Annotated in this window: 51 protein-coding genes, 1 tRNA gene and 1 pseudogene (1 of these 53 running past the window's edge); 39 read left to right on the top strand and 14 right to left on the bottom strand. The window is 57.9% G+C overall.

Annotated features, from left to right (window positions below; translation table 11 throughout):
* The 20 genes and pseudogenes from ADB08_RS06460 to ADB08_RS06365 all read left to right on the top strand — a co-directional run.
* Positions 1-837: the 3' portion of an amidase family protein gene (locus ADB08_RS06460; RefSeq protein ID WP_049171905.1), read on the top strand. The gene continues 444 nt to the left of window position 1, outside the view; the window shows 837 of its 1281 coding nt (coding positions 445-1281); its start codon lies beyond the left edge, outside the window; its stop codon occupies positions 835-837.
* A 10-nt stretch (positions 838-847) separates the two neighbouring features.
* Positions 848-1921, top strand: coding sequence for a tRNA lysidine(34) synthetase TilS (gene tilS, locus ADB08_RS06455; protein WP_232250791.1), 1074 nt, complete (start codon positions 848-850; stop codon positions 1919-1921).
* A gap of 122 nt (positions 1922-2043) precedes the next feature.
* Complete coding sequence (hpt, locus tag ADB08_RS06450; protein ID WP_048760398.1) at positions 2044-2628, top strand: hypoxanthine phosphoribosyltransferase; 585 nt, start codon at positions 2044-2046, stop codon at positions 2626-2628.
* 269 nt (positions 2629-2897) lie between these two features.
* Entirely contained in the window at positions 2898-5576 is a 2679-nt protein-coding gene (gene ftsH, locus ADB08_RS06445; RefSeq protein ID WP_049171903.1) for an ATP-dependent zinc metalloprotease FtsH, read from the top strand.
* 9 nt (positions 5577-5585) lie between these two features.
* Positions 5586-6161 (top strand): GTP cyclohydrolase I FolE, encoded by a 576-nt coding sequence (gene folE, locus ADB08_RS06440; protein WP_016421488.1) that lies wholly within the window; start codon positions 5586-5588, stop codon positions 6159-6161.
* An 86-nt stretch (positions 6162-6247) separates the two neighbouring features.
* Entirely contained in the window at positions 6248-7198 is a 951-nt protein-coding gene (folP, locus tag ADB08_RS06435) for a dihydropteroate synthase (RefSeq protein ID WP_049171902.1), read from the top strand.
* Between the two features lie 5 nt (positions 7199-7203).
* Positions 7204-7608: a dihydroneopterin aldolase gene (folB, locus tag ADB08_RS06430; protein WP_005510214.1), complete on the top strand. Its 405-nt coding sequence runs from the start codon at positions 7204-7206 to the stop codon at positions 7606-7608.
* The gene (gene folK, locus ADB08_RS06425) at positions 7605-8117 is read left to right on the top strand and encodes a 2-amino-4-hydroxy-6-hydroxymethyldihydropteridine diphosphokinase (RefSeq protein ID WP_049171900.1); all 513 of its coding nucleotides are present in this window, start codon (positions 7605-7607) and stop codon (positions 8115-8117) included. Before folB ends, folK begins: the two co-directional genes overlap by 4 nt.
* Positions 8118-8119: 2 nt before the next feature.
* Positions 8120-8626 (top strand): DUF3180 domain-containing protein, encoded by a 507-nt coding sequence (locus ADB08_RS06420; protein ID WP_049171898.1) that lies wholly within the window; start codon positions 8120-8122, stop codon positions 8624-8626.
* The gene (locus ADB08_RS06415) at positions 8623-9882 is read left to right on the top strand and encodes a DUF6779 domain-containing protein (protein WP_049171896.1); all 1260 of its coding nucleotides are present in this window, start codon (positions 8623-8625) and stop codon (positions 9880-9882) included. Before ADB08_RS06420 ends, ADB08_RS06415 begins: the two co-directional genes overlap by 4 nt.
* Before the next feature lie 64 nt (positions 9883-9946).
* The gene (locus ADB08_RS06410; RefSeq protein ID WP_049171894.1) at positions 9947-10867 is read left to right on the top strand and encodes a Rossmann-like and DUF2520 domain-containing protein; all 921 of its coding nucleotides are present in this window, start codon (positions 9947-9949) and stop codon (positions 10865-10867) included.
* Between the two features lie 97 nt (positions 10868-10964).
* A pseudogene (panC, locus tag ADB08_RS06405) lies at positions 10965-11906 on the top strand (pantoate--beta-alanine ligase); the annotation flags it as partial.
* A 314-nt stretch (positions 11907-12220) separates the two neighbouring features.
* Positions 12221-12643: an aspartate 1-decarboxylase gene (gene panD / locus ADB08_RS06400; protein ID WP_016421480.1), complete on the top strand. Its 423-nt coding sequence runs from the start codon at positions 12221-12223 to the stop codon at positions 12641-12643.
* A 247-nt stretch (positions 12644-12890) separates the two neighbouring features.
* Positions 12891-15068, top strand: coding sequence for a PhoX family protein (locus ADB08_RS06395; protein ID WP_049171890.1), 2178 nt, complete (start codon positions 12891-12893; stop codon positions 15066-15068).
* A gap of 50 nt (positions 15069-15118) precedes the next feature.
* Complete coding sequence (gene lysS / locus ADB08_RS06390; RefSeq protein ID WP_016421478.1) at positions 15119-16651, top strand: lysine--tRNA ligase; 1533 nt, start codon at positions 15119-15121, stop codon at positions 16649-16651.
* A gap of 71 nt (positions 16652-16722) precedes the next feature.
* Positions 16723-18216, top strand: a complete 1494-nt coding sequence (locus tag ADB08_RS06385) for a metallophosphoesterase family protein (protein WP_049171888.1) — start codon at positions 16723-16725, stop codon at positions 18214-18216.
* A 122-nt stretch (positions 18217-18338) separates the two neighbouring features.
* On the top strand, positions 18339-19745 hold the full coding sequence (locus ADB08_RS06380; RefSeq protein ID WP_049171887.1) for an acyl-CoA dehydrogenase family protein: 1407 nt from the start codon (positions 18339-18341) through the stop codon (positions 19743-19745).
* A 42-nt stretch (positions 19746-19787) separates the two neighbouring features.
* Entirely contained in the window at positions 19788-20999 is a 1212-nt protein-coding gene (locus ADB08_RS06375) for an acyl-CoA dehydrogenase family protein (protein WP_016421475.1), read from the top strand.
* A 219-nt stretch (positions 21000-21218) separates the two neighbouring features.
* Positions 21219-22676 carry a purple acid phosphatase family protein gene (locus tag ADB08_RS06370; RefSeq protein WP_048731772.1) on the top strand — a complete coding sequence of 486 codons (1458 nt, stop codon included), beginning with the start codon at positions 21219-21221 and terminating at the stop codon, positions 22674-22676.
* Between the two features lie 149 nt (positions 22677-22825).
* A complete protein-coding gene (locus tag ADB08_RS06365) occupies positions 22826-23653 on the top strand; it encodes a hypothetical protein (RefSeq protein ID WP_038626626.1) in 828 nt (275 codons plus the stop codon).
* Positions 23654-23765: 112 nt separating this feature from the next.
* On the opposite strand, the gene ADB08_RS06360 is transcribed toward ADB08_RS06365, so the two are convergent.
* Positions 23766-25484 (bottom strand): AMP-binding protein, encoded by a 1719-nt coding sequence (locus ADB08_RS06360; protein WP_038626623.1) that lies wholly within the window; start codon positions 25482-25484, stop codon positions 23766-23768.
* A gap of 373 nt (positions 25485-25857) precedes the next feature.
* Between ADB08_RS06360 and ADB08_RS11625 the strand changes: the two genes are divergently transcribed.
* Complete coding sequence (locus ADB08_RS11625; RefSeq protein ID WP_160310025.1) at positions 25858-25995, top strand: hypothetical protein; 138 nt, start codon at positions 25858-25860, stop codon at positions 25993-25995.
* 110 nt (positions 25996-26105) lie between these two features.
* Here the strand turns inward: ADB08_RS11625 and ADB08_RS06355 are convergent, their stop codons facing one another.
* Entirely contained in the window at positions 26106-26819 is a 714-nt protein-coding gene (locus tag ADB08_RS06355; RefSeq protein ID WP_049171884.1) for a hypothetical protein, read from the bottom strand.
* Between the two features lie 2 nt (positions 26820-26821).
* The gene (locus ADB08_RS06350) at positions 26822-27571 is read right to left on the bottom strand and encodes a hypothetical protein (protein WP_222865188.1); all 750 of its coding nucleotides are present in this window, start codon (positions 27569-27571) and stop codon (positions 26822-26824) included.
* Between the two features lie 192 nt (positions 27572-27763).
* Between ADB08_RS06350 and ADB08_RS06345 the strand changes: the two genes are divergently transcribed.
* From ADB08_RS06345 to ADB08_RS06315, 7 genes are all read left to right on the top strand, one after another.
* Positions 27764-28522, top strand: coding sequence for a hypothetical protein (locus tag ADB08_RS06345; RefSeq protein ID WP_016421468.1), 759 nt, complete (start codon positions 27764-27766; stop codon positions 28520-28522).
* Positions 28519-29820, top strand: coding sequence for a hypothetical protein (locus ADB08_RS06340; protein ID WP_049171882.1), 1302 nt, complete (start codon positions 28519-28521; stop codon positions 29818-29820). Before ADB08_RS06345 ends, ADB08_RS06340 begins: the two co-directional genes overlap by 4 nt.
* On the top strand, positions 29807-30706 hold the full coding sequence (locus ADB08_RS06335) for a hypothetical protein (protein WP_016421466.1): 900 nt from the start codon (positions 29807-29809) through the stop codon (positions 30704-30706). The genes ADB08_RS06340 and ADB08_RS06335 overlap by 14 nt, the downstream gene beginning before the upstream one ends.
* A 115-nt stretch (positions 30707-30821) precedes the next feature.
* Entirely contained in the window at positions 30822-32441 is a 1620-nt protein-coding gene (locus ADB08_RS06330) for an Hsp70 family protein (RefSeq protein ID WP_016421465.1), read from the top strand.
* A complete protein-coding gene (locus ADB08_RS06325) occupies positions 32441-33034 on the top strand; it encodes a hypothetical protein (RefSeq protein ID WP_016421464.1) in 594 nt (197 codons plus the stop codon). Before ADB08_RS06330 ends, ADB08_RS06325 begins: the two co-directional genes overlap by 1 nt.
* A complete protein-coding gene (locus ADB08_RS06320; RefSeq protein ID WP_016421463.1) occupies positions 33031-34626 on the top strand; it encodes a serine/threonine-protein kinase in 1596 nt (531 codons plus the stop codon). The genes ADB08_RS06325 and ADB08_RS06320 overlap by 4 nt, the downstream gene beginning before the upstream one ends.
* Before the next feature lie 46 nt (positions 34627-34672).
* Positions 34673-35473, top strand: coding sequence for a hypothetical protein (locus ADB08_RS06315; protein ID WP_224433510.1), 801 nt, complete (start codon positions 34673-34675; stop codon positions 35471-35473).
* On the opposite strand, the gene ADB08_RS11360 is transcribed toward ADB08_RS06315, so the two are convergent.
* Positions 35470-35664: a DUF4236 domain-containing protein gene (locus tag ADB08_RS11360; RefSeq protein ID WP_016421461.1), complete on the bottom strand. Its 195-nt coding sequence runs from the start codon at positions 35662-35664 to the stop codon at positions 35470-35472. The two genes, ADB08_RS06315 and ADB08_RS11360, sit on opposite strands and share 4 nt — an antisense overlap.
* 231 nt (positions 35665-35895) lie before the next feature.
* On the opposite strand from ADB08_RS11360, the gene ADB08_RS06310 reads away from it, so the two are divergent.
* From ADB08_RS06310 to ADB08_RS11660, 3 genes are all read left to right on the top strand, one after another.
* A complete protein-coding gene (locus ADB08_RS06310) occupies positions 35896-36354 on the top strand; it encodes a hypothetical protein (RefSeq protein ID WP_038626607.1) in 459 nt (152 codons plus the stop codon).
* Positions 36355-36608: 254 nt separating this feature from the next.
* Complete coding sequence (locus ADB08_RS06305; RefSeq protein ID WP_049171880.1) at positions 36609-39287, top strand: ATP-dependent Clp protease ATP-binding subunit; 2679 nt, start codon at positions 36609-36611, stop codon at positions 39285-39287.
* Entirely contained in the window at positions 39288-39464 is a 177-nt protein-coding gene (locus ADB08_RS11660) for a hypothetical protein (protein WP_162837151.1), read from the top strand. It begins immediately after the preceding gene.
* Between the two features lie 60 nt (positions 39465-39524).
* Here ADB08_RS11660 and ADB08_RS06300 read toward each other — a convergent pair whose 3' ends face one another.
* Both ADB08_RS06300 and ADB08_RS06295 read right to left on the bottom strand, forming a co-directional pair.
* Complete coding sequence (locus tag ADB08_RS06300; RefSeq protein ID WP_049171879.1) at positions 39525-40712, bottom strand: lipase family protein; 1188 nt, start codon at positions 40710-40712, stop codon at positions 39525-39527.
* Positions 40713-40849: 137 nt separating this feature from the next.
* Positions 40850-41782 carry an A/G-specific adenine glycosylase gene (locus ADB08_RS06295; protein ID WP_049171876.1) on the bottom strand — a complete coding sequence of 311 codons (933 nt, stop codon included), beginning with the start codon at positions 41780-41782 and terminating at the stop codon, positions 40850-40852.
* Positions 41783-41811: 29 nt separating this feature from the next.
* On the opposite strand from ADB08_RS06295, the gene ADB08_RS06290 reads away from it, so the two are divergent.
* Both ADB08_RS06290 and ADB08_RS06285 read left to right on the top strand, forming a co-directional pair.
* Positions 41812-42444, top strand: a complete 633-nt coding sequence (locus tag ADB08_RS06290; protein ID WP_042388218.1) for a carbonic anhydrase — start codon at positions 41812-41814, stop codon at positions 42442-42444.
* 4 nt (positions 42445-42448) lie between these two features.
* A complete protein-coding gene (locus ADB08_RS06285) occupies positions 42449-43168 on the top strand; it encodes a hypothetical protein (RefSeq protein WP_049171874.1) in 720 nt (239 codons plus the stop codon).
* On the opposite strand, the gene radA is transcribed toward ADB08_RS06285, so the two are convergent.
* On the bottom strand, positions 43165-44724 hold the full coding sequence (gene radA / locus ADB08_RS06280; RefSeq protein ID WP_049171872.1) for a DNA repair protein RadA: 1560 nt from the start codon (positions 44722-44724) through the stop codon (positions 43165-43167). The two genes, ADB08_RS06285 and radA, sit on opposite strands and share 4 nt — an antisense overlap.
* 289 nt (positions 44725-45013) lie before the next feature.
* Positions 45014-45700: a hypothetical protein gene (locus ADB08_RS06275; protein ID WP_049171870.1), complete on the bottom strand. Its 687-nt coding sequence runs from the start codon at positions 45698-45700 to the stop codon at positions 45014-45016.
* Positions 45701-45854: 154 nt separating this feature from the next.
* Between ADB08_RS06275 and ADB08_RS06270 the strand changes: the two genes are divergently transcribed.
* From ADB08_RS06270 to rlmB, 3 genes are all read left to right on the top strand, one after another.
* The gene (locus ADB08_RS06270; protein WP_005510159.1) at positions 45855-46430 is read left to right on the top strand and encodes a CarD family transcriptional regulator; all 576 of its coding nucleotides are present in this window, start codon (positions 45855-45857) and stop codon (positions 46428-46430) included.
* A gap of 141 nt (positions 46431-46571) precedes the next feature.
* Positions 46572-47975: a cysteine--tRNA ligase gene (gene cysS / locus ADB08_RS06265; RefSeq protein WP_049171927.1), complete on the top strand. Its 1404-nt coding sequence runs from the start codon at positions 46572-46574 to the stop codon at positions 47973-47975.
* Between the two features lie 57 nt (positions 47976-48032).
* Positions 48033-48977 carry a 23S rRNA (guanosine(2251)-2'-O)-methyltransferase RlmB gene (gene rlmB, locus ADB08_RS06260; protein WP_016421447.1) on the top strand — a complete coding sequence of 315 codons (945 nt, stop codon included), beginning with the start codon at positions 48033-48035 and terminating at the stop codon, positions 48975-48977.
* A 556-nt stretch (positions 48978-49533) separates the two neighbouring features.
* Here the strand turns inward: rlmB and ADB08_RS06255 are convergent.
* From ADB08_RS06255 to ADB08_RS06245, 3 genes are read right to left on the bottom strand one after another with little or no spacing between them, the layout of a single operon-like run.
* Positions 49534-50406 carry a metal ABC transporter permease gene (locus tag ADB08_RS06255; RefSeq protein ID WP_049171868.1) on the bottom strand — a complete coding sequence of 291 codons (873 nt, stop codon included), beginning with the start codon at positions 50404-50406 and terminating at the stop codon, positions 49534-49536.
* Positions 50406-51086, bottom strand: a complete 681-nt coding sequence (locus ADB08_RS06250; protein WP_049171866.1) for a metal ABC transporter ATP-binding protein — start codon at positions 51084-51086, stop codon at positions 50406-50408. The genes ADB08_RS06255 and ADB08_RS06250 overlap by 1 nt, the downstream gene beginning before the upstream one ends.
* 2 nt (positions 51087-51088) lie before the next feature.
* Complete coding sequence (locus ADB08_RS06245; RefSeq protein WP_049171864.1) at positions 51089-52159, bottom strand: metal ABC transporter solute-binding protein, Zn/Mn family; 1071 nt, start codon at positions 52157-52159, stop codon at positions 51089-51091.
* 317 nt (positions 52160-52476) lie between these two features.
* On the opposite strand from ADB08_RS06245, the gene ADB08_RS06240 reads away from it, so the two are divergent.
* Both ADB08_RS06240 and ADB08_RS06235 read left to right on the top strand, forming a co-directional pair.
* Positions 52477-53583 (top strand): LacI family DNA-binding transcriptional regulator, encoded by a 1107-nt coding sequence (locus tag ADB08_RS06240; protein ID WP_016421443.1) that lies wholly within the window; start codon positions 52477-52479, stop codon positions 53581-53583.
* 103 nt (positions 53584-53686) lie between these two features.
* Positions 53687-54310 carry a flavin reductase family protein gene (locus ADB08_RS06235; protein ID WP_016421442.1) on the top strand — a complete coding sequence of 208 codons (624 nt, stop codon included), beginning with the start codon at positions 53687-53689 and terminating at the stop codon, positions 54308-54310.
* Here ADB08_RS06235 and ADB08_RS06230 read toward each other — a convergent pair.
* The 3 genes from ADB08_RS06230 to thrE all read right to left on the bottom strand — a co-directional run bounded on the left by ADB08_RS06230 (position 54292) and on the right by thrE (position 57066).
* Complete coding sequence (locus ADB08_RS06230; RefSeq protein WP_016421441.1) at positions 54292-54768, bottom strand: META domain-containing protein; 477 nt, start codon at positions 54766-54768, stop codon at positions 54292-54294. The genes ADB08_RS06235 and ADB08_RS06230 overlap by 19 nt on opposite strands.
* Before the next feature lie 14 nt (positions 54769-54782).
* Positions 54783-55160, bottom strand: coding sequence for a hypothetical protein (locus tag ADB08_RS11595; RefSeq protein ID WP_016421440.1), 378 nt, complete (start codon positions 55158-55160; stop codon positions 54783-54785).
* 277 nt (positions 55161-55437) lie between these two features.
* The gene (thrE, locus tag ADB08_RS06220) at positions 55438-57066 is read right to left on the bottom strand and encodes a threonine/serine exporter ThrE (RefSeq protein ID WP_016421439.1); all 1629 of its coding nucleotides are present in this window, start codon (positions 57064-57066) and stop codon (positions 55438-55440) included.
* A gap of 359 nt (positions 57067-57425) precedes the next feature.
* Here thrE and ADB08_RS06215 point away from each other — a divergent pair.
* A tRNA-Thr gene (locus ADB08_RS06215) sits at positions 57426-57501 on the top strand.
* The last annotated feature ends 170 nt before the right edge of the window (positions 57502-57671 follow it).

Genomic DNA, 57671 nt, shown 5'->3' with positions numbered 1-57671 from the left:
GGGATGGTTCCGTTTGCGCAGGGCAACGACGGCATGGGGTCACTGCGTATCCCTGCAGCGTGCTGCGGGCTTTCGACCCTGAAGGCGACCCCGGGAACAATGCCGGGGCGCGTGGGCGGCAATGACTGGTACGGAATGTCTGTCCAAGGGGTGCTCACAGTCAACAACGAGGACTTGCGCCTGATTACCAAGATCCTCACAAATGGCATGGTGGATGCGGAGGATCCGGCGAAGACCCTGCCTGAAAACTTCGCCGTCAGCGTGGACACCACTGCGCCCGTATTCGGGTTAAAGGCTGCACCGGAGTACGTCGATGCGGCGCAACAGGCGGCGAGAGTATTCGCGGACAAGGGCTTTGCGGTGACGGAAAAGAACATGCCGTACCCGCTGAACCCACTGCCGATGCTCGCGCGCTGGACTGCGGGGGTGGCGGATCAGCTGCGCGACGAGCCGCGCCCTGATCACCTGGAGTGGCGCAACCGAGTCCACGCCGGCATTGGTCGCTTGCTGCGTTTCACAATCAATGGCCGCCAAGTGGCACGCGATGGCGCCCGCATCGAGCGTGAGCTGCCGGGTGACACCATTTTGATTACCCCAGCTTTGGCCAAGAATCCACCGCGGATCCGCGCATGGCATCGCATGCCCTGGATTGTGAACCTGTTGTCCAATCTGCGCTTCACTCCTTACGTTTCGACGTGGAATTACCTGGGTTTCCCGGCCGGCATCGTTGTGGAGCCGACTTCTGGATTGCCGGTGCAGCTGATTGCCCGCCCGACTCAGGAGCGAATTCTGCTCACGGCGATGGAGACCATCGCAAGTGGTGGGCGCGTTGGCTAGACCTTCCACGTTGGCTAGGCCTTTTTGGCCGGACCGCAGCCCTCATTTCCTCATCATTCGGCAAGCTGTCCGCGCGATAGTGCCGCAGGTGGGGCAGGAGTTGGGCGGCGGTATCGTCATTGGGCTTTCCGGCGGTGCGGATTCGCTCGCCCTGACCGCCGGGGCCTGTGCGGAAGCTTTCGGGTCCAAGGGGGCACTGGCCGGCCGCAACGTTCACGCCGTCGTCGTTGATCATCAGCTTCAGCAGGGCTCTGCAGAAGTCGCTGAGCGCGCCGCCCACATAGCTCGGGGGATGGGGGCTACGGCCGAGGTTATCGCGGTCGATATCAATAACGATTCCGACCGCGGTCCCGAATACGAGGCGCGTTTGGCTCGACACCGAGTCCTACGGCAGATCGCCCAATCTCGAGGTGCGGCACTGATGCTCGCCCACACGTTGGACGACCAGGCGGAAACAGTTTTGCTGCGACTGGCCAGAGGGGGCGGCCCGCAGGCGCTGTCCGCTATCCGAGACAATCTCACGTGGTCGGACGGGACTCGGATTCTGCGTCCGCTGCTCGGTGTGCGACGCACCGACACTCAGCGCTGCTGTGAAGAGCTGGGCCTAAAAGTCTGGCATGACCCACACAACCAGGACGACCATTACGCCCGCGTCCGGGTTCGAAAGACGATTTTGCCGCTGCTGGAGCAGGAGCTGGGTCCGGGAGTTGCGGAAAACCTTGCTAAGACCGCGGGGATTGCAGCAGTCGACAATGACTTTTTGGACGCTCACGCTGAGTCGGCTCTGGATGCGCTGCTGGGGGAGGAAGTGGCGTCGGCAAGCGGGAGCCTGTCTGTGCGAGGGGTCGCTGAGCTTGACGACGCCATCGCGGTGCGCGTCCTCGCTCGTTGGTTGAGGCAAGCGGGTGCCGAGCCCAGCAGTAAACAGATCGACATGGTTATGGCGCTCGTGCACCGCTATCACGGCCAGGGGGAAGTGCCGGTGACCCGCGGGCGCGATGGTGCTGACAGAAATGCCAGGTTGGTCGTTGAGCGAAAAGATGGCACTCTACAATTGGTAATGAATCGTCCCGCGGTGTCTTAAGAAAAGGTGCCGCAATCCAACTTTCGGCGGCTGAGAACTATCGGTTGCCTTAACCCTGAACTTGCACTGGGGCAGTTACGCTCCATCGACACGCCGCCATAGAAGTGCGGAAAGGAAATGCGATGCATGATGTGAAGGATTTCAACGTCCCCGCAAACCCCTACGGCGATGAGGTAGAGGCAGTTCTCATTGGCGAAGAGGAGCTGCATGCTCGCATTGCCGAGATGGCGCATCGTGTGAATGAGAAGTACAAGGATGCCGACAGCGATCTGATTCTGGTCGCAGTGCTCAAGGGCGCGGTGTTCTTCCTGACTGACTTCGCCCGTCAGCTCAGCATTCCCAGCCAGATGGAGTTTATGGCGGTTTCCAGTTACGGAAACTCCAGCTCGTCGTCAGGCGTGGTGCGTATTTTGAAGGATCTGGATCGCGATATTGAGGGACGCGATGTCGTGATCGTTGAGGACATCATTGATTCCGGTCTGACCCTGTCCTGGTTGATGAAGAACCTGCGCAACCGTAATCCGCGCTCGCTGGAGGTCATTACGCTGCTGCGTAAGCCAGAGGCCGTGCGCACCAATCTGGATGTTGCGGATGTTGGATTCGACATTCCGAACGAGTTTGTCATCGGTTACGGCCTGGATTACGCCGAGCGCTACCGCGATTTGCCGTACGTCGGCACGCTTCACCCGCGCGTTTACCAGAACTAGGCCAGTCTTCGGCGTTTCCTGCACGGTGCCGATGCTTTACGACGGGCATTGCGCGCGCACCCTCCCACTGTTCTAGCTGTCTTCTAGCTGTGAAAAGTAGGAGTTGGAAACTTTTTTCGGTTGCGATGCGTTATGCCTACTGTGGGGTCAGGTGCCATGAGCCCTGGCCTCACGTTGTGTCATTGATGTGTCTTCGAGAAGAACTCGTTGATGCGTACAATTAATAAAAGCAACTAATAGATGTAGAGAGCGAAAAGCGAACCCACTGTATGGACAAGAAAAAGGTGTTCCGGTTTGCCACCGTTGCCGGCATCATCCTGATTATCCTCTTTGCTATTACTCAGCTGGCGGATGATTCCCGGGAATACCGCGAGGTGGATACGTCCGTTGCCCTGACCCAGTTGGATAAGGGCAATGTCACGGAAGCTCAGATCGACGATCGCGAACAGCGAATTCGCCTCACCCTGAAGAAGGGCGTGGAGGTCGAGGGCACTGAGGACGTCACGAAGGTGATGACCAAGTACCCAGCGCGTGCGACCGACCAAGTCTTTGACAAGGTCACCGCCGCCGAGGGCATGGAGAAGTTCGATACCAAGGTCACGCAGGATTCCTTCCTGATGTCCACCTTGGGCTTCCTGCTGCCGATGGTGATCTTCTTCTTCGTCATCATGTACTTCTTCAGCCGCATGCAAGGCGGCAAGAACGGCATGTTCGGCTTTGGTGGCAACCGCGCCAAGCTGCTGAACAAGGAGACCCCGACCAACACGTTCGAGGATGTTGCTGGTGCCGATGAGGCCGTCCAGGAGCTCGACGAGATTAGGGATTTCCTGCAGCACCCAGCTCGCTACGAGGAGCTCGGCGCGAAGATTCCGCGTGGTGTTTTGCTCTACGGTCCTCCAGGTACCGGTAAGACCTTGCTGGCCCGCGCCGTCGCTGGTGAGGCAGGAGTGCCTTTCTACACCATCTCGGGTTCGGACTTCGTTGAAATGTTCGTCGGTGTCGGTGCCTCTCGTGTCCGTGACCTGTTTAATCAGGCCAAGGAAAACAGCCCGTGCATTATCTTCATCGACGAGATCGACGCCGTCGGCCGCCAGCGTGGTGCCGGCATGGGCGGTGGTCATGATGAGCGTGAGCAAACCCTGAACCAGCTGCTGGTGGAGATGGATGGTTTTGGTGATCGTCAGGGTGTGATCATCATGGCTGCGACCAACCGTCCGGATATTCTCGACCCGGCGCTGCTGCGTCCGGGCCGTTTTGACCGACAGATTCCGGTGGGCGCACCAGACCTGAAGGGCCGCGAGGCAATTCTGAAGGTCCACGCCCGGAACAAGCCGCTTGGACCGGATGCGGATCTGACGTCGCTGGCGAAGCGCACCGCCGGTATGAGCGGTGCTGATCTGCAGAACGTGCTGAATGAAGCTGCGCTGCTGACCGCTCGCGTCAACGGCAACATCATTACTGCGGATGCGCTGGAAGAGGCAGTCGACCGAGTTATCGGCGGTCCGCGCCGTACCTCCAAGGTGATTTCCGAGCAGGAGAAGAAGGTCACCGCGTACCACGAGGGTGGCCACACCCTGGCTGCGTGGGCGCTGAAGGACATTGAGCGTGTTTACAAGGTCACCATCTTGGCTCGCGGTCGCACTGGTGGACATGCGCTGACCGTCCCCGAGGACGACAAGGGCATGTATAACCTGCCAGAGCTCTTTGCCCGTCTGGTCTTCGCCATGGGTGGTCGCGCTGCCGAGGAGCTGGTTTTCGGACTGCCGACTACCGGTGCTTCTGCCGATATTGAGCAGGCCACCAAGATTGCTCGCGCCATGGTGACCGAGTACGGCATGTCGCCGGAGCTCGGCCCGGTGAAGTACGGGGAGGAGCAGGGCGACCCGTTCGTTGGCCGCGGTGGCAGCGGCTCTCTGGACTACTCTCCGGAGGTGGCAGCAACCATTGATCAGCAGGTTCGTTTGCTGATCAATAAGGCTCATGACGAGGCCTACGCCATCTTGAAGGAAAACCGCGACACTCTCGATGTTCTGGCTGAGAAACTGCTGGAGAAGGAGACTCTGCGTCGTCCGGATCTGGAAGTTATCTTCACCGATGTCGTTCCCCGTGAGCGCCTGAACTTCTTCGATAGCGACACTAAGCACCCGGCCGATGGCCGCGAGCCGGTGAAGACACCGGTGGAGTTGGCAATCGAGCGCGGCGAGGAACCGCCGAAGCGTGTCAACATCTTCGCGCCGGTGCGCCGCCGCGAACCAGAGAACCAGGACGCGGGCAACAACGGCAATGGTCAGGGGCCGGCAGGCTCCGCTGGTGCCGGTAATGCTAGTGTCCCGGGTCTGCCGGGCGCCCAGCAGGACCGACCGAATGTTCCGGTTTACGGTGGCACCCCACCGCCGGCTGGTTGGACCGCTCCAGGTTGGCCGCCGAAGGATACCGGCAGCACGCACGGTTCGGCTCCCGCACCGGCACCGGCGCCTGCGCCGACTCCTCGCCCGGAGGGGCAGAACCAGCCGGGTTCGCAGGAAGGCCAGGGCAACGCGCGTGGCCAGCACCCGGGCACTGCTAACTACCCGGCAGGTGCGCCGGACTTCGGCTCGAAGGCAACCGGTACTGGTAGCAGCGGTGGCAACGGCCCCGCGAATATCCCTGCCCCTCCGAAGATGCCGTGGGACAGGCAGGGGGGATGTCACCGCCAGGAAAACTCTGGCAGCGATGACACCCCGACTACGGTGATGCCGTCGGCGGGACAGCAGCAGGAACTGCGCGGATTCCGCCTGCCGGATAACGAGCAGCCGGAATATACAGAACGTTCGGAAAACGCGAAGAACGCCGACAACTCCGATGACAAGGGTGCACAGATGCACGATTCGGATAAAGACGGCGTCGTCAAGCGAAACGAAGACAACAGCGCCTGGCAGGACAAGCCGGACACCAACGAGGAGCGATAAGTACACATCATGGAGCGCGAATTCGATCAGGGGCGAGCCGAGGCTGCGGTTCGTGAACTGTTGATTGCCGTCGGTGAGGATCCCGACAGGGAAGGCCTGAAGGAGACACCGGCGCGAGTGGCGCGAGCCTACCGTGAGGTTTTCGCGGGCCTGTTTGAAGATCCGTCTGAGGTGCTGGCTAAGACCTTCAACGAGGATCACCAGGAACTCGTTTTGGTCAAGGACATCCCGATTTACTCCACCTGTGAGCATCACTTGGTGCCGTTCTTCGGCGTTGCCCACATTGGTTACATTCCGGGCAAGGACGGTCGTGTGACGGGCCTGTCCAAGCTCGCTCGTCTGGTCGATGGCTATGCGAAGCGCCCGCAGGTGCAGGAGCGGCTGACCAGTCAGGTTGCGGATGCCTTGGTGGAGCGGCTGGATCCGGCCTCGGCGATTGTCGTTATTGAAGCGGAGCATCTCTGCATGGCCATGCGCGGTATCCGCAAGCCGGGCGCGCGCACGGTGACGTCAGCCGTTCGCGGTGGCTTCAAGACGGATGCCCGTTCGCGCGCAGAGGCAATGGCGCTGATCCGCAAGAGCTAACGCAACAGTTAAATGGTCGATTGGAAAGGCTGGACAACAAGGTGACTGAACCCCCCTTGCAAGCGCAGGCAGGACAGCAGGCGGAGATGGGTGTCGAGAATCAGCTCTGCAAGGTGATGGGCATTGTCAACGTCACCGAGGACAGCTTTTCCGATGGCGGCCTGTACAAGACCTTCGACGCGGCGATTGCCCATGCGCACGAGCTGCTCGCTGAAGGCGCACATATTCTCGACATCGGTGGCGAGTCCACTCGCCCTGGCGCACACCGCGTTTCCGAGGATGCCGAGGATGAGGAAATTGCCCGGGTCGTGCCGGTGGTCCGCGAGCTCGCGGCAGACGGGCACCTGATCAGCGTCGATACAAAGCGCGCAAGTGTCGCAGAGGCAGCAATCGCCGAGGGTGCGGTATTCATCAACGATGTCTCCGGCGGTCTCGCAGACCCCAACATGTACGCAGTCTGCGCCGATGCCGATGTGCCCATCTGTCTGATGCACTGGAAGACCGATCGCTTCGGCTCCGCTTCTGGGCGCGCCGAAACTCACCCGGACGGCATTGTCGCCGATGTCCGTGAGCACCTGCTTCAGCTTGTCGACGGTGCCATGGGCGCCGGAATCGTCGAGGAAAATATTGTCCTCGACCCAGGCCTGGGCTTTGCCAAAAACGCCGATGACAATTGGGCGCTCCTCCACAATCTGCCGGAGCTTATTGACCTCGGCTTCCCCGTGTTGGTCGGTGCTTCCCGCAAGCGTTTCGTCGCCGCCGTTGGCAGTGAGGTACGAGCACCAAAGCAGGCTGATGCCGCGACTACCGCAATTTCCGCGCTGTCCGCAGCGGCGGGCGCATGGGCGGTTCGAGTTCACAATGTGGCCGACAACCTCGACGCAGTGCGTGTGGCGCAGGCATGGAACCTTGGACGTTCACTGACCGGTTACACAGCGGCCGGCGACTATCCGGAAGGTGGATCTAACCGCGCTGCGCAGCACGACGAGTCGGCTGCGGAATCACCAGCCGAGTCGGCTCTGGAAGGAGACGCGTAAACACAGTGGCTGATCGCATTGAACTCAAAGGTCTGAAAGCCCACGGCTACCACGGTTGTCTCGACTTCGAGCGCCGGGATGGCCAGGACTTCATCTGTGATGTCACCCTGTGGCTGGATTTCTCCGGTGCTGCTGCGAGCGATGAGCTGGACGACACCGTCAACTACGCCGACATTGCAGCCACAGCGCACGGAATTTTAACCGGCACTCCTCGCAACCTCATTGAAACAGTCGCGACCGAGATCGCCGAAGCAGTGCTTGCCGACGACGACGCCCGCGCCGAACGCGGATTGTCCCCACTGTTGCACGCGGTGGAAGTGACCATTCACAAACCGCATGCGCCCATTCCGCTCGACTTTGATGACGCTGCGGTGACAGCCCGCCGTTCGCGGAAGAAGCGGTTGGCATGATTCGCGCAGTTCTTTCTATCGGCGCGAACATGGACCGCGCGCGAGACAACCTAACTGGTGTGCAGGCCTTCTTCGCCGATGAATTGGTCGCAGCCTCAAAAATTTATGCCACCCCACCTTGGGGTGGGGTAGAGCAGGGTGACTTCCTCAATGCCGTGCTCATTGTCGATACGTCCCGGACACCAATGGAGCTGCTGGAAGCTGGTTGGAAACTGGAAAATGACGCTGGTCGAGTGCGCGAAATTCACTGGGGGCCACGGGCGCTCGACGTGGACATTGTGCAGGTCATCGACAAGGACACCGGCGAGGAGATCATCTCTGACGATTCGACTCTGACCCTGCCACATCCGTGGGCAACCGAGCGTGCCTTTGTACTGGTGCCGTGGCTCGATGCCGACCCGGATGCCGAATTGGAGGGAGTTCGGGTCGCGGAACTCGTCGATAAGCTGGCACCTGAAGACGTAAACGCAGTGCGTCTAGCAGACAGCGCGGATGGAGAAGAGGCCTAGAGATGAAACCGACCTCACCGATTACGTTGGCTGCATCTGCGCTGGTTCTCGCGCTGGCGTCATGGATGATCCTGGCACAGTTTTTCGGTGCGCTCGGACCGCGAAGTTGGTGGGACCTGGGGTTTCCCTGGTTGCTCACAGCCGTCTGTGTGGCAGCAGCGCGGTGGATTAAGTCGGTATTGAAAGAAGGGAAGGTCGGGCAGGATCGCAGCCAGGTGCAGCCGTTAACGTTGTCGCGATGGCTGGTGGTCGGTACGGCATCCGCGTGGTTGGGTGCGATTCTCGGAGGACTGTACGCCGGTGGCGTGCTGTGGGCCTTGCCGAAGTGGACGGAACTTGCGGCTGCACAGGCCGACGGACCGATCATGATTGTCGGCACAGTATCCGGAATTTTGCTCGCTGCGGCGGGGCTGTGGCTGGAAAAAGTTTGCCAATTGCCAACTGATGGCGAAAATTCTTCGCCTCCTAGCGGGGAAATGGGAACTAACTCGGTAGGGTGGGAGTTATGACTGACCTCTCCAACGCCGGTAATGACCCGAAGCGCTCGGGTGATGCCGCATATTTTCAGGGCGACGCGGCAGCTACTTCGTCGGATATGGCCGAGTCTCCGTCTCCGTCGCCTTCTTCAGCCTTCGAAAGCTACTCCGCTGGGGCTAACTCCGGGGCTGATGCGGCATATGCAGATGAGCAGAGCAATGATGTGACGAAATTTAGTTCTACCGATGGTATGACGGAGAAAACCGCCGTCATTCTCATGGTTGTGCTGCTGGTGCTCGCGGTGATTGCCAGTATCGTCATGCTCTTTGCCTCCTCTGCCGGGTGGATGAAGGTTGCCGTGCTGCTGGCGTTGTGGTCGGCAGTTATCGGGGCTGTGCTGGTGACTCGATACCGCAAGACCATTGCGCTGGAGCGCAAGCGGTTGGAGACTATCGAGGAGCTGCACAAGGTGGAGCTTGACCGCGAGCTGGCTACTCACCGTGAGCAGGAGCTGATTCTCGAGCAGAACTACCTGGACTCGCTTGAGGGCAACAACGATGACAACATTGCGGCGCTGCGCGCTGAGGTCTTTGCACTGCGTGCCCAGCTTGCTGAGTTCATGGGGGAGGATTTCGACGACGAGCAGGTTGCTCTTCGCGCCCAGGCCGAGCGTCTGCGTGAGCTCGACTCGCCACAGCAGCCCTCGCCGATGAAGGATCCGACCGGTCACGACCGGCCGACACCACGCGCGACTTCCCACCGCGCTGAGATGACCGCTAACGGCACTGTCGGCGCTCATACCCAGCACGGCGGCACTGGCTCCACTTCCTCCGCTTCGCCGGTTGAAGATGCCGAGGCCACCGACATGCGCCGTACATTCTCGCCGTCTGGCCAGCCGGTTGACGTCCACGAAGTCGCCGATTCCAAGGATGACGAAACCGTTTCCAAGGAGAAGTTCTCCACTAACTCTTTCCGCGCCATCAATTGGCAGGAAACCCCGGCCGAGGACGCTGCAGAGGATGAATCTCAGGGCGGCGCTCACGAGGCACACGGTGCACGCCACCCATTCGCTGCACCGGGATCGGACGATGCCTCGGACTCTCCGACTCGCCAGCTGCAGGCCATTCGCGATGAGGACCTTGCAGAAGAGTCAGCTCAAAAAACGGCGCAAGAGCCTGCAAGCCACGGTCGGCGCCGTGCTGAGGACAACAAGGGCAGCCTCACTGTCGCCGAGCTGATGGCGCAGATGCGCGAGAAGAGGGAGCAGCGCGAGGACGAAGAAGCCTAGCCGCCAGCTGCGTATGCGCGGCCTACTCACCGCACATAGCTGGTTTGGTCTAACCTAGTCAGTCATGACGCAAAGCCAGCATGATTCCCATCCCCATCGGACAACCGCTCCGCGGTTGACGGTGGGGATTATTTCTGCCGGAAAAGTCGGGGTTGCGCTCGGCCAAGCGCTAGAGCGCTGTGGGCATCGTGTCACCCATGTGGTCGCGCGCTCACCGGAATCGGTCACACGAGCACATCTACGCCTCCCGAACGCCCAGGTCAGTTCCATTGCCGACACAGCTTCCACCTGCGAGCTCATCGTCATCGCCGTGCCGGATCGCGCCATCGCCGAGGTTGCCGAGGAAGTTGCCCGCCACGTCGGCCCCGGACGCATCGTCATGCATACTTCTGGATCCCTCGGGCGTGCCGTGCTCGATCCGGTCGCGCTCACCGGCGCGCTGACCATCGCAGCCCATCCCGCAATGACGTTCGCAGGGCTTGACGACGACTCCGAGCTCCTGACCGGCTGCCCATGGGGCATCACGGTTGGGGATGAGCTCGCGAAAACAGTCAGTGAACTGCTCATTGGTGAACTCGGCGGTCGTCCGGTGTTCATCAACGAACGTCACCGCGGTCTCTATCACGCGGCTATGGCCCATGGCTCAAACGGTCTGGGCGCAGTTGTGGTCGATGCAGTAGAAATGCTGGCAACCACTATCGGCGGAGATACAGCAGCCGAAGACACCGACCTAGCTGAGCTGCGTCGAGGCCAGGCCGCCGAGCTGCTCCGCCCACTGCTGGAAGCTTCATTGGACAATGCCTTGAGGTGGGGTTCCCGGGGGCTGACTGGCCCGGTGACGCGGGACGACCTTGGGACCGTCGTCAAGCACGAACGTGAAATTGAAGCGGTGGCACCGGAAATGGGAACCGCCTACCTGGCCCTTGCCGAGCGCATCGCCGAGCTGCGCGGCGCCAACGAGGTTTTGCGGTACCTACGCCGATGAGCTGAGCGGACTGGCTGTTCTGGTCATCCGGGATGTGGCGTAAGGTATTGCCGTCGGGCGAAAAGTTTGGTCCGGTAGATCTGAACGCGGAGGAAACATGACGGGTTATACCGCCGGAGAGACAACTGTTCACAAGACTATTGCGGGAATCGCGCAGGTCACCCGTGCGTTGCGGAAGACCGGGCGGCCGGTGGTGCTCGTACCTACGATGGGTGCGCTACACCAGGGGCACCTTGAACTAGTACAGGCCGCGAAGACACTGCCGCGCGCTGTTGTGGTGGTGTCGATTTTCGTCAATCCGCTGCAGTTCGGTGAGGGGGAGGACTTTGATGCCTACCCGCGGACTCTGGATGAAGACGTGGAGAAGCTCCGCGCTGTCGGTGCTGAGCTGGTCTTTGCGCCGAACGCGAAGGAGATGTACCCCAACGGTTTCCGCACGACCGTGCAGCCGGGGCCGCTGGCTACTGAGCTCGAAGGTGCTACTCGCCCGGGGCACTTCGCCGGTGCGTTGACAGTGGTTAACAAGCTTTTCAACATCACCAACTGCACTGATGCCGTTTTTGGTGAGAAGGACTACCAGCAGCTGTGCCTGATGCAGCAGATGGTCACTGACCTGAATATGCCGGTGCAGCTGCACGGTGTGCCAGTGATTCGCGAGGCCGATGGGCTGGCTATGAGCTCCCGCAACCGCTATCTTTCCGAGGAGCAGCGCAATCTCGCAGTAACCCTGTCCGCTGCGCTGACTGCCGGCGCTTTTGTCGCGGACCGTGGTGCGGATGCTGTGCTGGAAACCGCGCGTGGCGTGCTCGCCAGCCAGCCTGAGGTCGAGTTGGATTATTTGGAGCTGCGTGACGCTGCGCTCGCCCCGCTTTCCGACGAGGTGTTGCGCGGCGACGGCCAGGAGACTGAAGCTCGCCTACTGGTTGCTGCGAAGGTCGGCACTACTCGTCTCATTGATAATGTTGGCTTGATTCTGGGTGCGCCGCGCCCGGATTCGGCAAACGGTTTCGGTCAGCTCGGGCAGAAGGACGCCGAAATTGCGTCAGCGGCCCTGTCGGCTGCGGGGCTGGACGGCGAGCTGACTGAGCAAGAGGCTGCTGAGTTGGCTGAGCTGCAGGAAAAGGTCCGCGCTGCTCGGGATGCCCGCCTGAAAGATGAGTCCAGCAAAGAAAACCTGAAGAACGCCGGCTTTGGCGTTGAGCAGGACAGCGAGTAGGACGGCTTTTCGAAGTAGTTTTTCGTGGCTGGGAAGTTGTCGTATTATAGTGTGCCGACTAACAACCTGCCACGCTAAGGGGTGCCGCGGTAGGCAAGCATCCAGGGGACGAATCCAGGAAGGGACCTACCTTTTTCATGTTTCGCACTATGTTGAAGTCCAAGATTCACCGTGCCACGGTGACTCAGGCTGATCTTCACTACGTTGGATCGTGCACGATTGACGCTGATTTGATGGAAGCGGCCGACCTGCTTGAAGGTGAAGCCGTCGACATCGTCGATATCAATAATGGCAACCGGCTTACTACTTACTGCATTACCGGAGAGCGCGGCTCGGGCATCATTTCTATCAATGGTGCCGCCGCTCGTCTGATATCGCCGGGTGATCTGGTTATTATCATCGGCTACGGAATGATGGATGACGCTGAGGCGCGTACGTACAAGCCGAATGTCATCTTCGTCGATGAGGACAACAAGATTCTGGAAAGTGGCAATGACCCGGCGGATGTGCCGGAGGGTTCTGATTTGAAGAATCCGCGTAGCCCGGAGAACCAGGGCTAGTCCACGTAGCCCGCAGAGCTGGGGCTCGACTGCGTAGTTGGAGAGAAGAGTCGAGCCGGAGAACCGCAACACCAGGGTGTTCACTTTGCGTTAAAGCGCAAGTCATTAGACCGTCAGCTAAAGCTCATTGGCGAGTTGATTTTTAGAAACCGAAAGGTAACGCAACGTCCTTAGCTTCTTAGAGGATCTAAAAGTTTTAGTTTTCCATTTCCTCACCTAGTCGAAGCTATACAAAGGCGGTCTCCCCGTGGTTCGTATTGGCAAGAATCTGCTGACAAATCCTTTTGCTACCTCTCGCAGCTCTCTGACCTGCACTTACAAGTGTGGTAATGCCTGTGCTGACGATGCTCCGAACGAGTTCTCGGACAACCAGTACTTCGGTGATGTTGCGAAGGAGGCGTTCTCCCAGCGCGCATTCTCCCGTCGCGCGGCACTGAAGGTCACTGGTGCTAGTGCTCTTGCGGTCGGCGGTGGCGCCGTGCTGGCCGCTTGCTCCTCTGATGATTCGGGCAGCGCCGCAGGTGGCTCCGACGCCTCCGGTACCGCTGCTGCCGGTGACGGTAGCAAGGACGAATCGCCGGAGGGTATGCGTTTCGAAGCCGTCAAGCCGAACACGGAAGACGCAGTCGTTATCCCGGACGGCTACGAGCAGAATGTTCTGATTCGCTGGGGCGACCCAATCCACGAGGGTGGCCCGGAGTTCGACTTTGACAAGCAGACTCCGGAAAACCAGCTGAAGCAGTTCGGCTTCAACAATGACTTCGCTGGCCTGATTAAGGCTGAAGACGGCACACTGCTGTACGTTTGCTCGCACGAGTACACCACCGAGCCGATGATGTTCCGTGCCTACAAGAAAGAAGATGCCACTAAGGAGCAGGTCGACATCGGACTGGCTGCCCACGGCCAGACCATCCTTGCTGTGGAAGAGGATGACAAGGGATTCCTGAAGCCAATTCTCAGCGACAAGCGTAACCGTCGCATCACTGGCTTCACCGAATTCACAGTTGACGGCCCGGCTGCTGGTCACGATCTGCTGAAGACCAAGGCTGACCCGACCGGTATGAAGGTCGAGGGAACTTTGAACAACTGCTCCGGTGGTGTTACTCCGTGGGGTACCTACCTGTCCGGTGAGGAGAACGTTGACCAGTACTTCGGCAACGTTGGCAAGCTCAAGGACGAGGACGCAGTTAAGAAGCTCAAGCGCTACTCGGTCAAGAATGAAGAGCTGTCCGACCGCGCGTGGGAGAAGTACTACGACCGCTTCGATGTCTCCAAGGAGCCGAACGAGCCGAACCGCTTCTTCTGGCTGGTAGAGATTGACCCATCTGACCCGAACTCCACCCCGGTCAAGCACACCGCAGTGGGCCGTTTCAAGCATGAAGCCGGTCAGATTTACGTCACCGACGACGGCACGGTCGTGTGCTACTCCGGCGACGACGAGCGTTTCGAATACATCTACAAGTTCGTCTCCTCCCGCAAGATTAAGGAGGGGGACCTCAAGCACAACATGGGCATTCTGTCCGAGGGCACTCTCTACGTCGGTAAGTTCAACGGTAATTCCGAGTCCGAGATTGACGGCTCCGGTGAGCTGCCGAAGGACGGCCGTTTCGACGGTGACATTGAGTGGCTTCCGCTGATGACCGCCAAGGCAGACGGCAAGCACGAGTCCCACGTTGATGGCATGACCGCCGAAGAGGTCTGCATCTACACCCGCATCGCCGGTGACAAGGTCGGTGCGACCCGTATGGACCGCCCGGAGGATATCGAGCCGTCTCCGAAGACCGGTAAGGTCTACGCGGCGCTGACCAACAACAAGTACCGCGGTAAGGCGGGCGCGAAGGACGACAAGGGCAAGGAACGCAAGGATGGTGCAGGGCGCCCGCTTGCCGACGCCGTCGAGGTCGCACCAATCACCGAGAACAAGAATGGCCTTGTTCTGGAGATGGAAGATGACCACGCCGGTACCAAGGGCAAGTGGAACCTCCTGCTGGTCTGTGGTGACCCGAACGAGGCTTACACCTACTTCGGTGGCTTCGACAAGGAATCGGTCTCGCCAATTTCCTGCCCGGACAACGTCGCCTTTGACGAGTACGGCAACCTGTGGGTTTCCACCGACGGCAACGCGCTGGACTCCAACGACGGCCTTTTCGCCGTTGCCGTCGAAGGCGAGCGTCGTGGTGAGACCAAGTGCTTCCTGACTGTTCCGGTTGCTGCAGAGACCTGTGGTCCGCAGATCTTCTCCAACCGCGTGATGGTCAACGTCCAGCACCCGGGCGAAATCGAGACGGATCAGGGTCATCCAGTCGGCGACAACCCGGACCCGACCACCAACCCGACCTCGCACTGGCCGGACGGCGGCAAGGAGCAGCCACGCCCGGCCGTCGTTCAGGTTGTACGCACTGATGGCAAGAAGATTGGCGTCTAAAGGGCACTCAACTAGCAGGTCGGCGGTGTAGTCGGCTAACCTTTATAGCCGTGACTGACGCGAAGAAGACCCCTGAAAACACCGCCACCGTTCCTGAGCAGCTGCGCATTCGCCGCGAGAAGCGTGACCGCCTGCTCGAGGCTGGAATTCAGCCGTACCCGGTTGAGGTTCCCCGTACTCACTCTCTCAAGGATGTCCGTGAAGAGTGGGGCCACCTCGAGGCTGGCGAGGAGACTCAGGATGTCGTGACCGTCATTGGTCGTGTCATGTTTATTCGTAACACCGGCAAGCTCTGCTTTGCCGCTCTGCAGGAGGGTGACGGCACGACCCTGCAGGCCATGCTTTCCAAGGCTGAGGTCGGCGAGGACGCCCTGGCTGCTTGGAAGTCGGACGTAGATATGGGCGACTTCGTCCTCATTACTGGCCGCGTAATTTCTTCGCGCCGCGGCGAGTTGTCTGTGATGGCTACCGAGTGGCAGATGGCCTCGAAGGCTCTGCGTCCGCTGCCGGTGTCGTTCGCTGATCTGTCCGAGGACAGCCGCGTGCGTCACCGCTACACGGACCTGATTATGCGTGAGCAGGCTCGTACTAACGCACTGACTCGCATCAAGGTCATCCGCGAGCTGCGCCACGCACTTGAGCGTCGCGGTTTCCTCGAGGTCGAAACCCCGATGCTGCAGACTCTGCACGGCGGTGCAGCTGCACGTCCGTTCGTGACTCATTCCAACGCTTTGGACATCGATCTCTACCTGCGTATCGCGCCGGAGCTTTTCCTCAAGCGCTGCGTCGTCGGCGGTATGGAGCGAGTCTTTGAGATCAACCGTAACTTCCGCAACGAGGGTATCGACTCCTCGCACAGCCCGGAGTTCGCGATGCTAGAGTACTACGAGGCATTCGGCACCTACGATGACTCCGCCCGCACCGTCCGCGAGGTCATTCAGGAAATCTGCGTCGCGGTCTTCGGTTCGACGACTGTTACGCTTGCCGACGGTACGGAGTTCGACTTTGGCGGCGAGTGGAAGCAGATTGAGATGTACCCGTCGCTGAACGAGGCACTTGCTCGCAAGTTCCCTGGTCAGCCGGAAGTCACTATTGACTCGACCGTCGAGGAGCTCAAGGCAATCGCCGATGTGATTGGCCTTGAGGTTCCGGAGAAGGGCGGCTGGGGCCACGGCAAGCTGGTTGAGGAAATCTGGGAGCTGCTCTGTGAAGACCAGCTCGACGGTCCTATCTTTGTCCGCGACTTCCCGGTCGAGACCTCTCCGCTGACTCGTCAGCACCGCTCCAAGCCTGGCGTGACCGAGAAGTGGGATCTTTACGTCCGTGGCTTCGAGCTGGCTACCGGCTACTCCGAGCTGGTTGACCCGGTTGTCCAGCGTGAGCGCTTTGAGGATCAGGCGCGACTGGCCGCTGGCGGCGACGACGAGGCCATGGTTCTGGATGAGGACTTCCTGCACGCAATGGAGCAGGGCATGCCGCCGACGACCGGTGTGGGCATGGGCATTGACCGCCTGCTGATGGCCCTGACCGGCCTTGGCATTCGCGAAACCGTGCTGTTCCCGATCGTGAAGCCGGAAGCGTAAGCGACTGAATTCATGTGTAGTTATCCCGGTGTTATCACCGGGATTATTTTTATCCCGTAATTTCTTCACCCGTGAATTCGGTAAATGGGAATAAGAAAATTGATCGGCGATCCGTATTGCGCTTGGGAGCAGTAGCGGGTGCGGGGGCTGTAGCGGTTGCCGTCAATAGCGTCGGGACGCGAGCAGTTGCATCGGCGGCCCCGAACCAGTCGCCGTTTCCATTCACCGGGTTGACCAGCGGCCTTGTTGTGACGGACCTGGAAGTCGTGACCGTGACCGATACGTCGGTGACATTTTCGTGGGCGACGTATGCAGGCCCACATCCAGCGTGGGGGAAGCTGGCTCCACTGGCGCCGGCCGACACTGAAGTTGCGCTAGTGCCAGTCGATGCCGATGAGGGCGGCGAGCTACCCGTGGTACATAAGGACGAGACGCAGGTTGGCTACCACTTTGTGACCGTCGATAAGCTGCGCCCTGGAACCACGTACCGTTTCGAATGTCGATCGAATGGGCTGGTCGCCGAGCCGGGGTTAATTACCCGAAACCTCCCCAATACACCTGAGCAAACTGGACTGTTCACGACGTTGGTCGCTCCGGAAGGGGAGTACCTGACCACGATTGCCATCCTCAACGACACGCATATCGGCGAAAACGGGCACGGTATTGTTGTCGGCAATTTGCCTGCACCTATTTTCCCTGAAGCCGGTGCCGCACCGTACCCCGAGGTCATGTTGACGGCTGCCCTCGCTGAGCTTCGGGGGATGGGCATTGAAGAGGTTTTCATCAACGGTGATGCCACGTCGGAGGCACGTCCGGCAGAGGTGCGCCGATTTGCAGAGATTATGAACACTTTTGGCGCTCAGGGGCAGCAGTGGTTTGTCACCCGCGGCAATCATGATCGTCCGCATAAGCCGGAGGCCGATCCGTCTGCTGGCTACGACGAATTCCCGGTTTTGGAGGGCATCGAAGATCATCGCGATCCCTTCGGTGTTCTCCTGGGGCGTCCGCGACAGGAACTGTGGGTCACTCAGCAGGGGCCGGTTCGCGTCATCGGTCTGGATTCGTCGAAGTTGGATCAGTCCGGTGGAGAGATTAGCCCGGAGCAGTTCGATGCACTGGAGCGGGAATTGCAGCGTGACCCCAATAAGCCGACGGTTGTGCTGGCTCATCACCCGATTACTTCCGAGGCTGGCTGGACAAATGCTGCCGGCCCCATATTCATTCTCAATAGCGCTGATGCACGACGTTTGCAGCAGCTGCTTAACGACGCTCCGGGTGTATTCTTCGTGGGAGCAGGTCACACCCACCGTGCAAAGCGTACTCGCGGTGATTTTGGTGCCGGCGTTGATTATTTGGAGACCGGCGCGTGCAAGGCATACCCCGGTGGCTACACGCTGCTGCATGTCTATTCCGGTGGTTACCAGGTTAATTTCCATCGTTTGAGCAGCGAAGATGCGCTTGCATGGACTGCGCGTGCCCGTTGGGCGATGTACGGCTTCGAGCCCGAGGCGCTGCTTGGTGAGCTCGCTGATCGCAACTACGTTGTTAACCGTGTTATCGCCTGACAAGTTAGAAACCTGAAAGTTTTCTGTTACTTGGCAATGTTTTTTCAATTCCTGTGACAACGGTCACGTGATTCATTTATTGTTATGCCAGTAATAGTTCTGACTCGAAAGGCCATGATTACATGAGCGAGAAGAAGAACCGCGAAGATTCGACTGTCGGCCGCAATAACCCTGGTCGCGACGCTATCGGAGCGGCAATGCGGTTCATCACGTCGATTACTGGTTCGGACTTCGCCCAGAAGTACGACCTTCAGCCAAAGATCGACCGCGTGGTGTACCAGTCCACCAAGTCCGGTTTCAAGACTCTTGGTGCCGCGAATCGTCAGTTTAAGAAGATTTCCGGTTCCGGTAAGCCGGAGCGTCCGGCTGAGGAAGCCCAGGCTGCACAGGAGGCCGCAGCCGAGGAGAAGGCAAAGAAGCTCTTCGACCTCACCCCGACCGAGGATCAGCAGATGATCGTCGAGACGGTGAAGGAGTTCGCTGAGTCTCGTCTGCGCGAGACTGCTTACAAGTCCGACCACGAGGCAACTCCGCCGGAGAACCTCGTCTCTGAGGCTTCTGAGCTGGGCGTCACCATGATCAACGTCCCGGAGGCTTTCGAGGGCATCGCTACAGGTGAGGACGTCACCACCAACGCGCTGGTCGCAGAGGCTCTGTCTTACGGAGACATGGGTCTGGCTCTGGCTGTGCTGGCTCCGGCCGGTGTCGCTGCCACCCTGACCGCTCACGGCTCTGACTCGCAGCAGAAGACCTACCTGCCGGCATTCGCTGGCGAGAACGTCCCGGCTGCCGCTGTTGTTCTCGCAGAGCCGCGCCCGCTTTTCGACGCGCGCAAGCCTGAAACCACCGCGAAGCGCGAGGGCGATTCGCTGGTCCTCAACGGTGTTAAGTCCTTCGTTCCGAACGCCGGCGCAGCTGAGCTGTTCATCATCGGTGTTGAGCTCGAGGGTAAGCCAGCTCTGGTTATCGTTGAGTCCGACACTGAGGGCCTCCACGTTGAGGCTGACCCGTCCATGGGGCTGCGCGGTGCCGCAATGGGCCGTGTCATCCTGAAGGATGTCAAGGTTCCGGCTGAGAACATTCTCGGCGGTGCTAGCACCTCTGCTGAGGATCGTGAAGAGGCATACCTCGACATTCTGCGTCGTTCCCGCCTCGGCTGGGCCGCGCTTGCAATGGGTACTTCTCAGGCAGTTCTCGACTACGTCATTCCCTACGTCAACGAGCGTCAGGCATTCGGCGAGCCGATTTCCCACCGCCAGGCAGTGGCCTTCATGGTCGCCGATATCAAGATTGAGCTCGATGGTCTCCGAATGATCACCCTCCGCGGTGCTTCCCGCGCTGACCAGGGTCGTGGTTTCGCTCGCGAGGCAGCTCTGGCTAAGACCTTCGCTACTGAAAAGGGCATGAAGATTGGTTCCGATGGTGTGCAGCTGCTCGGTGGACACGGCTTCACCAAGGAGCACCCGGTTGAGCGTTGGTACCGTGACCTCCGCGCAATTGGTGTCGCCGAAGGCGTCGTCGTTCTGTAAACCGCTAGATACTTCAGCCGAAAAGAATTAAGAGGAAAGAAAATGATTAACCTCGAACTGCCGAAGTTCCTCAAGGCGGGCGCGTCCCAGTCGCATCAGGCCGCCGCTGAGATCTTCCGACCGATTTCCCGTAAGTACGATCTCGCTGAGCACGAGTACCCGAAGGAACTCGACACCCTTGCCTCCATGATGGACGGCATGGCAGATGGTGGCCGTGGCTTCTCCGGTGCTTCCGGTGGACGTGGTGACGATAAGAAGCCGAAGCGCACCGGTGTAAAAAACGGTGGCAACATGGCTTCGCTGCTCAACGTTATTGAGACCTGCTGGGGTGACGTGGGTCTGACCCTGTCCCTGCCGTACCAGGGTCTAGGTAACGCAGCTATCGCAGCTGTTGCTACCGATGAGCAGCTGGAGGCTTTCGGTAAGACCTGGGCTTCCATGGCAATTACCGAGCCGTCCTTCGGTTCTGACTCCTCCGCAGTTTCCACCACCGCCAAGCTCGATGGTGATGAGTACGTCATCAACGGTGAGAAGATCTTCGTCACTGCTGGTGAGCGTTCCGACTCCGTCGTTGTGTGGGCGACCCTGGACAAGTCCAAGGGCCGTGCTGCCATCAAGTCCTTCCTGGTGAAGAAGGGCACTCCGGGCTTCACCGTTGAGCGCCTGGAGGAGAAGCTGGGTATTCGTTCCTCGGATACCGCAGTGCTCCGCCTGGACAATGTCCGCGTTCCGAAGGAGAACCTGCTGGGTTCCCCGGACATTGATGTTAAGAAGTCCTTCGCCGGCGCAATGGCGACCTTCGACAACACTCGTCCGCTGGTTGCGGGTATGGCCATCGGCGTCTCCCGTGCTTCGCTGGAAGAGCTGCGTCGCATCCTGGAAGAGGCTGGCATCGAGATTGACTACGATGCACCGGCACACACCCAGAGCGCTGCTGCAGCTGAGTACCTGAAGCTGGAGTCCGATTGGGAGGCTGCATACCTCCTGGCTCTGCGCGCTGCGTGGATGGCTGACAACAAGCAGCCGAACACTCTGGAAGCTTCCGAGTGTAAGGCCAAGGCCGGCCGTGCAGGCACCGAGATTTGCCTCCGTGCCGTTCAGCTGGCAGGTACCTTCGGTTACTCTGAGCGTAACCTGCTGGAGAAGTGGTCCCGCGACGTCAAGATCCTGGACATCTTCGAAGGTACCCAGCAGATTCAGCAGCTGGTCGTTGCTCGCCGCACCCTGGGCCTGTCCTCCAAGGAACTGAAGTAGTTACAGTTTCAGAGCAATCTACATACTGGTGAGCCGGTAAAAGCTCACAAAGATGCTCAAGCCACATTTTCCTAAAACACCGTCCTGCCATGACTTGGTAGGCGGTGTTTTATTTTGCGCTGTTTTGGCCGTGTGTCTCTTGTCGTTGCGTTCCTATTTTTCTGAGATTAGAGGGAGAGTTCATCTAATTTTCATCTTTAGGTTCTAGGCTTATTTGCCATGAGCATTTCCCGCCGGGCCTACCTCTCTGTTGCAACTCTTGCTGCAAGTTCAATGGCCGTCGCGAAAACCTCGGGAGCGTACGGCCTTGAGTACGTCACGTCGGGTCTGGGGCTTACCCAGTCGGATTCCAAGTCGTGGCAGGTACTGGCTAGCGACTTGGAGGTCATCACTGTCACAGACACGTCAGTGGCATTTACATGGGCAACATATGCTCCGGGAGTGCAGACAGCGTATGGCTTCATTAAGCCGACCGTTCCTTCGGATGAGCGGGTGCTGCTTGGTCCTGCGGATTCAACGCAGTTAGAGCTCGTGCACGAGGGGTACTCAGAGTCGGGCTACCACCATGTGGTCATTGACGGGTTGGAGCCGGGACGGGAGTACCGCTTTGAGTGCTGGTCACACAACTGTCGCGCGGTTCCGTCGCTGAATATCACCATGAGCAAAACGGCACCGGAGAAGACAGGCGTCGTAAGCACTCTGCCAGCGCTGGAGGGTGCACATTTGGCGACGTTCGCGCTGACGAATGACACACACATTGGTAAGCCCAATCATGACGGCATTCGCATTGGCAACCTCGGTCTTTCCTCCGGTCCGGGAGAGCAGCCTTTTGCCTCTATGCAATTGCAGGGTCTGGTGGACACGGTAAAGGCTGCCGGGTTAGACACTCTCGTCATCAATGGCGATTGCACGGATAGCAACCGCCCTGAGGAGTATGACGAACTCATCAGGGTTTTGGATACTTTCGGTGAGTTTGGGAAAAACTGGTTTGTCACCCGTGGTAATCACGATGTGCACCCGCCCGGGCTACCCAATATCAATGGTTTCCGGGGACGCGGAATCCGCAAAGGCAAGACCGCGGTTCCGGATTACTTCAGCCAGCGTCTTGTGCCGACGCAGCAGCACTGGTCGACTCGCGTCGGCGAAGTGCGCCTCATCGGTGTTGATACCGCCGAGTTTGGTTATGCAGGTGGACGTATTAATGAGCGGCAGATGCGTGCATTGCGTGCCGAACTCGCAGACGATCCAGAGCGTCCGACAATTTTGTTTGCGCATCACCCGTTTACTCAGGATGCGGTGCGTTCGCATTTCGGTGGTGAGGCATTCATGGTCGAGGCGCAGCAGGCCAAGATTTTTCAGGAGATTCTGGCCGCCACGCCGGGTGCCAAAGGCGTGTTCGCTGGTCATACGCACCGCAGCCGCCGTGGTATCGCTGACTACGGGGATACGGACTTCTGTGAGCGGGGTGCGGCACTCGGCTATCCGGGTGGATACACACAGATTCGAGTTCACACTGACGGTTACCAAATTAGCTACCACCGCACTACGACACCTCAGTCTCTGTCCTGGTCAACGAAGACTCGTTGGTCGATGTTCGGGTTGGAGCCAGAGTTTATGCTGGGAAAGATCTCCGATCGGAACTACGTCAATTTCTTCAAGAACAAAGTGCCACTCTGAGCTAGTGCTAGCTTCTAGCAGGGTACGCTGGGCAACGCATAGTGTTAATGGAAAATACGTAGTGGCAAGTTCCGCTGTGGGCGAAGTCGCAAGCCACCACGTTATTGGCCGAGCACAAGTGTGGCTCTGAAGTAATAAGGAATTTAGCGATGACCGACCAGTACAACCCGCGTTCGTCCTCCCCGCAGGATTGGGAGCAGGACGGTTATGCAACATCTGCCTGGGAGCAGCCGCAGGGTGGGGCTCAAGACGAGTACCAGCCTCAGTACCAGTACCAGTCGCAGGGGCCGAACCAGGGAGGTTCACCCCAGCAGTATCCGGCTTATCAGCAGGCTCCGGTACCTGAGCAGAAGAGCAACAACGGTCTGTACGTGGTTTTGGGCATCGTCGGTGTCGCACTTGCAGCGGTCGCCGGTATCGGTGGCGCGTACTACCTGAATAATTCCTCCGATAATTCCCCGCAGTCTCCCGATACGGTTGCGGCAGGGGACTCGTCGTCAAGCACTGCGTCCCCGGCGCCGGTGGAGACGTACACGGAAACCTATACCCAGACCGTCGAGCCGGAAACGACGAAGCAGCCGGAGAGCAGCGCTCCTACCACTACGCAGCGGGGAAATTTTGGTCTTCGCGCGTTCGGTATGAATCGCGATGATATCGATGCCAAAGGTTGGGTTGGCAGTACCGCTCGCTGCTCGGGTGGGTATTACGCGCGTGTGTTGGCGGAGACTTCTTCGGGTAAGGCCGTGATTTGTGAGAACTCCAATAACCGCCAGCAGCGCCATTACATTGGTGACTTCGGTGAGATTTCGGATACCCCGGATGCGTACACAGTAGATAGTTTCTCCGGGAACCGTGCTGTCGCGAAAAATGGTGGCTACACGTATACCGTCACTCCGAATGCGGTAACCGTGACCCAGGACGGCGAAGAGATTTTCCGTGAGCCCGTCACGGACTACGGTGTTTTGAACGCTGGCTAATCAGCTCTAGTTCTTCCTAGGACACGCAAAAAGGACGCGGTAACTTCCATAACGGAAGTTTTTACCGCGTCCTTTTCGTGTCTGCCGTTCGCTTTACGACGGTCCCTGCGCCCTAAGCCACCTTCTCCTCGGTGACATTCTCCCACGGCTTCGGCAGGTGGCGAGGAACCACCTTGCCGACTGCGTTGCGTGGCAGTTCATCGAGGAACACGGTCTCGCGCGGAACGGCGAATCGGCTGAGGCGCTGCTTGACGTATGTGCGAATCTGCTCATTGGTCAGGGCGCGGCCCTCAGGGGAGTCGTCGCGGACAACCCAGGCGACCAGGGCCTGACCGAAGCGCTCATCCGGGACACCTGCGACTGCGCACTCGCGGATACCCTCGAGCTGGCTGAGTGCATCTTCGGTCTGGCGTGGGAAGACGTTCTCGCCACCGGAGACAATCATGTCGTCCTCGCGACCGGAGATGTAGAGCAAGCCGTTTTCCATGCGACCCAGGTCACCGGTACAGACCATGCCGTCAATGACCTGCTTGTCCGCGCCCGGGCGGGTGTAGCCCTCGTACAACATGTTGTTGCCGACGAAGATTCGACCGGTCTCGCCGTCGGCGACGCGGTTGCCGTCTTCGTCGAGAATCTGGACACGAGTGCCCAGCGGTGCGCGACCAGCTGTGGTTGGGTTTGCCTTGAGCTCATCCGGGTTAGCAATGGTTGCCCAGCTGACCTCCGTGGAACCGTACTGGTTGTAGAGAACCGGCCCGAAGCGCTCGAGGGTCTTGGTGACAATTCCCTCTGGAATAGCCGAACCGCAGGATGCGATGACCTTTAGCGATGTCGCGCCGATGTCGTAGTTGTCCGGGAGAATCTCAATCATGCGCTGCAGCATGGTCGGCACCAGGAAGATGGTGTGCGGAGAGTGCTGCTCGATAATGCGCAGGCTGTCGGCTGGATCGAACTTGCGGCGCATAATCATGGTGGAACGCAGTGCGATGCACAGCTGCGCAGTCGCGAATCCCCAGGTGTGGAACAGCGGAGCCGCAAGGTAAGCCGGGCGACGCTGACGCAGAGGAATTCGGCTCATGATGGAAGATGCCGGCATCCAGCTGCGCGGCTCCGGACGCTTGGCACCCTTTGGAGTGCCGGTGGTTCCGGAAGTCAGAATAATAACGCGGCCACGGCGCGGGCGGGTTGGCAGCTCGGCGGTCGGCCACTTTGCCGGCGGTGCTGTCTTCAGCATCTCCTGCATGGAGGTCCAGCCCTCGCGAACGCAGGAGGTGTCACCGTAGTTTTCAAACCACGACACGGCGACCGGGCACTCATCGAAGTCCTCCGGCAGCATGTGAGTGAATTCCTCATCAATGAACAGGAAGTCAATCTTCTGTTCACGAATTACGGCCAGAGTCTGCTCGGCGGAGGCGCCGGTATTGAGCAGCACCAGGTCGGTGCCGAGACGACCGTGGGCACACAGAGCCATAATGAAACCGCGGTGGTTGCGAGCCAGCACACCGATGCGGTCGCGCTGCTGAATATCGCCGTGACGGAGTGCTCGCGCCAGGGCAGTGGAGCGCTCGTGCAGCTCCTCGTAGGTCAGCGAGCCGCCATCATCAATAATCGCAGTGTGGTGCGGATCGCGGCCGGCTGCAATGCCGAGGAGACCAGCTGGCAGGAAGTCCCAGCGGTAGATGGAACTTAATGCCTTACCAGCCGCGCCGGGCCCCATCGAGCCGAGGACGCCAGCCTGAGTCACCGGTGCGAGTCCGAGAACGAGGTCCGAGGTAGCTCGCGAAGCTTTGCGCACCTTATTGAGAATCGAGGTCTGTGGATTAGATGTCATAGTCACTCATCTTCCGTGGTTCATGTCCTGTGGTCTTCGGAGAGGCCTAATCAGGCGAAACCTCATCGGTAGGACTGCCGATTTAGTTTCTTTTACAGTAAGAATAAGTGTCCTAGGTCACTTTTGCGTAGCTTTTTGCAAAATTTTTTTATCAGAAACGAATAGTTGTGAAGATATGTGGCGTGACCAGTGAAGATAGTCAAGTATCAGTTCTCTTTCGCAGCTCAATGGGTGCTGACCTTAGCCGGGGAGGGGTTCTGGTTTGGATCTGATTCTTTTGGGGAAAGCTCCTGAAACCTGTTCTTATCCAGTTGCGCTCTCGACTCGGTGGCGAAGGGCGAACCTATCCGATACGACTCCAGTCCAGACCACTATGGTGACGTCGACTGAGGAGCTGGACGATGATCGCGATGACATTGATGACACGGATGATGACCGTGACGATGGCATGGACGACGATGATCACGATGACTTTGATGACGACGATGACGATGACCGCGTGAACAATTAGTTTTCTAATCGGCACCGTAGATTTTGTGAATCATCGGCCCCCCACGTAACCCATGAACCCCCGCTCACTAGTGAGCGGGGGTTCATGGGCGTTTATGGCAGGGACGCTATTTATTGTCCTGCGGTGTCCTGTGCCATATTCTGCTTAGCGGCATGGCTGACATTGTCGGCGATATCTGTTGACAGTTGTTCGGCATCATCCCACGGGCCAGAATTGGATACCCACACATTGAGCTGTATATGCCCGGTTCGGATGGTTTCTAGGTATCCGTCCTGGTCGTTAATGGTAGATGCACGAGACTGGGCGTCTTCGTCTGCTCCACCAACAAGAATGAGAATTGTTCCATTGGAATCTTCAAAGTTGTAGCCACAGCCAATACCTAAGTCCTTCACGCTAGTCGGCACAGCGTGAGTCTCTTCCGGCATGTAGTCGCCAGCATCACACACGTTAAGCCAGCTGAGCGCCATTTTGTAGTAATAGGAGGCTATGGAGGCCTGGTCGGAATTGGTGTTCTTGTCTTCCAATTCCGAGTTTGCTTCTTCCAGCTCATCAATCTTTGCTTGCAGCTCGCTTTCCCGCTCCTCTGCCTGCTGTTGAAACGAGTAAATCTCTTCACTCGCGCTTGCAAGTTCGGACTCAGCATTCTTACCGCCCATGGCAAACCCCGCCGCGCCGGCAACAATCACTCCGACTGCGCCGAGGATGAGCGGCAGCGTCAAAGGTTTACTCTTTCCGGACTTAGTGCCGGAAGCTCTCTCCGACACTTTCTCGGAAGTGCCCGACTGGTTGCTATTCCACGGATCGATGGGTTCGTGAGCGTTCATTTTTAACCGACTACCTTCACCTTCTGTGCGATTGTGATTGGTTCGAATCCTGGCTGCTGAGCTGTCACAGCAACGATGTATTCACCGGGTTCTGTAAATGTTGCGTAGGCCTTCTCCCCAAACCGGCGAACGATCTGGCAAGGAGTATGTTGTCCAGTCACACCTGCGCTGGCACTTGCAGTCGGTTTGCCCTCAGAATCGTAGACATCCACCTTGTTTTCACAGGTTTCCGTACCACCAGACTGGCTGAAATTCCACAGCAACCTCGCGTTTGCTTCGCCATCAACCAGGGGATAGGTCAACAGGCTATTGGCCCCCTCGAAGGGAAGCGTGATCCGAGCAGTGTCGAAGCCGCCCAATTCTTTCTGGTGAGCAGTTGCGTCAATCTTGACGTTTTGGCGCTTGGCACTGCCGGGCTCCATGCCGCCAATTTTGGTCAGCTCCATCGAGCTATTCAGCGTTACTGCACCGGAGTCGGCATCCGAGTCTGAAAGTTCGCTGTTGGGAGAATTCTTATCCTGCGAACTGTTGGCATATTCCTGCTCTGGCTCTTCCGACCCGGTCGAGCTCTCAATCGAGCTAGGAGTTTCGGATTGTGCATCAGAAGCAGGGGACGTTTCTGTAACTGTCACCACCGCGGGGGACTCCGGGACAGCGTTGTTAGTGGGCATACCTGAGCAGCCAACCAGAGTCAGGGTAGCAGCGGCGGCTGCCACAGCTAAAACGTGCTTTGAATGAAACTGGGATGTCATGGGCGTTAAAAACCTCCGAGTTAAGCGCCGAATAAGCGTTTTCTTCATCTGCTTGACGACGCTATAGCGGAGGCCTCAGAAGCGGTACGGGAGTTCTCCCGGTGACTTTCACTACCCGTGCAGGTTTAACTAAATCCTGTCGGGTTCAGCGAATTAATCGTTGGACAAAAGATTGAGGGAAAGAACCGTTTAATGAACCTCCAACAGCTGAAAGATGTGGCCAAAAGCTACTTCTCAAAAACCACAGATATTGTGAAGGGTGTTCCAGATCGTACTAAAGGTTGGCGCGGTGATTTGGAGGATCAAGGAATTATTCCAAACCGTGTTGGTGTAGATCAAGAAGGTCGTATCATTCCGCCATTTTTTGTTTGGTGGGCACCCTGGATGTTTCGAGTCGTACTCATTATCGCCGGATTCATAATTGGCGGAATTTTGGAATCCATCAATAGTGGGCCATATCCAGATACGGCGATGTTGATTCCATTCGCCATGGGGTTTGCGATGTGGTTCTTGCGAAATCAGACTAGTTGGATTCCCGGCCTCATTATCACGGTGCTGGCAGTCACCGCAGCATCGCTTATGTCTAAAAGCGTCCTTATTTCGCTCGAAGCATTAATCCTTTTCGCTCTCGTAGTCCTAGTGGAATACATCTACGCTCGCGCCGCATTCGACTACAACACTGCCGCGGCGTTTGAAGAGATGAAGCAGGCGCTTTCCACCTACGGCACTGCCTATGAACTTGAAGAACGAGAGGACACCAACGTCAACGGAGAGACTCTGACAACTGTCTCCGCGCTTGATTCGGGACGCCCTGCTAGGGCAATGATTCGACTGTTGCCGGAGCATGTAGACCCCGGATGGCTTATCGCAGTAGATCCCGCCAGGCGGTTTATGACAGGCCTATCTCCAGAACAGCGTGTTCGCATCAGTGAGATTCAGGAGCAGATGTGAGTCTGAATCCCGCAGTTCGAGACAACCTAGCTGGAAATCTATTTTCACCAGGCGCAGTGCCAACGGGCGCCAAGTTAGCTCAGCTGATTGCTGACATTCCCATGGGCGGAGATGCCTCTTCCTCGGATTTTTGGGAAGCGCGTGTCCGTTTAATTCGAGACCTGTTGTTCTTCGGTAAGCAGTCCCAGCGCGCACTGGACATTATCGATGAGCTGCACACCGAAGATTTTGTCGACGCAGTGCGAAAGAAGTTCGGTGTTTCTTTTCGACTTGTTCTCAAACGAGTACAGCGTCCTCAGTACTTCTTCACTGATGTGCAGATGAAGGCAGTTAAAGAGGGGTTCTTGAAGCCGTATGCAAAGGGCAGCGGAAAAGCGATTACCGAGCACGGGCTTGAAGAGTTCTTTGATCGGATATTGGTTCCAACGTCTAACCGCATGGAGCTCCGTGAATACGTCGACGTTGAAGATAGCCAGGAAATTGAGACTGGTCCGACGAACAACGCGGAGAAACGAGTCTGGGCGGCCTTTGATGAGGCCAGTAGTGCAAATACCGACATTCGGTCGATTGCAGATGTCATTGCGAACGGTTTTCGTGAACAGTCCGAAGGCTTTATTGACGGCAAACCGATCGATAGCGACATGCTGAAGAGTGCAACTAAATCCATCGGTGCGAGTTTTCGTACCGGCTCGCCAGAGGCTGAAACCCGCACCGGTCTTATTCGAAGGTTGCAAGCAGTCGATGATCCAGCGGATTTAGTGACTCGACATACTTTCGGTCTGCTTAACGACGAATCGTCGCTGGACCCAACGAGACTTCGTAAAGAATTGCAAATTGCTGAGGGAGCCTACTGTTCTAGTTCCGATTCGACAATTGAGAATCGCGTCCTTCAAAACGTCAATCGAGACGATGTCTTGAAGGCTGATACCGGAAGGGGAAAATCGGATTTTAAGACGCCCCATGCCGGTGAAGGGGATGCGATTGCCAAGGAGTTATTACGATTTCTTTCTCCATTTGTTGTGCTCGGTTTAATAGTGCAGTTCATGCAGGAGGGTAATGGATTTATTGCTGTACCGGTTCTGGCTATTTTTGTCGGTATCTTGTGGGCGTTGGTAAAGAAGCGAGTGGCAAAACGATGGATTGCTGTTTTTGGAATCGTATATTTCATTGCCATGGGGGTTATAAATGATAATTTCTATGAATTAGGATGGGTTCTATTTTCTATATTTATCATTACATTTGTGTCGATTGCCTATCTATTCGCTAAGGGGAAGGAATATAAAAATGGGGTTCTTTAATAACAAAAAGGATGAAAATAAAAGGTCGGTTAAACATTCAGACGGTCGTGCTGATGAGTATCAGGAACGAGATCCTAAGTATCCGGAGGTTGACTTCGGTGGAGCGCATAATTTCGCCCCGCTGCCGAATTTTGATGAGTCCTTCGGCCCCCGGGGCACGGTCGACAATGGTGATACCACAGGTCAGGAGCCGGTCGAGTATTCCGGAGATCCAAAACTAGACACCGACGAAGCTGCATGGTCCAAGGTTGAGAACGTCGAATTTGACGGTGTTGAATTTGGTGGTGCCGAGTTTGGCCATGATGAAGACACCGCGGAAGGAGTTCCAGCCCAGCAGGATTTTCCTCCCGCGACAGTGGAAGAGCTCCCAGAAACGGATGCTGAAAGTACCGCAGGTGTTGCGGCCGGGAACGTCGTAAAGCAGTTGGATTTGATTCAAACACGGCTGGACACAATGAACGCAGTATTGCGCTCTCAAAGTGAAGAGTTGGAAGCGCTGACTGATCGTCGTTGGTACGCCCAGTTGATGCCGCTGGCGGAAAAGTTGGCGGCCATCCATGACGGGATTTGCGCTGACCTTTCGCGGCTCGAAGAAACTACCGAAACTGATGGCAGTGACCTGTATTCGACCCTGGATTTCCTGCAGGACTCGATCGCAGATGCGCTTCAGTCCATGGGAGTGGCAATTACAGAGGCGAAGGTGGGCGATGCCTTTGATTCTTCAATTCACCGTCGTACCAAATTCGCGGATTCGGATAACCCCGCGCTGCACCGCACGCTGGCGCCATCACGACGAATCTCGCACTACTACACCTTCACCAGTTCTACCAGTCCAATTGTGGTGGCCAAGGCGCCGGTCACGGTGTACCGGCACAGCGGCAACTAGGCCAAAACTCGAGTCTGAACAGAGCACAGCTCGAGTCCGGCCAGCACACAACTAGAGCGCTGACACGGCAAAAGAAGTCAAGAATCCAACAGATTTCAGAATAAGGAGAAAAATCATGGCTGAACGTATTTACGGCATCGATCTGGGCACATCCAATAGCGCAATTTCCTACGTGGACTCACTGGGTGTTCCTGTCATTCAAGAAAACCTCGACGGAGATCTGTCGACACCAAGTGTGGTGTGGTTTGAATCGAAGGCCAATACCGTTGTCGGAAAGCTGGCACGTGAAGAGAAGCTCTTCAGCCCCAATGACGTCATCGAGCTGGTGAAGCGGAGCATCGGCACCGATAAGAAATGGAATTTCAGCGGGAAGGCGTATACCCCGGAGGAGATTTCTTCATTGATTTTGCGCTCGTTGGTTCCAGACGAAGCAGCTGACGACGAGATTTCGGCAGTTATTACTGTGCCGGCATATTTTGGTGCGAAGGAGCGCGAGGCAACTCGCAACGCAGGGCAGATTGCTAATTTCAATGTGTTGGAGCTGGTAGCAGAACCGGTTGCTGCGGCCCTCTACTACGACTCCAAGCAGCCTCTAAAGGACAAGACCTTGCTGGTGTATGACCTCGGAGGCGGTACATTCGATGCCACGATTGTGCAGGGGATTGACAACACCTTCCGGGTTATTGCCACCGACGGTGATGCTCGACTGGGCGGTGCTGACTGGGATAAGGCGCTTGGTGAATTTATCCTGGATAAATTCATTGAGCAGACTGGTGACGAGGAGGCGGAAAACGATGAGACCTTCGTCGCTAAGTTGCATGAGCAGACGGTGAACTGTAAAGAGGCGCTGAGTAATGCGGAAAGCGCCACTGTGCGACTTGCCAGTGACTCTGGTTCCCGCGCCAAGATTGCCGTTACCCGCGAAGACTTGGAGCGTGTCACGGCGCCATTGCTCGAGCAGACGGAGATTCCTTTGACCCGTGTATTGGAGACGGCAAAGGAAAAGGAGCCGGGACTGACAATTGATGAGGTCATCCTGGTGGGTGGATCTTCGCGAATGACCGCCGTAACCAAACTGGTGGAGCGTCTGACGGGTAAGAAGCCACTGTTGGTTGAGCCTGATCTAGCCGTTGCTAAGGGTGCTGCCCTTGCTGCGATGATCAGCAAGCTCGGGGGAGTGGTTAATGCTGAGTCCAGCCCTGCTGTCCAACAGCAGTCAATTGCGCAGATCGCGGCTGAGACAGGGATTGACGCCGGGCAGCTAGCCGCGCTGTCGGAGAAGAAGGTGGCAAATGTATTGCCAAAGTCGATTGGCATTCGAGTTGTCGATCATCTGAACAACCCGTACATCGACTATCTGGTCAACCAGAATGACATGATTCCCCTGTCTGAGCCGGTGGTCCGGGAGTATTCGACCGTAGCTGATGGCCAAGAGGAAGTAGATTTGACGCTGTATCAGCAGGCCAGTGACGTTCCATCCGAAGATGTCGCTCTCAATGACATCATTAGTGGATCGGAATCTATGCTGACAGGTATCCCGCCGTTGCCCAAGGGTCAGCCAATTCAGGTTAAGTTCTTTGTAGCAGCAGACGGCATGATTACCGTGGAAGGCACTCACGTTCCATCGGGTCGCTCAATCGAATCCCACGTGCGCATTGGTGTGATGAATGAGGAAGAGATTTCGGCTGCTCGCACGACGATGATGAAGGTTTCTGTCAGCCAAGGAGATAACTGATGACCGACGATCGCACTCTAATCCCGGGCGTCGATGACATTGACAGCGGTGCAAATTCCGATACTGATGGTCGAAATCGGAAGATTCTGCTGTTCGTGCTCGCCATTCTGGTTGTCGTCATCCTGGCAATGGTGGTCTGGATCCTAAATTTCCGCTCTAACCAGCAGGATAACGCCGACGGGTTGTTTGAAACCACTGAAAGCACCGAAGTGGAAGTCTCGCCGTCCTACTATGTGGGCGATGATCAGGAACCAACCTCGACTACAATCGCACCGCCTGCCGACGATCGGTTCGTAGACCCAGAGGTCTTAGCGTCGACCGTTGATCCGACGTGCCCGATGCTGCAGAGTGCCTGGTCAAACCAGGGCTCCGATATGGACTGTGAAGCATATTACGAGGTAGTGCGGGCGCTCAGTAAACAGCGGCAAGAGCAAGGAACACTGCCAAAGCAGACGACAATCGAGATTGAGTATGACGGTCAGCCACTGACGATGGAATGCCAAGAAGTTTCGCCTAATTATGATTGCCGCTCTGAGTCTGGGATTCAGATTATGGTGGGTAATCTCGATGGGTCTGGGCAACGGAACCGATGACTAATCTTCCCCAGGTAGGCGATATTTTTGAGGGCTACGAGGTTGAAGCTCTCATCGGTGCCGGCAATATGGGGACTGTTTTTCGAGTACGAAATCCCAAGCTGGGCCGAAACGAAGCACTGAAAATCGTCCCACTGCCGGAAGAGGCCAGTGCTTCTAAGCGAATGGAGGCACTGTTCCAGAACGAGGTTTCTATCGCAGCCACTGTTCACGTTCCCAACGTTGTGACCGTGTTCGATGGCGGGCGAGCCGGGAACCTGCTTTGGTTCACCATGACTCTTATTAGCGGTAATTCGTTGGGCGCTGAACTGGCCGAATATCCGCCGCGCACTTTCGATAAGAGCGAGGTCATGTCGATTGGTGTGGAGATTGCTACCGCGCTAGATCGGCTAGCAAAGCACGAACCAGCGGTGATTCATGGTGATGTAAAACCATCAAATATCGTCGTAGAGCGAGATTCGTCGGGGCTTGTGTTAAGCGCGACGCTTGTGGATTTCGGTGTATCAACCGCCACTGAAATCGACAGTGTTGGCGTGACCAATCGTGTTGCCGGCTCATTGCCCTACATGGCGCCAGAGATCTTCACTAAGGGTTGCATTAGTGCAGCTAGTGACGAGTATGCGTTTGCGTGCACGATATTCGAGCTGTTGCAGGGATATAAGGCATTTCCAGCTACTGACGCGGCCAGTGCGCGGCAATTGCACTGCGGTAAGCGACCGGTTACCAACCTCGGTGCGGTAGTTGATTCGGTCTTCGCCAAGGCGTTGGCGGTTGACGCCGATGAACGCTACGAATCCTGCAATGCGTTTATTAGCGATCTCATTGCTGCGCTAAATGGTGGTGCCGTCGAGGTTCGCAATCCGAAGAACCGGAAGAAAGCCCTTGCAGCGTTCTCCGTAGTGGCATGTCTAGGCCTTATTGGTGGTGGCATTGTTGTTGCCGAACGTAGCGGCATTGGAGATGGCGGTCTCTTTAGTGCCAAGCACTTGGCACAGCCAGTAGCTATCGGAGGTTCTGCGGAACCGATGCGACTTCGCGCTCCCGATTTGGCGAAGGGGCCTCGGATTCCGGTGGGTGACCGATGGACCCTTACGTCGTTAAGCGACGTCCCCATCGGTGAGAAGAGCTGGCAGGGGATTCAGCGGATGGGAACATTCAACGGTGCTGCATATCACGCGACGCAGTTTGCTTCGGCAGATGAATTCTTGCTGCCATTTCGCCACGGTATTGATGAGAAGAAGCCGATTGCAGAGGCTGAAAATGACAAATGGCGGGGTGAAATTCTGGATGCCGTGAGCAAGAACCGGTCAGTGGCTGAACCAGCTGGCTCTGAAGTGGTGAAACTGCGAATGGAGCCCGATGGTCGCCGGCTGGATGTCCTACAAACGTCAGGCTCATTTCAAGCTGTGAACAGCGAAGGTTCCGAGGCAACACGGCCGATTAATTACTGCTTGGTTCAGCCGGCGGAAAGTTCTGCGCCATCCAGTCCCGAAGTGCTTCGTCCGGTATTTGTCGTTTTGAGTGAAGGCGATCCTTGTCCTGCTGCCTATGACACGGTGGCGGCGTGGGCAATGCAAACCACGACGAATTAAGCGATAACGCCGAGAATATTTGTTATATTTCGGATAACTATCATGAATGCCAGTCACTTCAGCCGTCGTTGGGCGATTCCCCCAGGAGCGTTGGGTAGGGTTCCTGATTCGCGGTTGGTGGCTGGTGGTGCGAGAGAAAGGCCTGGTCAACGTGACATCGCTCCCAACACTTGTGGTTGATAATTTGTGTGGGGATGCGATTGTTGCCAATCCGAGTGAGGGATTGACCATCGGGCGTGACGCCGACCTCAAAGTGGGCGAAGATAACCGCTACATGCACCGCATAGCAATGTATGTGTATGCGGAATCCGGAATGTGGTTTCTGCTCAATAACTGCGAGCACGTGACTGCAATGGTGCACATTCCGGAGGTGTCGCGGTCATTCCGGCTGGCTCCGCAACAGCGTTTTGATTTGAGCTACCCGGAGTATTTCATCCGCTTTTCCGTCAAGGATGACCAGTACGAAATTCAGATTAAACAGGATATTGAGCACGCCGATGCGAAGGTCGTGCTGCCAACTGACGGGACTGAAACCATCTCGGTTGGGGAGCTGCCGGAGCGCCAGCGTGCTCTGATCGCTGCATATGCGGAGGATTATCTGCGCGGCCGAATCGACACCATTATGGTTTCATGCACCGATGCCGAGGCCGGCCGAAAGCTGGGAGGCAAGACCGCAAAGGCAGTCGAGCATTACCGCACCGCACTTTTTGAATCCGCTTTGAGCAAGGGGCTGGTCTCAAGCAAGGAGTGGCAACGGGTTAATCAAAAGAGCCGTCTGCAGCTGGTAGTTGTCGCTGCAATCGAAGCACGATTGGTCACTGCAGACGACTTGAAACTGCTCGCTTAACGACGGTACTTGCGATAAGTCAATCCTTTAATTGGCGTGTTCACAGTAGTGGTTCGGCCGCCACGGGCATTCTTCGTCCACCGAACGGGCCCCATGCGATAGGAATATCCGAGGCCAGAACGCGATAGCGTAACCCGGGAGTTGCGGGTGGGGCGGAAGGTCTTTCGGAAGCTGAATAGTTTGAAAGCCATTGATATAAATCCATTCTCGGTGCGTCACAGACTGCCATGCGCTCTGACCGTGCTGCTTTGGACAGCATCGCTCTCTGACTGCATTGTGCCGGTGACATAAGCGGATAAATCGTGGTGCGTTTGATGGCACCACTGTCCAGATTTGGGCAGTCCAGCATGGTTTAGCTAGGGGAGAACTCCCCGGGGAGAACTCCCGTTTCTTTTGTGTCCGAGAGTTTTTAATCTGAGATCATGTTCACCAAGAAGATTTCCGCTGTAGCCGCCGCAATCACTGCCGCCACTGCGCTTGCTGTTGTCAATCCGTCCGTCGCCGATGCAGCTACGAACTACCCCAAGATCAACCGTGACTATGTCAGCTATTCCACAGACGGAGAAACCGTAGTCTGTGGTGGGTCGGTAAATCAGGACATGTTCCGCTGCCAGACCACAGCTAAGTGGGGTAACAAGAAGAACGCCCACAATCTGGTCACCTTTGATCTCGAGGATGCATCTGGAAGTTGGGAAGCCGGAATGAGCGGTGGAAATTGGGATGCCTCGCGCCCGCCATTCCGACTGAAGGAAGGGAAGAAGTACAGCTTCCACGGGATCGTGGTCCTGAATAAGAATGGCACCCTGTACTTCAGTTCTCCGTACCACGAGGTGCGCGGTGAAGTGACTCCGTATGAGTGGGAGATTATGGAGACTGACTGATATCCCGTGCAAATACTCCTTCTTGTCTGGCGTTTGGCTTAACGCGCAGGAGTAATTCATTCCAACATTCGTTTCCTCCCGGTGGCATTGCCGCCGGGAGCTTTTGCTGCCGTACGAGCAGTGATACCTCTCTCGACCAGGCTGTTCGCTACTGGCGTACGGCTATAGGGATTAATCTGTGTCGCGTCGCGTTTAAGCTAGGTGAAACAACCTTTATTGAATTACGGCAAAAATAGACACTTGAAAGGGCAGTGATGTTCGAGAGGTTTACGGACCGAGCACGTCGCGTTGTCGTCCTGGCACAGGATGAGGCACGCGAGCTCAATCACAATTACATCGGCACGGAGCACATCCTGCTCGGCCTGATTAGTGAAGGCGACGGTGTAGCTGCCAAGGCGCTGGAGTCCATGGGTATTTCCCTGGATGCTGTGCGCTCTGAGGTAGTCGACATTATTGGTCGTGGCTCCCAGCCGCCGAGCGGTCACGTGCCGTTTACCCCGCGTGCAAAGAAGGTGCTGGAGTACTCTCTGCGCGAGGCTCTGCAGCTGGGTCACAAGTACATCGGTACTGAGCACCTGCTGCTCGGCCTGATTCGTGAGGGCGAAGGTGTTGCTGCTCAGGTCCTGGTTAAGCTCGGCGCTGACCTGCCGCGCGTACGTCAGCAGGTTATTCAGCTGCTCAGCGGTTTCCAGGGCGATGAGTCCGATGGTTCTCCGGAGCAGCGTCCGGTCGGTGCTACTTCCGGCGCTCGTGTGCAGGAGGGTAACCACCAGTCGGGTTCGCTGGTGCTTGATCAGTTCGGTCGTAACCTGACCGTTGCTGCACGTGAGGGCAAGCTGGATCCGGTTATTGGCCGCGAGAAAGAAATCGAGCGCATTATGCAGGTTCTTTCTCGTCGCACCAAGAACAACCCTGTGCTGATTGGTGAGCCTGGTGTTGGTAAGACCGCCGTCGTGGAGGGGCTTGCACTGGACATTGTCAACGGTCGTGTGCCGGAGACGCTGAAGGATAAGCAGCTTTACTCTCTCGACCTGGGCTCGCTGGTTGCGGGTTCCCGTTACCGCGGTGACTTCGAGGAGCGTCTGAAGAAGGTGCTCAAGGAGATTAACCAGCGCGGTGACATCATCCTGTTTATTGACGAGATTCACACGCTGGTTGGTGCCGGTGCCGCCGAGGGCGCAATTGATGCAGCCTCGATTCTGAAGCCGAAGCTGGCTCGCGGTGAGCTGCAGACCATCGGTGCTACCACTTTGGATGAGTACCGTAAGCACATTGAGAAGGACGCCGCTCTTGAGCGTCGTTTCCAGCCGGTGAACGTGCCGGAGCCGAGTGTGGATCTCACTATCGAGATTCTGCGCGGTGTCCGCGATAAGTACGAGGCTCACCACCGCGTATCCATCTCGGACAAGGCTCTGGTTGCCGCAGCTACGCTCTCCGACCGCTACATCAACGACCGCTTCCTGCCGGATAAGGCCGTTGACCTGATCGATGAGGCCGGTGCTCGCATGCGCATCAAGCGCATGACTGCCCCGGCTGACCTGCAGGAGATTGACTCCAAGATCGCCGATGTGCGCCGCCAGAAGGAAGCCGCCATCGACGAGCAGGACTTTGAGAAGGCAGCTGGTCTGCGCGACAAGGAGCGCAAGCTGGGCGAAGAGCGCCGCGAGCGCGAGAAGAAGTGGCGTGCGGGCGAGTCCGACACCATCGCTGAGATTGGTGAGGAGCAGATTGCGGAGGTCCTGGCTTCCTGGACTGGCATTCCGGTGTTCAAGCTCACCGAGGAAGAGTCCTCGCGTCTGCTGCGCATGGAGGATGAGCTGCACAAGCGCATTATCGGTCAGGAAGAGGCCGTCAGTGCTGTCTCCCGCGCTATTCGTCGTACCCGCGCTGGTCTGAAGGACCCGAAGCGTCCGTCCGGTTCGTTTATCTTCGCCGGCCCGTCTGGTGTTGGTAAGACCGAGCTGTCGAAGGCCCTGGCCGAGTTCCTCTTTGGTGAGGAAGACGCACTCATTCAGATTGATATGGGTGAGTTCCACGACCGCTTCACCGCTTCGCGCCTCTTCGGTGCTCCTCCCGGATATGTCGGCTACGAAGAGGGCGGCCAGCTCACCGAGAAGGTGCGCCGCAAGCCGTTCTCCGTCGTGCTTTTCGACGAGATTGAGAAGGCCCACAAGGAGATTTACAACACCTTGCTGCAGGTCCTGGAAGACGGTCGTCTGACTGACTCGCAGGGTCGAGTGGTGGACTTCAAGAACACGGTTCTGATCTTCACCTCGAACCTGGGTACCAGCGACATTTCCAAGGCTGTTGGTATGGGCTTCTCGGGGGTCGGCGAGGCCGATGAAGATGGCAAGTACGAGCGGATGAAGGACAAGGTCCACGACGAGCTGAAGAAGCACTTCCGTCCGGAGTTCCTGAACCGTATCGACGAGATTGTGGTCTTCAAGCAGCTGAGCCAGGCTGAGATTGTCCAGATGGTCGACCTTATGCTGGCCCGCGTCAGCGACCAGCTCGACGAGAAGCGCATCACCATGGAGATTTCCGACCGCGCCAAGAACCTGCTGGCCAAGCGTGGCTTTGATCCAGTGCTCGGTGCCCGTCCGCTGCGTCGCACGATCCAGCGCGAGATTGAGGATCAGCTCTCCGAGAAGATTCTCTACGGTGAGGTCGGTCTCGGCGAGACCGTCTTCATCGATGTCGAAGGCTGGGATGGCGAGTCCAAGGACGTCGACAAGGCGAAGTTCACCTTCACCAACAAGGGCAAGGCCGGGAACGTTGATGCCGACGGCGGTGCTCTGGGGGAGTCTGAGGAAGACAAGGACGTTCTCAGCAGCGCTGATGGCACCCTGAGTGTTGAAGCCGACGACATCGAAGGTGCTGCCGACCAGGCCGCTGCCGAGGTCGAATCCGATAACTCCGAGGGAGAGAACTAAATGGGGCTCCAATTTCGCAAGAAGCAGAACCTGGACAAGGACACGTGGCTGAACTACTCGGGTTCGGGAGTCTCTGGTTCTAAGCGTATCGGTCCGGTGACCATTAACAGCCGCGGCGGTTACACCGTCCGACTGGGCAAGGGCCTGACCTTCCGCGGTCGTTGGAAGAAGAAGTAGTTAGTGGCTGATGGCTGTCGGTGAGCATTTCACCGTCAGTACAGCTAGTGCGCTAGCACACTAGTACCCCATTTTCTGATTCACCCACGCAAGCATCTCGTCGTGGGTGAGCACGTAGGCAAGGCCGTGCGTCCCATCACCGAGGTCAGTGTCGACCTCCACGTAGGTGATGTCGGCGCCGGCCTTTTGCCATTTCTGCACAAGTTTGCGTGCCGACGTCACGGGTAACACATCATCCAACGCGTTATGGGTAACGAATACGGGCATACTGGGAGTCTTTGTCCCCAGAGCTTGTTCTTCCACGTGGCGCCGAACGACGGGGGAGAGCTCCGGCGAGCGCAGATTCTCCGCTATCCCCAAGTCGTTGGCCGTAAATGCCTTGGTGTCATTGCGAGGCCAACGTTCGACAGTGGCGCCAATGCATTCATCGGCCGTGAGCTTCAGGAAATCCTGCCCCAGCGGGCTCAGCATGCGCTCGATTGGTTCTTTTGCCTCTGGGTACTCTGCAATCAAGCCGTTCATGAAGTAACCGACGAGCCCCGCCAGCGCCGAGCCGCGAATATGCAGTGCAGTGTCGGTGAGATCGGCCGGAATAGCCCCGGCGTAAACAGCGCGGATGTTCAGCTCCGAGGCATACTCATCGGCGAGCTCGGCCGCTGCAGCGGTGGCGCCTCCGCCCTGTGAGTAGCCGAACAGCGCAATGGGAGTGTCTGTAGGCAGTTGTAAAGTTTCAATAGCCGCTCGCGCCATATCGAGCGTGTTATTCCCGGCAACCTCACGGTTGAGATACGGATGTACCCCAGGCGTGCCGAGCCCCTGGTAATCCACGATGGCAACATTCCATCCCTGTGCCAGCAACTGAGGTGCCGGAGGCGTCGGAGGCGCTTCGTAGCGCAGGGCAACCGAACTGGCACAGTTATCAGCCATACCGAGAGTTCCAGGTGCAATTACTGCCAGTGGGCGCGGGGATTTCTCCGACCAGCGGGTATAGGGCTGCAAAATCGTGCCGGACACGGCTGTCTGGCGGTGGTCGCGTGCGCCTGTGGAGGAAAACACGACCCGCTGTGCGCGTGCGGGCGCATTGACCGGAAATGGCGTCTTCGTAATTACCTGACCTGGAGGCAATCGCTTCACCGTAGAAGAGTCAGAATCCGAGGAACCGAAGCCAGTTGCTCCTAGACCATCCACCGCCGAGCAACCACCGAGCGTTCCCACGCTAGAGCTCAGAAGAGCAACTCCAAGTACCATGCTCAGCGCGATTCTGCGTTTACTAGCCCCAAAGAGACAGCGCTGGCGCTGAGGTCGATGGGGCGTGGCATTCATGTTCCCAATTCTAGGCAACGCACTTGTTCGAATCTGGTCTTTACCGGAGCATTGTCTGGGTTCTAACGGGGCAACTGGAAGCGGCCATCGGAGGTTTGCTCCGCAAGTCCGTCGTCAAGCAGGGAAAACAATGCGCGGGAACGCTGATGCGTATCATCCCAGACCGCATCCAGAGCGGTCTGTTCGACGGGGGAGTCGGCGGCGCGGAGCACGTCGAGAAGCAAGCCCCGGACTTGACGGTCGGTGCCTTCGAACTTCTGCACGCGCCGTTTCGCAGCGGCGATTTCGTGGTCTTCGGGTTCGGGGCGACCGGCGGCAATCCAGGCGCAACTGGTGGCGATGGGGCAGGCCTCGCACTCGGGTGTCGTTCGACAGACAGTAGCGCCGAGTTCCATGAGTGCGACAGAGGTCTCGGCCGCAGTCGTGGGGTCGAGTGGTAGGAACTCTTTGACGAGCGTCATGTCTGTGCGTTTGGCGATGCCGGGTAGGTACGTGCCCTGGCGGTGTCGCCGGAGTACGCGGCGCACGTTGATGTCCACCACCGGCGTGCGCGCGCCAAAAGCAAACGCCGCTACTGCCCGAGCTGTGTAGTCTCCTACCCCCGGAAGGGCTAACAGTGTGTTCACGTCGCTTGGTACTTCGCCGTCGTGCTTTTCGACGATCTTTTCTGCGCATTCACGCAGCCGGAGTGCACGTCGGGGGTAGCCGAGTTTTCCCCACATACGTAGGACTTCATCCTTGGGCGCGACTGCCAAATCGGCTGGGGTGGGCCATTTTTCCAGCCAGGCGCGCCAGGAGGGGATGACGCGGGCGACGGGAGTCTGTTGACTCATCACTTCGCTGACGAGCACAGCCCATGGTGAAGTGCCTTCTTCGCGCCAGGGAAGTGGCCGCATGTTGGTGCGATACCAATCACGTAAGGCGGCATCGACGTGTTCGTCGAAGTCGTCGGATTGGTTAATTGCAGAGGTCAATCTACCTTCTCGCTTTCCCATAAACAGCAGAGTCGTTGCACAATATAGCTATGAGCAATTCTGAGAGGACTCCTGAGAGTGTATGGCAATCGATGGTGCGCGGAAACCTCCGCTTCTGCGAGAGCAAGACTGCGCATCCTCGCCAGGACTTGGTTCGTCGTAAGCAGCTGACGCAGGGGCAGAAGCCGAAGGCCGTTGTGCTGGCTTGCTCGGATTCCCGCGCTCCGGTGGAGATTATTTTCGATCAGGGCTTGGGCGATGTATTTGTGATCCGTACTGCCGGTGAGATTACTGACCTGTCGGTGCTGGCTTCGCTGGAATTCGCAGTTGATGGTCTTGGAGTTCCGCTGGTGATTGTTCTCGGTCACGAGTCCTGCGGCGCTGTGGCTGCGGCGAAGAATGCACTGGATGGTGGCGAACTGCCGGGTGGTTTCCAGCGTGTGCTGATTGAGAAAGTCACCCCGTCGCTGCTGGCGGCTCGCAAGGATGGCGAGACTGAAATCGACGAATTTGAGCGTCGCCACGTGCGCGAGATTGTTAATCACATTATTGATCGCTCTCCGGAGATTTCGTCGCGCTTGGTGACCGGCGAGGTAGGCGTTGTCGGTATGCGGTACCGCTTGGAGGACGGACGCGCTGAGACCGTCGTTACCCATGGAGTCAGCGAGAACCCGCTAACCTAAATGTGTGACCAATAAGCTGCCTCCAGAAATCTACCGGCGTCGGCGTATCGCCGCGGCGGTGTTGCTCGTTATCATCCTCGTTCTCCTGGGCTGGGGTATTTCCGCACTGGTAAACCGGGACAGCGAGGATTCTGAACCGGTGAATGTCACCAGGGATGACGGGAAAGAGGTGACTCCTCCGGAACAGCCCAAGGAACCTTACGCGCTTAAGTCTGACAAGGACTCGGAGAACGACAAGTCTGACAAGTCTGACAAGGACGCCAAGAAGGGCGACAAGGAAGGCGAAGACTCCGCGAAGGATAACGCTCAGGCGGCGCTTGCGAGCAAAAAGGACTGTACCCTTGCAGATCTGCAGGTGACGGCCACCTCGGATCAGCCGAACTACGGCGATGAGCAGCCGACTCTGGCGATTACCGTCCACAATCCCACCGGCGGTGAATGCCGCGTGAACCTTGATGAGCAGCAGTTGCGCTTCGAGGTGTACGACCTGGCAACGTATGAGCGAGTCTGGTCGGATGTGGACTGCAATGACTCCGAAGGCCACGGTGAACTGGTATTGGCACCGGGCGAGGAAGTCAACTATGCCGCCACCTGGTCGCGTCTGACCTCGGCGCCGAACAAGTGCTCCGAAGAAGACCGGGTCCCAGTTCCCTCCGGGTCGTACATCTTCTACGGCGTGATTGGTGACAACAACTCTGACGCCTACACGTTCAACATGCGCTAGCGCTTAGCTCCTAACCCAAGCTCAATGGCCTCGGCAACGGTGCCTGCTTCCAGCAGTTGCATCCCTGCCGGGCCTTTTGCGCCTCTGGGCACAATTGCCGTGTCGAAGCCCATTCGATGAGCTTCCTTAAGGCGCCACTCCAAATCGGTCACTCGCCGCACTTCGCCGGCCAACCCCAGTTCGCCGAGTGCAATGGTTTTGTCCTGGAAGGTCCGCTTAGTCATGGATGAGGCCAGTGCCAGCGCAATCGCCAGGTCCGCGGCAGGCTCCGACAGCGTCATTCCGCCGACGGTGGACACGTACATCTCCATGCGGGCTAATTGCTTGAAGTTACCGTGTTCAGTCAGCACGGCCGCGACCATCGGCACGCGCCTCGGGTCGAGACCAGAGACATTGCGTCGTGGATTATGTGCCTCAGTGTTGATTACCAGGCCCTGCACCTCCGCCAGCAGCGGTCTGCGGCCATCCATGGCCACGGTAATTGCAGTTCCCGAGGTCGGCGTTCGGTGATGCAAAAACAGCCCCGAGGGATCCTCAACTTCCGCAATACCGCCCGCGGTCTGCTCGAAGCAGCCCACCTCATCGGTGCTGCCGAAGCGGTTTTTCAGACCCCGCAAGAAGCGTAGCCCCGAGTGTCTATCGCCTTCGAAGTTGAGCACCACATCAACCAGGTGCTCCATCGTGCGCGGGCCGGCCACATTGCCGTCCTTGGTCACGTGCCCTACTAAGAAAATCGCAGTCCCGGTCTCCTTTGCCAACGCCGCCAGGGCAGAGGTTACGGCGCGGGCCTGAGCAACGCCACCGCGAGCACCTTCGACGTCGGCACGCATCGTCTGCACGGAGTCCACAATGAGCAGACCGGGGGAGAGCTCTAGCGTCAGATCGATGACGTCCTCGATATTCGACACCGCCGACAGGTACAGCGAGTCCGACAGCGCGCCAGTGCGTTCGGCACGCAGCCGCACCTGACCGACCGACTCCTCACCTGTGACGTAAAGTGTCGGCCCCAAATCGCCTTCCGCGCAGCGATAGGCCACTTCCAGCAGCAACGTCGACTTACCAACCCCCGGCTCGCCGGCCAAGAGCACCAACGAACCCGGCACAATACCCGAACCGAGCACCCGATCCAGCTCACCGATGCCCGTGCGCACCGCGTGCGCAGCCTTGGCGGAAATCCCGGTAATGGCCGTCAGCTCAGAAGAAGAAGTGGGGATTCGATCTGTTGCGGATGTCTCGGCGAGGAAACGTTCCTCCGCCTCGTCGTCAAGCGCGCGCTGTGCTAAACGCTGGCTCTCAGCCGCGACGGAAGTGGAAGATGCTTTACGACGACCGCCCCGCGTGCCGGGCTCCGTTGCGGCAGCACTCCGGCGACGTTGCTTGGCTGCCCGGGCGGCGATTTTGTCCTCAAGGGTGGAGCCGGACTTCCCGCTGCTGGAGCGGATAGTGACCTTCTCCAGCGTGCCCCACTCTTTGCAGTTGGGACATTGGCCGACCCATTTTGACACCTGCCAACCGCATGCCGAGCATTCGTAGGCTTCGTCTTTGGTCTTGGCCACGGTGCAACCACCTTTGCTTCAAACGAGGGGGCGACAGACCCGACAACGTTTGGTGCGGGATGTGCGGGAAATGTCGCTAAAAAATTGCCCCAGATACGCGAGAACGGGCCAGGGCAGAGTCAATGACATGTGTCAAGGACTGACTGTACCGCCGTGGCCCGTATCAAGCGACCAATCGCCCATGCCCGCTCGATGAAGCTCCTCGCGTTATTTGCGGGACAGGACTGCGCTGTACCAGCGCTGATAGTGCGCTGCGCACGAACAGCGCAGGGAACGCGCTGTACTGCGCTTACTTGGTTTCAATCATGCCGTCAGCACCGCGGTTCGGTGCGCCAGCTTCCAGAATGTCAGCGGAGACGGTGATGTCCAGGTCGTAGGTGTTGGTGTTGCCCTGCGGGTCAGTGAACTCGAAGGTGGCCTCGCGGTTCTGGCCAGCAGCGCTGCTCTTGTCGCCAACCAGGGTGGCCGGGTCCAGCTCATTGGTGTAGTACGCGATGCAGCCGGTGTTGTCCTTAGCGGTCTTAGCCAGCGGATCGATGACGGACTTCGGGCCGGCAACAATCTGGCACTCGCGCGGCAAGGAGTTCTCGCCCTTGGCAGCCTTAGCGAAGGAAGGAGTCTCAGCGACCTTCTTCAGCTCAACCTCGCCGATACCTTCAACGGTGACGGACTTCAGCGTGTAGACCGACTCGGTAGCGCGCTGCTGGTTGCTGGCGGAGAACTTCAGACCAGCGGTACCAGCCTCCGGGTCAACCAGGATGTGAGCGTCGCGGATGTTGACGAAGCCAAGAGCCGAGTTGGTGTTCTCAGCACCCTTGCCGGCAGCATCTTCGCCGCCGTTCATCGCACCGTCGACAGCCGGGTGCTGATTTGCGGTCTGCGAAATCTGACCGGCGCCACAGGCAGCAAGTGCAACTGCAGATGCTGCGGAGACGGTGATGAGAGCGCTGCGGCGAAGTACGGACTTGAAGGCCATGACTAGATTTCCTCCAGTAGCTTGAGGATGGGCGATAGGATTTTCAGTATTTAAAGAACACCTTAGTGTCTTCCTAAGATGTTCTCATACTACCCGTAAAATCATGGGGGGACATGATAGGGTGGAAGGCCGTTGGAAAGGGCGTGTGCATTACATGGAATTCAGCATTGGCGATACCGTAGTTTATCCGCACCACGGAGCTGCGAAAATCGAAAACATCATTGAACGAGAGCTTAACGGTGAGACCGTTCAGTACCTTGTACTGCAGATTCTGCAGAGTGATCTGAATATCCAGGTGCCCGCCAAGAATGCCGAGCTGGTCGGTGTCCGCGATGTTGTTGGTGAAGAGGGACTGCTGAAGGTCTTCTCCGTGCTACGTGAGACCGACGTGGAAGAGGCCGGCAACTGGTCTCGTCGCTACAAGGCCAACCAGGAGCGCCTGGGTTCGGGCGACATTAACAAGGTCGCTGAGGTGGTTCGTGACCTGTGGCGCCGCGATCAGGACCGCGGTCTGTCCGCCGGCGAAAAGCGTATGTTGAGCAAGGCTCGCCAGGTTCTCGTCGGTGAGCTCGCGCTTGCCGACGGCGTTGATGAGGCCAAGGTCGAGGAAGTTTTTGCCCGCGTCGATGCCACTATCGAGCGTCACCGCGCGCTGGCACAGGAAGGTGCCGCTGGTGAGAAGAAGGATGAAGCCGACGATAAGCCGGTGGACCTGGACGCAGACGCATAAGTCGAGCCCCCTTATCGGTTTTCCACCCAGTAGGGATTTTCTGCACTTTTCCGGATAACGGCTAGCGCACACACATTGCCCGTGTGCGCTAGCCGTTTTCTCTTTTTCACCCGTATCTATTTCCCCGCTATGCTCGGGGCTGTGACATTTCAAATCTTCGATACCGCAACCCGCCAACTGAAGGATTTTGAGCCTCTCCGCGAGGGGCATGCCTCCATTTACCTGTGCGGTGCGACTCCGCAGGCTCAGCCGCACATTGGCCATGTTCGCTCTGGCGTGGCCTTTGATATCTTGCGCCGTTGGCTGATCGCCAAGGGGTATGACGTCGCGTTTGTGCGTAACGTCACCGATATCGATGACAAGATCTTGAATAAGGCCGCCGAGCACGGCCGCCCTTGGTGGGAGTGGGTCTCCCGCTTTGAGCGCGAATTTACCTGGGCCTACAACCAGCTCGGTGTTCTTCCGCCGAGCGTTGAGCCGCGTGCCACCGGACATGTCACTCAGATGGTGGAGTACATGCAGCGTCTGATGGATAACGGCTTCGCCTACGCCGTCGACGGCAGCGTCTATTTCGACGTGGATGCCTGGTCCAAGGCTGAAGGCAGCGACTACGGCAGCCTGTCCGGCAACCGCGTCGACGAGATGGAGCAGGGCGAGACCAATACTCCGGGCAAGCGCGGTGCGCACGATTTCGCACTGTGGAAGGCGGCTAAGCCGGGCGAGCCCTCGTGGCCGACGCCGTGGGGCAATGGCCGGCCGGGCTGGCACCTGGAGTGCTCCGCCATGGCCACCTACTACTTGGGCTCGGAGTTTGACATCCACTGTGGCGGCCTCGACCTGCAGTTCCCGCATCATGAAAACGAGATTGCGCAGTCGCACGCAGCCGGCGACGGCTTTGCTCGCTACTGGATGCACAATCACTGGGTCACCATGTCCGGTGAAAAGATGTCGAAGTCGCTCGGCAACGTTTTGTCTGTGCCGCACATTTTGACCATGGTTCGTCCGGTTGAGCTGCGTTACTACCTCGGCAGTGCGCACTACCGCTCCGTGCTGGAGTACTCCGAGGAGGCTCTGCAGGAAGCGGCAGCGGGCTACCGTCGTATCGAGGCGTTTATGCACCGTGCCGTCGATAAGCTCGGCGATATCGAAATCGGTGAGTGGACGCCGGCGTTCGAAGCAGCGCTCGACGACGACCTCGCTGTCCCGCGCGCGCTCGCAGAAATCCACAACGCTGTTCGTGGAGGCAATCAGGCGCTTGCCGACGGCGACGAGACCAAGGCCAAGGAGATTGCCGGTGCTGTCCGCGCTATGGCCGCAGTCCTTGGATTCGATCCGCTGAATGAGCAGTGGGCAACCTCCGATTCCGGTTCTGATGCAGCAATGCATGCGCTCGGTGTGCTGGTTGAGCACCAGTTGGAGGAACGCACCCGGGCTCGTGCAGAGAAGGACTGGGCTACGGCTGATGCTGTGCGCGACCGCCTGAAGGAAGCGGGTATCGAGGTAACTGATACCGCGGATGGTCCAGCATGGTCTGTCGCTGACTAGGGCTGAAAAGCTGGCTTTAGGCTAAAGAAAACTATTAACAACAGGAAGCAGGTAGCTATGGCAGGCAACGGTCGTCGTGGTGCAGTGCGCAAGGCAAGCAAGAAGAACGTTGGCGGCTCCGGTGGCCAAAAGCGTGGCTTGCGTGGCAAGGGGCCGACCCCGAAAGCAGAGGACCGCGTTTATCACGCAGCTCATAAGCGGGCGAAAGAGAAGCGCCGCCGTGACTCGGGGCGTCATGAGCGCAAGGGGGATGGCACCGAGCTGGTAGTTGGCCGTAACCCGGTCGTGGAGTGCCTGCATGCAAAGGTGCCAGCGGCCGCGCTGATTGTGGCGCTGGGTACCGACAATGACGAGCGCCTGCAGGAGTCAGTGCGTATTGCTAACTCCCGTGGTATCCCGATTCGCGAGGTACCCCGCCACGAGTTGGACACCATGACCGGCAACACCATGCACCAGGGTATCGGCCTGCAGATTCCGCCGTACAAGTACGCATCTGTCGAAGATCTGATTGATTCTGTGGCCCAGACCGGTGAGCCGGGCCTTATCGTCTGCCTGGATAACATCACTGATCCGCGTAACCTGGGTGCGGTCATTCGCTCGGTGGCGGCCTTTGGTGGTCACGGTGTGGTGATTCCGGAGCGTCGCTCGGCTGCCATTACGGGCGTCGCCTGGCGTACCTCTGCTGGTACTGCTGCGCGTCTGCCGGTTGCGCGGGCGACCAACATGGTGCGCTCGCTCAAGCAGTTCCAGAAGGCTGGTTACCAGGTCGTTGGACTGGATGCCGGTGGCGATCACACTCTGGACACTTACGACGGCACCACCCCGGTGGTTATGGTCGTCGGCTCCGAGGGCAAGGGACTTTCGCGCCTGGTGCGCGATACCTGTGACACCATCATGTCCATTCCGATGACCGGTTGGGTTGAGTCGCTCAACGCTTCCGTTGCTGCCGGCGTGACTCTGAGTGAGTTTGCCCGCCAGCGCCGGGCAAAGAGTAGCCAGTAGCGCATTTGATACCCCCGTAGGCACCATTACCAATTCGTCATAGTAATGGCGTTTACGTGGGGTATTTTGCGTTCTAAATGGCGGCCGGTACTTATGGCTACCCCCAGTAGTTCAGCGCTTTAAAGATAATTCTATTTCCGGCGTGCGCTGCAGAAATGACGGCGTTATTATCACTTCCAACAGAAAATTATCCGTAGTTTCCTGAAGGGGAGGGCGGGCAAATCATGCTCCTAGAAATGGGGGCGTAATTGGCCGTAATTTAGGGATGCTCACGGACCTAGCGGTGGCTTGTACAGCTAGCTTTTGGGTCACTGAGATGTCAGACCACGACATCCTCAGCGTTAGTTTTTCTGTCTGCCGGGTCACCCCATTTCGGCAGCCTCGCAGTCTTAAAAAGAGCGGGGGTATTGGAGTCTGCTTTTAGAGAATCCAGTAAAAATACGGGCAGCCCCTCGGTGGCGAGAGGGGAGGTGGACGCACCTTCTCCGCAATCGTCACTCGAGGAGCTGCCCGATGTTTTTGTTGTTTTAAAAGCCACTCCGAAAAGCGTATGTGTCTATTTGCTCCACTTGGCAGCCTGAACGTCGTCACGCGTTGCCTTACGCGACTGCACCGTTCCGATGGCGTAGCAAATCAGGTAGAGGACAAACGCGATTGTCGTCACTAGAACGCTGACCGGGATGCCCGGTGCGAGCGAGAGGACGATGCCGCCGACAGCCGCGACCTCGGCGAAGATGGTCGACAGGATGATGGCCTTCACCGGCGAGGCAGTGACGAATGCGGCCGCGGCACCCGGGGTGATAATCAGGGCGATGACGAGCAGGGAGCCGACAATTTGCACGCCCTGGGCGGCGACGAGACCGGTGAGAATCGCGAAGTAGATCGATAGCGCCTTGACGTTGACACCACAGGCGGCGGCCATGATGGGGTCAGCGGAGGCGAATAGCAGCGGCCGCCATTTCCAGGCAACGCCGCCGACGACGATGACCGCGACGATGGCCATCGTCCATAGAGAAGTGTCAGTCAGACCAATGATCTGGCCGGTGAGAAGTGAAAACGCGGTACTTGTCCGGCCAGGGTAGAGGTGGATAAACAGCACCGATAAGCCCATGCCGAAGCTCAAAACCACGCCCACAACCGCATCTTGGCGCCCTCGAAGCGACAGTGCTGCCAGGACTATTGCGATGAGCACCGAGCCGATAATGGCGCCGCTGCTGACACTGACACCCAGTAATAGAGCCGCGGATGCGCCCATGAGTGCCAGCTCACTGGTGCCGTGGACCGTGAAGCTCATCTGCCGCATGACAATCAGGGGCGAGATGATGCCGGAAATCAGCCCAAGCAGTGCCGCTGCAATGAGGGCATTGTGGACGAAGCCGACCTGGAGTAGAGCGGCGGTGTCGGAGAAATACTGAGCCAGTAGGGTCATTAGGCGATAACCAACTTTCCCTCGACACGGGCAACCACAATTTTGGTTTGGTAGAGCTCCGAGAGCGTCTCTGAGGTGATAATTTCCTCGACCGATCCGACCGCATGTCCATGCGGCGTCAGGTAGAGCACCCGGTCACAGACGCCCAGGATGGGGTTGATGTCGTGGGTGACAAAGACGACTGCCGTGTCATTTTCCCGGCGATGCCGGTCCAGGCGCTCGACCGTGGTCCGTTGTGCCGCAGGGTCGAGGGAGAGCAGAGGCTCGTCGCAAAGCAAAAAATCCGGTGCCGAAACGAGCGCCTGCGCCTGGCGCACAAGCTGTTGCTGACCGCCAGAGAGCGTGCCGACACGACGGTCCGCAATACCCGTTGCGCCGACAAAGTCCAGCATCTGGTCGGTGGCGGAGCGGTTCTTGCCGGCCGCCAGCTCGACGAGGTCGCGAACCCGAATGGGCAGCGAGGGCTCGAACATCCGCTGCTGCGGAATGTAGCCCAGGTTTCCGTCGACTTTTACTGAACCGTGAGTCAGCCGTCGCATGCCAAGGGCGGTGGTCAGCAGCGTGGATTTGCCGACGCCGTTCGGACCCAGGATGGCCAAGAACTCGCCGGGCTCGATATCCAAATTCAGACCGGACCACAGCGGTTCGACGGCTGCGTCAGTAAAAGTCAGTGAGGGCAAAGTTATGCGGACTCCATATCGGAAAGGGTTTGCTTGTAGAGGTCAAAGAACGACTGGTCAGTGCTGGGTGACTCAAAAACATCGACGATTTTAACGCCCTTTGCTTTGGCTGCCTCGACGAGTCGCTGCGAGACCTGGTCGTGGGTCTGTGGCGAGTCGATGAGGTAGTCCAGCTCGCCGGACTCGATCAGCTTGAGCATTTCATTGACATCGCTTGCCGACGGCTCGGACTCATTCAGCGTGGACTGACGGTAGCCCTTCGGGGTGATGTCCTTGATCTTCGTGTCCTTCAGGATGTCATCGGCCAGCGGGTGAACCTGAGCAACCTTAGCGGCCTCGAGCTTGCTCTTGGCCTCTTCGATGTCCTTGATTTCCTTGTCGACAGCCTTGGTGTCGGCCTTGGCGCCCATCTTGGTCAGAGCTTCGGCGAGCTGCTCTGCAGTTTCTTCAACCGCATCGGTGTCGTACCAGACGTGTTCGTTGGCTTCGCCGTCATGGTGGTGATGCTCGTGGCCTTCGTGGTCGTCGTGACCTTCGCCATCATGCTCGTGGCCTTCATGGTCGTGATCGTGGCCCTCGTGATCATGGTCGTGACCCTCATGGTCGTGATCGTGGCCCTCGTGATCATGGTCGTGACCCTCATGGTCGTGGTCGTGACCTTCGTGATCATGGTCATGATCGTGGTCGTGGCCTTCTTCCTGCGGTAGCGCAGAGATAATGACCTTGTCCTTTGCGTCACGCAGAGAGGAGGTCAGCCATGCGTCGTAATGCCCGCCACCTGCGACGAGAATATCGGCGTCCTCTACCTTTGCCATGTCGGCTGCGGCCGGTTCGTAGGAGTGAGGGTCGATGTCGTTGGACGCGATAATCGGGTCGATGGAGACCTTCTCGTCGTCGGTGACTGCGTCGGCGACGTCTGCCCAGACCTTGGTGGAGGTGACCACCTTAATGGTGTCTTCGGACTTGCCCGCGGACGTAGCGCTGTCATCATTGCTGGAGCATGCGCCGAGACCTGCGACGAGGCCGGCGCTGGCGACTAGCGCCGCGATGCGCGTGGAAAAGCGTGCCTTCATGTATGTATCCAATCCTGTTGCGGGCTGAATTATTCCTTTTATTCAGCTCCTGAGCATTAACCGCTATTGAAAACAGTTGTCTTTTAGTTCAAAGAACATAGTAGGGGCTGCGGAGACCCAGTCACAAGGCGGGCCTCTGCCGGAGTGGCCGAAATGACAGTCGCGCACATTCGTTGGGTAAAGTTGTCCGCGATTAGATGCGTGTAATGCTCGTTGCAGTTCTTTTCCATAAAACTGAGGTTTTCTACCTGAGATAGCTGAGCGAAGATAGCTGAGCGGGCAGTCACTGTTGGTTTTTCAAGAAGGGTCGGTATTCCGTGCAAAGTCGGCGTCGTCGTGGCACCTTGGCTTCCATCGCAGCAGAACTTGGGGTCTCGCGTACGACTGTGTCCAATGCTTACAACCGCCCTGACCAGCTCTCAGAGAAGTTGCGCGAGCACATCCTGGAAACTGCGGAGCGGCTTGGCTATCCGGGGCCGGACCCAATGGCTCGGGGTCTGCGCATGCGCCGGGTTGGCGCCATCGGCGTGCTGTTCACCGAGCACCTCCCATTCGCTTTTGAAGACCCTGCGTCGGTGGATTTTCTCGCCGGCCTTGCAGAAGAACTCGGCGAAATGGGCGACTCCATGTTGGTCATTCCAGCTTCCTCCGAGGAGGGCGGGGACGTAGATCTCAATCTGATTCGGCAGGCGGTGGTCGACGGCTTCGTGGTCTACTCCGTCGCGGACAACGATCCGTTCCTCGCTGCGGTGCGCGCTCGCGGCTTGCCGACGGTCGTGTGCGACCAGCCTGCAGATGCGGTGGCTCTACCGTTTGTGGGCATCGATGACCGTGAGGCCATCAAGCCCGCGGTGCGACACCTGACTGAACTGGGACATCGCAAGGTGGGAATCTTGTCAGTGCGATTGTCGCGTACCCCGAACTCGGGATATGTCACGGAGAAGCGGCTGGCAGAAGCTCATCACCAGGTGCAGAAGAACCGCGTCGAAGGTGCGCTGGAAGCGCTTGCCGAGGCTGGTATTCAGCAGGTGGATGTGCCTATCATCGAGCGCCACCTCAATGACCGCGAGAATAACCGCGATGCGGCTCGCCAGCTGCTGACCGACAACCCGGATCTCACGGCGGTGGTCTGTACCACGGATACTCAGGCAATTGCGGTCTTGGAATATGCCAAGGAGAACGGAATTCGTGTTCCGGAGGACCTGTCCATCACAGGCTTTGACGGAATCGAGCGCGCCCTCTTCCACAAGCTGACCACTGTAATTCAGCCGAATAGGCAGAAGGGCATTGCCGTCGGCCGCGCGCTGGCCGAGGAGCTTGAGGCCGCACGCGAGGACAGCGGTCGCGCTCCTCGCGTCTTGTTGGAGACTGAGTTTGTCGTTGGATCGACAACCGCAGCGCCGTCGGCACCGTCAGCCGGGTAGCGGGCCGACGAGGGTAACAACATCGTGGCGCTATCGGGGGCTCTTGGGGTGGTAAACCCCACCTCGTCTTTACTGTGTTCGGATTCAGATTAAGGTCTATTACATGACAGATTCAACAAATTCGAGCACCGACCGATCAGCTGCGGCTCTCAATAGTCCGGAAGCTACCCGCGACGACCATGTCGAACTTGGCGGCCCCGTCGAATTGGATGAAATGTCTATCCGTGGCGCGATGAGTGAGTTCACCACTGGCGTGACCATTATCGCCACCGAGGATGAAGGCGAAGCGTACGGTTTCGCCTGCCAGTCTTTTTCCTCGCTGAGTCTCACTCCACCGATGGTTCTGTTTACTGTCATGAAGACCTCGCGGTCCTGGCCGCATATACGGAACGCTGGACGCTTCTCCGTCAATGTGTTGGCCGAGGATCAGGAGGATATCTCGGCAGCCTTCGGCCGCAGTAATGGCGAAAAGTTCAAGACGGGGAAGTGGACCCGCTCTGAGCTGGGCAACCCTTTATTGCACGGCTGCTCCGTGTGGATTGATTGCACCGTCGTCGATGTTTACGAAGGCGGCGATCACTGGATTGTGACGGCGGATATTGTGGCTATCGGCAAGCGTGAAGAAATCAATCCGCTCATTTACCACCGCGGTTCTTACGCACGGGTTTCTCACCCCGGCACCGATGCGCCTGTCGATCAGAAGTGGCGTCAGCGCCCCTCGGTGTAACCCGAAGTTGTCGCAGTCCAGCCACGGCGATCCTCGCCTGGCTTGGGGTCTTTCATCTCTCGCATGCGCAGACCATTGTTGTCCTGCGTGTAGACGAATTCGCCCGCCACAATCTTGTGGAAACGCTCCGAATAGGTCTGCGCCTGGTCTGAGCAGTCCAAACTGCGAGTCTGCTCCGGGGTACCGAATTCGACCGCCTCGCCCTTCCACTGCAGCGAACCAGAGCCGTTGCCACAGGAATCAGCGAAGGTATATGTTGTCTGCCCCAACGTAATAGTCGGCGCCTGAGTTCCGTCCGGCACACCGTGGGGCAGGTTTGGGTCATCAAAGATCGCGGTTATCTGCCATTGCTTGCCGACGATCTCCGCTGCCGGCTTTGCCTGGCATGCGGTAGCCGTCATGGACACTGCCGCAACGACAGCTACTGCGGCAACCGCTTTTTTCCCGCTCCGACCCATGCTGCGTGACCCCGTTAGTTAGCTGCCTTCTTGGTGGTCTTCTTAGCAGCCTTCTTCGTCGTCTTCTTAGCGGCCTTCTTGGCAGCCTTCTTCGCCGTCTTACGAGTGGTCTTCTTTGCGGCCTTCTTGGTCGACTTCTTCGCAGTCTTCTTAGTGGACTTGCGTGTGCGCTTTGCGGTCTTCGGAGCGTTTTCCTTCTCGTATTCCTCGTGAACCTTCTTGAAGCTCAGGCCTTCCTTCTCCACTCCGAGCATGCACATCAGAGTGACGGCATCGTAGAAATCCTCGGCGAAGGTAGCAACAATTCGCCGTGCGCCAGCAGCGGTCTTTTCTTCGACCTTGTGAAGAGCCTCGTTCTGAGCAGTGCGAGTGTCTGTGACCTTCGGTGGCACGAATCCTCCTGGCAAGCATGGCCTTAATTGCGCCCCATACACCTACTTCTGCCAGCCATCTCGCCACATGCTCCCGGCACTGAGCTCAACCGAGTTCAGTGAAGAAGGAATGGGATTGTGATGACGCAGTTTCAGCTTTAAGCGCTACTTACAATTCAAAAACCTTATTCTACCACGTTGTTGATAGGTCGCGCGGTGTGGATAATGCTCCCATGGATACGGCTAGTCCACGCAGCGGCTGTCCCGCGGATTGAGCAGTGGCTGCCCCGCGGAATGGCTAGTCCACACGCGGGTTCATACCGCCCTTGAAGCGGTAGTTGCGTGGACGGCGAGGCTTGTTCCGCGGATTCACAGGACGGATGCGACGCATACCGGCCCGGATTGGACGGGTCAGGCCACTGTCTTCGCGCAGTGCGCGAGGGCGACGGAGCCTGCGCGCCATCCATTCACCGAGGACAATACCCGCAGCTAGTGCCGTCGCAATGCCTAGCGCTGAGGCTAGCGCCGTAAACCCCTTGGTCGGGTGGTCGTGCAGCAGTGCGTGCATACCGCGGTAGATCGTCATACCCGGAAGCAGCGGGGTTACGCCTGCCACTGCCGTAATCAGCGGCGGGATGGACCAACGTCGTGCCAGCAGGCCACCGATGAGACCAATCAGCGTTGCTGCCGCGCCTGCGCTGGTCACCGGATGAACTCCCAGTGGAGTCAACACGTAGTAGTAGGTCATCGACCCCAGCAGAGCGACCGTTCCGGACACTGACAACGCGGTGAACCCAGCATTCGAGGCCAACGCAAATGCGATTGAGGCGGTAGTTCCCGCTATCACCCTCACTGTCGCCTGTGCCAGGTTGAGGTCAGAACCCGCGATGACGTCGGGAAGCGGAATGCCCAGCATTCCGGAAAACTCGATGCCCATTGCGATGCCAGCGACGATTCCGCCGGTCAACAACATGGTGTCGAAGAAGCGCGCGGAGCCAGTCACAGGTGCGCCGGTGATGCCGTCTTGCAGTGCTTGCACGAGGGTTAGGCCGGCGAGCATCACGATAATTCCCGAGGCGATCAGCCTGGATGGCTGCATCTCAAAGGGGAGATACGCCTGCGCCGCATTGAGCACAGCAGCGGAGAGCGTGGCAATGAGACCGCCGACTGCATTCTGAAAGAATGTGGGCAACTCGCGGGCAGCGAGTTCACCAATCACGATGACGATGGCCAGTGTGACCGCAGCCGCGATAAGGGCGACCTCGAAACTCGAGCCGAGCAGCACTGTCACAGATGAAGCCAGCAATGCCCAGCCAGTGTAGATGACGCGGAGGCGGTATTTTGCGGGCTCACGCTCGACCTTGTCGATAGCCTCAATAGCCTCCTCCAAGCTCAGGTGGCCCGCGCGAATTCGGCGGATGACACGGTCGGTGTGACGCAAGCGCTCGAAGTCGGGCACTGGTGCGGTGACAACGCGCATCGCGGTAATAGGGGTACGGCGCGCGCCGATGAGGTGGTAGACCGTCACGGAGGTCAACGTGATATCGACTTGGATTTGGGTGAGGCCATAGGCTGAGGTCACGGCCTTAATTTGTAGCTCGGTATCGCGGTTGCCCGAGCCACATGCCAGCAATAGCCCGCCGATGCGAGCAGCGAGATCGAGTACGGCCGTGACCTGACTCGGGTCGGAATAATCGATCGGTGCCAGCGGCAGCGGGGTAGTAGTCGAGTGCACTAGGTCGACAGTTGCCGTTGGGCCGGAAACGAAATCAATCACGCGCTGCTTGAAGGTGGACTGACCTTCGATTGCAGGAAACTGGGTCTGCGGAGTGTCGTCGTAAGAGACAGTGGCTTCAGCGTCGTAGAGATCATTCTTCGCAGCGGAGTTTTCTCCGGCGTTGGAATTGCTGTCACCAGCGAATGACATGTCGACACTTCCTTTCCCCGATACTGCCTGGGGTGCATTGCAGTGATGCTGCAAAGACGCGATGCGGAGACGTTGCAGAAACATAGCCCCAGTGATTTAGCGATAGTCACACTACCCCGTCAGTGACCGAGAATCTTAATTCGTTTTTGAGGCGGTGAATTTGCCTATCTGAGCGGGGCTTTTAGCGTGTGGAAAAGTGTTCAAGAAGTGCGGTTGCAGTTTTCCTGTGGTGTCGTTTTTAACTTCTGCTTGCCAACCTGTACAATCGCCTGTCAGCGGCACAGCTGAGTTCGATTCTCAGGTTGACTCTGATTCTTTCGAGCCAGCGACGGCTAACGCCAAAAGGTCGCTTTAAAGTTGCCGGGATGGCGCAATTGGTAGCGCAACTGATTTGTAATCAGTAGGTTACGGGTTCGAGTCCCGTTTCCGGCTCCAAAACCCCAGGTCAGGAAGTTTTCCGGCCTGGGGTTCTTTGGTTTAAAGGGTGCTCGCGTCCTTTTTGGGTCCTTTTTCGTCGCTCCAATGCAAAAACCCCCGCGCCAAGAGGGGTTAAGTAAAGAAAAGTGTGTCTTTTCCGGGCGTGTTGCGGTTATTTGATCCAGCCT

The sequence above is a fragment of the Corynebacterium sp. 239_CJEI genome (assembly GCF_001055995.1).
GTDB classification, from domain to species: Bacteria; Actinomycetota; Actinomycetes; order Mycobacteriales; family Mycobacteriaceae; genus Corynebacterium; species Corynebacterium jeikeium_D.
This window is presented reverse-complemented; position numbering and strand designations above follow the sequence as displayed.

Bases quoted from the DNA above. Each gene is read 5' to 3' on its own strand.
- hpt (WP_048760398.1), top strand. From the start codon at position 2,044: ATGCATGATGTGAAGGATTTCAACGTCCCCGCAAACCCCTACGGCGAT.
- ftsH (WP_049171903.1), top strand. From the start codon at position 2,898: ATGGACAAGAAAAAGGTGTTCCGGTTTGCCACCGTTGCCGGCATCATC.
- folE (WP_016421488.1), top strand. From the start codon at position 5,586: ATGGAGCGCGAATTCGATCAGGGGCGAGCCGAGGCTGCGGTTCGTGAA.
- folP (WP_049171902.1), top strand. From the start codon at position 6,248: ATGGGTGTCGAGAATCAGCTCTGCAAGGTGATGGGCATTGTCAACGTC.
- folK (WP_049171900.1), top strand. From the start codon at position 7,605: ATGATTCGCGCAGTTCTTTCTATCGGCGCGAACATGGACCGCGCGCGA.
- ADB08_RS06420 (WP_049171898.1), top strand. From the start codon at position 8,120: ATGAAACCGACCTCACCGATTACGTTGGCTGCATCTGCGCTGGTTCTC.
- ADB08_RS06415 (WP_049171896.1), top strand. From the start codon at position 8,623: ATGACTGACCTCTCCAACGCCGGTAATGACCCGAAGCGCTCGGGTGAT.
- ADB08_RS06410 (WP_049171894.1), top strand. From the start codon at position 9,947: ATGACGCAAAGCCAGCATGATTCCCATCCCCATCGGACAACCGCTCCG.
- panD (WP_016421480.1), top strand. From the start codon at position 12,221: ATGTTTCGCACTATGTTGAAGTCCAAGATTCACCGTGCCACGGTGACT.
- ADB08_RS06380 (WP_049171887.1), top strand. From the start codon at position 18,339: ATGAGCGAGAAGAAGAACCGCGAAGATTCGACTGTCGGCCGCAATAAC.
- ADB08_RS06375 (WP_016421475.1), top strand. From the start codon at position 19,788: ATGATTAACCTCGAACTGCCGAAGTTCCTCAAGGCGGGCGCGTCCCAG.
- ADB08_RS06370 (WP_048731772.1), top strand. From the start codon at position 21,219: ATGAGCATTTCCCGCCGGGCCTACCTCTCTGTTGCAACTCTTGCTGCA.
- ADB08_RS06365 (WP_038626626.1), top strand. From the start codon at position 22,826: ATGACCGACCAGTACAACCCGCGTTCGTCCTCCCCGCAGGATTGGGAG.
- ADB08_RS06360 (WP_038626623.1), bottom strand. From the start codon at position 25,484: ATGACATCTAATCCACAGACCTCGATTCTCAATAAGGTGCGCAAAGCT.
- ADB08_RS11625 (WP_160310025.1), top strand. From the start codon at position 25,858: ATGGTGACGTCGACTGAGGAGCTGGACGATGATCGCGATGACATTGAT.
- ADB08_RS06355 (WP_049171884.1), bottom strand. From the start codon at position 26,819: ATGAACGCTCACGAACCCATCGATCCGTGGAATAGCAACCAGTCGGGC.
- ADB08_RS06350 (WP_222865188.1), bottom strand. From the start codon at position 27,571: ATGACATCCCAGTTTCATTCAAAGCACGTTTTAGCTGTGGCAGCCGCC.
- ADB08_RS06345 (WP_016421468.1), top strand. From the start codon at position 27,764: ATGAACCTCCAACAGCTGAAAGATGTGGCCAAAAGCTACTTCTCAAAA.
- ADB08_RS06335 (WP_016421466.1), top strand. From the start codon at position 29,807: ATGGGGTTCTTTAATAACAAAAAGGATGAAAATAAAAGGTCGGTTAAA.
- ADB08_RS06330 (WP_016421465.1), top strand. From the start codon at position 30,822: ATGGCTGAACGTATTTACGGCATCGATCTGGGCACATCCAATAGCGCA.
- ADB08_RS06325 (WP_016421464.1), top strand. From the start codon at position 32,441: ATGACCGACGATCGCACTCTAATCCCGGGCGTCGATGACATTGACAGC.
- ADB08_RS06320 (WP_016421463.1), top strand. From the start codon at position 33,031: ATGACTAATCTTCCCCAGGTAGGCGATATTTTTGAGGGCTACGAGGTT.
- ADB08_RS06315 (WP_224433510.1), top strand. From the start codon at position 34,673: ATGCCAGTCACTTCAGCCGTCGTTGGGCGATTCCCCCAGGAGCGTTGG.
- ADB08_RS11360 (WP_016421461.1), bottom strand. From the start codon at position 35,664: ATGGCTTTCAAACTATTCAGCTTCCGAAAGACCTTCCGCCCCACCCGC.
- ADB08_RS06310 (WP_038626607.1), top strand. From the start codon at position 35,896: ATGTTCACCAAGAAGATTTCCGCTGTAGCCGCCGCAATCACTGCCGCC.
- ADB08_RS06305 (WP_049171880.1), top strand. From the start codon at position 36,609: ATGTTCGAGAGGTTTACGGACCGAGCACGTCGCGTTGTCGTCCTGGCA.
- ADB08_RS11660 (WP_162837151.1), top strand. From the start codon at position 39,288: ATGGGGCTCCAATTTCGCAAGAAGCAGAACCTGGACAAGGACACGTGG.
- ADB08_RS06300 (WP_049171879.1), bottom strand. From the start codon at position 40,712: ATGGTACTTGGAGTTGCTCTTCTGAGCTCTAGCGTGGGAACGCTCGGT.
- ADB08_RS06295 (WP_049171876.1), bottom strand. From the start codon at position 41,782: ATGGGAAAGCGAGAAGGTAGATTGACCTCTGCAATTAACCAATCCGAC.
- ADB08_RS06290 (WP_042388218.1), top strand. From the start codon at position 41,812: ATGAGCAATTCTGAGAGGACTCCTGAGAGTGTATGGCAATCGATGGTG.
- ADB08_RS06275 (WP_049171870.1), bottom strand. From the start codon at position 45,700: ATGGCCTTCAAGTCCGTACTTCGCCGCAGCGCTCTCATCACCGTCTCC.
- ADB08_RS06270 (WP_005510159.1), top strand. From the start codon at position 45,855: ATGGAATTCAGCATTGGCGATACCGTAGTTTATCCGCACCACGGAGCT.
- rlmB (WP_016421447.1), top strand. From the start codon at position 48,033: ATGGCAGGCAACGGTCGTCGTGGTGCAGTGCGCAAGGCAAGCAAGAAG.
- ADB08_RS06255 (WP_049171868.1), bottom strand. From the start codon at position 50,406: ATGACCCTACTGGCTCAGTATTTCTCCGACACCGCCGCTCTACTCCAG.
- ADB08_RS06245 (WP_049171864.1), bottom strand. From the start codon at position 52,159: ATGAAGGCACGCTTTTCCACGCGCATCGCGGCGCTAGTCGCCAGCGCC.
- ADB08_RS06235 (WP_016421442.1), top strand. From the start codon at position 53,687: ATGACAGATTCAACAAATTCGAGCACCGACCGATCAGCTGCGGCTCTC.
- ADB08_RS06230 (WP_016421441.1), bottom strand. From the start codon at position 54,768: ATGGGTCGGAGCGGGAAAAAAGCGGTTGCCGCAGTAGCTGTCGTTGCG.
- thrE (WP_016421439.1), bottom strand. From the start codon at position 57,066: ATGTCATTCGCTGGTGACAGCAATTCCAACGCCGGAGAAAACTCCGCT.